This window comes from Nonlabens arenilitoris, from assembly GCF_002954765.1.
Classification (GTDB): domain Bacteria; phylum Bacteroidota; class Bacteroidia; order Flavobacteriales; family Flavobacteriaceae; genus Nonlabens; species Nonlabens arenilitoris.
In genome coordinates, this window is sequence record NZ_MTPW01000001.1 from 1 (window position 1) to 57,671 (window position 57,671).

49 protein-coding genes, 4 tRNA genes and 5 rRNA genes (1 of these 58 running past the window's edge) are annotated in these 57,671 nt (G+C 35.5%); 19 read left to right on the forward strand and 39 right to left on the reverse strand.

The genetic code is table 11. The annotated features are described in order from the left end of the window. From BST92_RS00005 to BST92_RS00090, 18 genes are all read right to left on the reverse strand, one after another. A 23S ribosomal RNA gene (locus BST92_RS00005) occupies nucleotides 1-350 on the reverse strand; the annotation flags it as partial. Between the two features lie 152 nt (nucleotides 351-502). Next, nucleotides 503-575: transfer RNA gene (locus tag BST92_RS00010), tRNA-Ala, on the reverse strand. A gap of 108 nt (nucleotides 576-683) precedes the next feature. Further along, a tRNA-Ile gene (locus tag BST92_RS00015) sits at nucleotides 684-757 on the reverse strand. 143 nt (nucleotides 758-900) lie between these two features. Next, nucleotides 901-2,411 (reverse strand): 16S ribosomal RNA (locus BST92_RS00020). A gap of 723 nt (nucleotides 2,412-3,134) precedes the next feature. Continuing rightward, nucleotides 3,135-3,244 (reverse strand): 5S ribosomal RNA (gene rrf / locus BST92_RS00025). Nucleotides 3,245-3,335: 91 nt separating this feature from the next. Beyond that, a 23S ribosomal RNA gene (locus BST92_RS00030) occupies nucleotides 3,336-6,149 on the reverse strand. Nucleotides 6,150-6,302: 153 nt separating this feature from the next. Further along, a tRNA-Ala gene (locus BST92_RS00035) sits at nucleotides 6,303-6,376 on the reverse strand. Between the two features lie 108 nt (nucleotides 6,377-6,484). Beyond that, nucleotides 6,485-6,558: transfer RNA gene (locus BST92_RS00040), tRNA-Ile, on the reverse strand. A gap of 147 nt (nucleotides 6,559-6,705) precedes the next feature. Continuing rightward, nucleotides 6,706-8,231: ribosomal RNA gene (locus BST92_RS00045) — 16S ribosomal RNA — on the reverse strand. Between the two features lie 377 nt (nucleotides 8,232-8,608). Beyond that, nucleotides 8,609-9,946, reverse strand: coding sequence for an MATE family efflux transporter (locus tag BST92_RS00050; RefSeq protein ID WP_105069617.1), 1,338 nt, complete (start codon nucleotides 9,944-9,946; stop codon nucleotides 8,609-8,611). 102 nt (nucleotides 9,947-10,048) lie between these two features. Beyond that, nucleotides 10,049-10,924: a PPK2 family polyphosphate kinase gene (locus tag BST92_RS00055; RefSeq protein ID WP_105069618.1), complete on the reverse strand. Its 876-nt coding sequence runs from the start codon at nucleotides 10,922-10,924 to the stop codon at nucleotides 10,049-10,051. 8 nt (nucleotides 10,925-10,932) lie between these two features. Continuing rightward, the gene (locus tag BST92_RS00060; RefSeq protein WP_105069619.1) at nucleotides 10,933-12,096 is read right to left on the reverse strand and encodes a sigma-54-dependent transcriptional regulator; all 1,164 of its coding nucleotides are present in this window, start codon (nucleotides 12,094-12,096) and stop codon (nucleotides 10,933-10,935) included. Then, nucleotides 12,097-12,972, reverse strand: a complete 876-nt coding sequence (locus tag BST92_RS00065) for a DUF6268 family outer membrane beta-barrel protein (RefSeq protein WP_105069620.1) — start codon at nucleotides 12,970-12,972, stop codon at nucleotides 12,097-12,099. It lies immediately after the preceding gene. Further along, nucleotides 12,972-13,832 (reverse strand): mechanosensitive ion channel family protein, encoded by an 861-nt coding sequence (locus tag BST92_RS00070; RefSeq protein ID WP_105069621.1) that lies wholly within the window; start codon nucleotides 13,830-13,832, stop codon nucleotides 12,972-12,974. The genes BST92_RS00065 and BST92_RS00070 overlap by 1 nt, the downstream gene beginning before the upstream one ends. Continuing rightward, on the reverse strand, nucleotides 13,832-15,079 hold the full coding sequence (locus BST92_RS00075) for an ABC transporter permease (protein ID WP_342747813.1): 1,248 nt from the start codon (nucleotides 15,077-15,079) through the stop codon (nucleotides 13,832-13,834). Before BST92_RS00075 ends, BST92_RS00070 begins: the two co-directional genes overlap by 1 nt. A gap of 37 nt (nucleotides 15,080-15,116) precedes the next feature. Then, a complete protein-coding gene (locus tag BST92_RS00080; protein WP_105069623.1) occupies nucleotides 15,117-16,046 on the reverse strand; it encodes an ABC transporter ATP-binding protein in 930 nt (309 codons plus the stop codon). A gap of 207 nt (nucleotides 16,047-16,253) precedes the next feature. Next, nucleotides 16,254-17,387 (reverse strand): molecular chaperone DnaJ, encoded by a 1,134-nt coding sequence (gene dnaJ, locus BST92_RS00085; RefSeq protein ID WP_105069624.1) that lies wholly within the window; start codon nucleotides 17,385-17,387, stop codon nucleotides 16,254-16,256. 1 nt (nucleotide 17,388) lies between these two features. Continuing rightward, nucleotides 17,389-17,949 carry a nucleotide exchange factor GrpE gene (locus BST92_RS00090; RefSeq protein WP_105069625.1) on the reverse strand — a complete coding sequence of 187 codons (561 nt, stop codon included), beginning with the start codon at nucleotides 17,947-17,949 and terminating at the stop codon, nucleotides 17,389-17,391. 235 nt (nucleotides 17,950-18,184) lie between these two features. Here BST92_RS00090 and BST92_RS00095 point away from each other — a divergent pair, with 235 nt between their 5' ends. Further along, nucleotides 18,185-18,838: a YceI family protein gene (locus BST92_RS00095; protein WP_105069626.1), complete on the forward strand. Its 654-nt coding sequence runs from the start codon at nucleotides 18,185-18,187 to the stop codon at nucleotides 18,836-18,838. Between the two features lie 89 nt (nucleotides 18,839-18,927). Here BST92_RS00095 and BST92_RS00100 read toward each other — a convergent pair whose 3' ends face one another. From BST92_RS00100 to BST92_RS00140, 9 genes are all read right to left on the reverse strand, one after another. After that, nucleotides 18,928-19,839: a TIGR01777 family oxidoreductase gene (locus tag BST92_RS00100; RefSeq protein ID WP_105069627.1), complete on the reverse strand. Its 912-nt coding sequence runs from the start codon at nucleotides 19,837-19,839 to the stop codon at nucleotides 18,928-18,930. A 170-nt stretch (nucleotides 19,840-20,009) separates the two neighbouring features. Continuing rightward, nucleotides 20,010-20,417 (reverse strand): DUF2141 domain-containing protein, encoded by a 408-nt coding sequence (locus BST92_RS00105; protein WP_105069628.1) that lies wholly within the window; start codon nucleotides 20,415-20,417, stop codon nucleotides 20,010-20,012. Between the two features lie 233 nt (nucleotides 20,418-20,650). Beyond that, nucleotides 20,651-20,941 (reverse strand): hypothetical protein, encoded by a 291-nt coding sequence (locus BST92_RS00110; RefSeq protein ID WP_105069629.1) that lies wholly within the window; start codon nucleotides 20,939-20,941, stop codon nucleotides 20,651-20,653. 12 nt (nucleotides 20,942-20,953) lie between these two features. Then, on the reverse strand, nucleotides 20,954-22,234 hold the full coding sequence (locus tag BST92_RS00115) for a DUF58 domain-containing protein (protein ID WP_211292511.1): 1,281 nt from the start codon (nucleotides 22,232-22,234) through the stop codon (nucleotides 20,954-20,956). 65 nt (nucleotides 22,235-22,299) lie between these two features. Beyond that, the gene (locus BST92_RS00120; RefSeq protein ID WP_105069631.1) at nucleotides 22,300-23,430 is read right to left on the reverse strand and encodes an AAA family ATPase; all 1,131 of its coding nucleotides are present in this window, start codon (nucleotides 23,428-23,430) and stop codon (nucleotides 22,300-22,302) included. 6 nt (nucleotides 23,431-23,436) lie between these two features. Further along, nucleotides 23,437-24,756: a DUF4350 domain-containing protein gene (locus tag BST92_RS00125; RefSeq protein WP_105069632.1), complete on the reverse strand. Its 1,320-nt coding sequence runs from the start codon at nucleotides 24,754-24,756 to the stop codon at nucleotides 23,437-23,439. Beyond that, nucleotides 24,753-25,511, reverse strand: a complete 759-nt coding sequence (locus BST92_RS00130; protein ID WP_105069633.1) for a DUF4129 domain-containing protein — start codon at nucleotides 25,509-25,511, stop codon at nucleotides 24,753-24,755. The genes BST92_RS00125 and BST92_RS00130 overlap by 4 nt, the downstream gene beginning before the upstream one ends. After that, a complete protein-coding gene (locus BST92_RS00135) occupies nucleotides 25,508-26,440 on the reverse strand; it encodes a hypothetical protein (protein WP_105069634.1) in 933 nt (310 codons plus the stop codon). The genes BST92_RS00130 and BST92_RS00135 overlap by 4 nt, the downstream gene beginning before the upstream one ends. Beyond that, complete coding sequence (locus BST92_RS00140) at nucleotides 26,409-27,389, reverse strand: stage II sporulation protein M (RefSeq protein WP_105072149.1); 981 nt, start codon at nucleotides 27,387-27,389, stop codon at nucleotides 26,409-26,411. The genes BST92_RS00135 and BST92_RS00140 overlap by 32 nt, the downstream gene beginning before the upstream one ends. A gap of 37 nt (nucleotides 27,390-27,426) precedes the next feature. Here BST92_RS00140 and BST92_RS00145 point away from each other — a divergent pair, with 37 nt between their 5' ends. Together BST92_RS00145 and BST92_RS00150 are read left to right on the forward strand one after the other, a co-directional pair. Beyond that, complete coding sequence (locus BST92_RS00145; protein ID WP_105069635.1) at nucleotides 27,427-28,149, forward strand: RDD family protein; 723 nt, start codon at nucleotides 27,427-27,429, stop codon at nucleotides 28,147-28,149. After that, a complete protein-coding gene (locus BST92_RS00150; RefSeq protein ID WP_105069636.1) occupies nucleotides 28,150-28,758 on the forward strand; it encodes a trimeric intracellular cation channel family protein in 609 nt (202 codons plus the stop codon). It abuts the gene before it with no gap. A gap of 63 nt (nucleotides 28,759-28,821) precedes the next feature. Here the strand turns inward: BST92_RS00150 and BST92_RS00155 are convergent, their stop codons facing one another. The 4 genes from BST92_RS00155 to BST92_RS00170 are packed head-to-tail and all read right to left on the reverse strand — an operon-like array spanning nucleotide 28,822 to nucleotide 32,505. Continuing rightward, the gene (locus BST92_RS00155) at nucleotides 28,822-29,685 is read right to left on the reverse strand and encodes a rhomboid family protein (RefSeq protein WP_105069637.1); all 864 of its coding nucleotides are present in this window, start codon (nucleotides 29,683-29,685) and stop codon (nucleotides 28,822-28,824) included. Continuing rightward, the gene (locus BST92_RS00160; protein WP_245910817.1) at nucleotides 29,685-30,386 is read right to left on the reverse strand and encodes a rhomboid family intramembrane serine protease; all 702 of its coding nucleotides are present in this window, start codon (nucleotides 30,384-30,386) and stop codon (nucleotides 29,685-29,687) included. Before BST92_RS00160 ends, BST92_RS00155 begins: the two co-directional genes overlap by 1 nt. A gap of 1 nt (nucleotide 30,387) precedes the next feature. Next, nucleotides 30,388-32,214, reverse strand: a complete 1,827-nt coding sequence (gene mutL, locus BST92_RS00165) for a DNA mismatch repair endonuclease MutL (protein WP_105069638.1) — start codon at nucleotides 32,212-32,214, stop codon at nucleotides 30,388-30,390. 9 nt (nucleotides 32,215-32,223) lie between these two features. Continuing rightward, on the reverse strand, nucleotides 32,224-32,505 hold the full coding sequence (locus BST92_RS00170) for a riboflavin synthase subunit beta (protein ID WP_105069639.1): 282 nt from the start codon (nucleotides 32,503-32,505) through the stop codon (nucleotides 32,224-32,226). A gap of 237 nt (nucleotides 32,506-32,742) precedes the next feature. Between BST92_RS00170 and BST92_RS00175 the strand changes: the two genes are divergently transcribed. Next, nucleotides 32,743-36,345 (forward strand): S8 family serine peptidase, encoded by a 3,603-nt coding sequence (locus tag BST92_RS00175; RefSeq protein WP_211292405.1) that lies wholly within the window; start codon nucleotides 32,743-32,745, stop codon nucleotides 36,343-36,345. Between the two features lie 34 nt (nucleotides 36,346-36,379). Here BST92_RS00175 and ribH read toward each other — a convergent pair whose 3' ends face one another. Together ribH and BST92_RS00185 are read right to left on the reverse strand one after the other, a co-directional pair. Then, entirely contained in the window at nucleotides 36,380-36,901 is a 522-nt protein-coding gene (ribH, locus tag BST92_RS00180) for a 6,7-dimethyl-8-ribityllumazine synthase (protein WP_105069640.1), read from the reverse strand. A 4-nt stretch (nucleotides 36,902-36,905) separates the two neighbouring features. Then, entirely contained in the window at nucleotides 36,906-37,694 is a 789-nt protein-coding gene (locus tag BST92_RS00185; RefSeq protein ID WP_105069641.1) for a tetratricopeptide repeat protein, read from the reverse strand. A gap of 183 nt (nucleotides 37,695-37,877) precedes the next feature. Here BST92_RS00185 and recF point away from each other — a divergent pair, with 183 nt between their 5' ends. The 3 genes from recF to BST92_RS00200 are packed head-to-tail and all read left to right on the forward strand — an operon-like array spanning nucleotide 37,878 to nucleotide 39,650. After that, entirely contained in the window at nucleotides 37,878-38,957 is a 1,080-nt protein-coding gene (gene recF, locus BST92_RS00190) for a DNA replication/repair protein RecF (RefSeq protein WP_105069642.1), read from the forward strand. Then, nucleotides 38,954-39,364 carry a lipocalin-like domain-containing protein gene (locus tag BST92_RS00195; RefSeq protein ID WP_105069643.1) on the forward strand — a complete coding sequence of 137 codons (411 nt, stop codon included), beginning with the start codon at nucleotides 38,954-38,956 and terminating at the stop codon, nucleotides 39,362-39,364. Before recF ends, BST92_RS00195 begins: the two co-directional genes overlap by 4 nt. Continuing rightward, nucleotides 39,351-39,650, forward strand: a complete 300-nt coding sequence (locus tag BST92_RS00200) for a DciA family protein (RefSeq protein WP_170061682.1) — start codon at nucleotides 39,351-39,353, stop codon at nucleotides 39,648-39,650. Before BST92_RS00195 ends, BST92_RS00200 begins: the two co-directional genes overlap by 14 nt. A 39-nt stretch (nucleotides 39,651-39,689) precedes the next feature. On the opposite strand, the gene BST92_RS00205 is transcribed toward BST92_RS00200, so the two are convergent. After that, the gene (locus BST92_RS00205; RefSeq protein WP_245910818.1) at nucleotides 39,690-43,622 is read right to left on the reverse strand and encodes a translocation/assembly module TamB domain-containing protein; all 3,933 of its coding nucleotides are present in this window, start codon (nucleotides 43,620-43,622) and stop codon (nucleotides 39,690-39,692) included. Nucleotides 43,623-44,206: 584 nt separating this feature from the next. Between BST92_RS00205 and tsaD the strand changes: the two genes are divergently transcribed. Continuing rightward, nucleotides 44,207-45,223: a tRNA (adenosine(37)-N6)-threonylcarbamoyltransferase complex transferase subunit TsaD gene (gene tsaD, locus BST92_RS00210; protein WP_105069645.1), complete on the forward strand. Its 1,017-nt coding sequence runs from the start codon at nucleotides 44,207-44,209 to the stop codon at nucleotides 45,221-45,223. Then, entirely contained in the window at nucleotides 45,223-45,927 is a 705-nt protein-coding gene (locus BST92_RS00215) for a 16S rRNA (uracil(1498)-N(3))-methyltransferase (RefSeq protein WP_105069646.1), read from the forward strand. Before tsaD ends, BST92_RS00215 begins: the two co-directional genes overlap by 1 nt. 14 nt (nucleotides 45,928-45,941) lie before the next feature. On the opposite strand, the gene BST92_RS00220 is transcribed toward BST92_RS00215, so the two are convergent. Then, the gene (locus tag BST92_RS00220) at nucleotides 45,942-46,127 is read right to left on the reverse strand and encodes a hypothetical protein (protein WP_105069647.1); all 186 of its coding nucleotides are present in this window, start codon (nucleotides 46,125-46,127) and stop codon (nucleotides 45,942-45,944) included. A gap of 130 nt (nucleotides 46,128-46,257) precedes the next feature. On the opposite strand from BST92_RS00220, the gene BST92_RS00225 reads away from it, so the two are divergent. From BST92_RS00225 to purB, 7 genes are read left to right on the forward strand one after another with little or no spacing between them, the layout of a single operon-like run. Further along, the gene (locus BST92_RS00225; protein WP_105069648.1) at nucleotides 46,258-46,896 is read left to right on the forward strand and encodes a DUF4159 domain-containing protein; all 639 of its coding nucleotides are present in this window, start codon (nucleotides 46,258-46,260) and stop codon (nucleotides 46,894-46,896) included. Between the two features lie 3 nt (nucleotides 46,897-46,899). Then, nucleotides 46,900-48,003, forward strand: a complete 1,104-nt coding sequence (locus BST92_RS00230) for an AI-2E family transporter (RefSeq protein ID WP_105069649.1) — start codon at nucleotides 46,900-46,902, stop codon at nucleotides 48,001-48,003. Then, on the forward strand, nucleotides 48,004-49,167 hold the full coding sequence (locus tag BST92_RS00235) for a THUMP-like domain-containing protein (protein WP_105069650.1): 1,164 nt from the start codon (nucleotides 48,004-48,006) through the stop codon (nucleotides 49,165-49,167). A 9-nt stretch (nucleotides 49,168-49,176) separates the two neighbouring features. After that, complete coding sequence (locus tag BST92_RS00240) at nucleotides 49,177-49,860, forward strand: SIR2 family NAD-dependent protein deacylase (protein WP_105069651.1); 684 nt, start codon at nucleotides 49,177-49,179, stop codon at nucleotides 49,858-49,860. A gap of 4 nt (nucleotides 49,861-49,864) precedes the next feature. Continuing rightward, on the forward strand, nucleotides 49,865-50,488 hold the full coding sequence (locus BST92_RS00245) for a hypothetical protein (protein ID WP_105069652.1): 624 nt from the start codon (nucleotides 49,865-49,867) through the stop codon (nucleotides 50,486-50,488). An 18-nt stretch (nucleotides 50,489-50,506) separates the two neighbouring features. Next, a complete protein-coding gene (locus BST92_RS00250) occupies nucleotides 50,507-51,067 on the forward strand; it encodes an adenylosuccinate lyase (protein ID WP_105069653.1) in 561 nt (186 codons plus the stop codon). A gap of 56 nt (nucleotides 51,068-51,123) precedes the next feature. Continuing rightward, complete coding sequence (gene purB, locus BST92_RS00255) at nucleotides 51,124-52,464, forward strand: adenylosuccinate lyase (protein WP_105069654.1); 1,341 nt, start codon at nucleotides 51,124-51,126, stop codon at nucleotides 52,462-52,464. Nucleotides 52,465-52,475: 11 nt separating this feature from the next. On the opposite strand, the gene BST92_RS00260 is transcribed toward purB, so the two are convergent. Beyond that, nucleotides 52,476-53,171, reverse strand: coding sequence for a hypothetical protein (locus tag BST92_RS00260; RefSeq protein WP_105069655.1), 696 nt, complete (start codon nucleotides 53,169-53,171; stop codon nucleotides 52,476-52,478). A gap of 183 nt (nucleotides 53,172-53,354) precedes the next feature. Between BST92_RS00260 and BST92_RS00265 the strand changes: the two genes are divergently transcribed. Together BST92_RS00265 and BST92_RS00270 are read left to right on the forward strand one after the other, a co-directional pair. Then, nucleotides 53,355-53,525, forward strand: a complete 171-nt coding sequence (locus BST92_RS00265) for a YqaE/Pmp3 family membrane protein (protein WP_105069656.1) — start codon at nucleotides 53,355-53,357, stop codon at nucleotides 53,523-53,525. 318 nt (nucleotides 53,526-53,843) lie between these two features. Next, nucleotides 53,844-53,999 (forward strand): YqaE/Pmp3 family membrane protein, encoded by a 156-nt coding sequence (locus BST92_RS00270; protein WP_105069657.1) that lies wholly within the window; start codon nucleotides 53,844-53,846, stop codon nucleotides 53,997-53,999. 54 nt (nucleotides 54,000-54,053) lie between these two features. On the opposite strand, the gene mazG is transcribed toward BST92_RS00270, so the two are convergent. Beyond that, a complete protein-coding gene (gene mazG / locus BST92_RS00275) occupies nucleotides 54,054-54,827 on the reverse strand; it encodes a nucleoside triphosphate pyrophosphohydrolase (protein WP_105069658.1) in 774 nt (257 codons plus the stop codon). A gap of 156 nt (nucleotides 54,828-54,983) precedes the next feature. Between mazG and BST92_RS00280 the strand changes: the two genes are divergently transcribed. Continuing rightward, complete coding sequence (locus BST92_RS00280; RefSeq protein WP_105069659.1) at nucleotides 54,984-55,733, forward strand: thioredoxin family protein; 750 nt, start codon at nucleotides 54,984-54,986, stop codon at nucleotides 55,731-55,733. Here BST92_RS00280 and BST92_RS00285 read toward each other — a convergent pair. Together BST92_RS00285 and BST92_RS00290 are read right to left on the reverse strand one after the other, a co-directional pair. Continuing rightward, nucleotides 55,730-56,590: a hypothetical protein gene (locus tag BST92_RS00285; protein WP_105069660.1), complete on the reverse strand. Its 861-nt coding sequence runs from the start codon at nucleotides 56,588-56,590 to the stop codon at nucleotides 55,730-55,732. The genes BST92_RS00280 and BST92_RS00285 overlap by 4 nt on opposite strands. A gap of 11 nt (nucleotides 56,591-56,601) precedes the next feature. Beyond that, nucleotides 56,602-57,671, reverse strand: partial view of a magnesium chelatase gene (locus BST92_RS00290; protein ID WP_105069661.1) — the 3' portion only. 394 nt of this gene lie beyond the right edge of the window; the window shows 1,070 of its 1,464 coding nt (coding positions 395-1,464); the start codon falls outside the window, past its right edge — the gene reads right to left on this strand; its stop codon occupies nucleotides 56,602-56,604.

The following is a 57,671-nucleotide window of genomic DNA, read 5'->3' on the forward strand; positions in this document are numbered from 1 at the left end:
GGGCTATCACCTTCTATGGCTCCTTTTTCCAAAGGATTCTAATTCATTATGCATCAAATAGCGTGGTCCTACAACCCCAATTAGGCCGTAACCTAATTGGTTTGGGCTATTCCGCGTTCGCTCGCCACTACTAGGGAATCACTTTTGTTTTCTCTTCCTCCGGCTACTTAGATGTTTCAGTTCACCGGTTTGCTTCTTTACAGATGACATATCTTCAATATGCGGGTTGCCCCATTCGGAATCTGCGGATCAAATTGTATGTGCCAATCCCCACAGCTTATCGCAGCTTATCACGTCCTTCATCGCCTCTGAGAGCCTAGGCATTCCCATACGCCCTTAATTTGCTTATGGTATTCTTATTTATCTTGCAACGATACAAAATAAAGCCTTGCTTTTAATATTCAATATTTACTATAATAAATACAACTTAATGTACCTTTCGTTTCTCGTTTAATCTTTTCAATATGTCAATGAACGTTATAAGTCTTACAACTTATTATTGTGGAGAATATCGGAGTCGAACCGATGACCTCCTGCGTGCAAGGCAGGCGCTCTAGCCAGCTGAGCTAATCCCCATTATAAAATTCAGAATGTTGCATTCAGAATTAGCAATGTTGAATAACCAACCTCTAGAATTTCCTTTAAATATTTTAATGAACTATCACATAGTAAACTATGCATTGTAGTCTCAGGCAGACTCGAACTGCCGACCTCTACATTATCAGTGTAGCGCTCTAACCAGCTGAGCTATGAGACTGTTTAATTAAACAGACATAACCATCTAATCAAAAGTCTTTTCGACTTAATATATCAAGATTGAACTTTTAACATAATAAACACGCTAACTAAATAGCTTAACCACATAAATCTATTGTTGTTCCATTATTTCAGGAACTCCAGAAAGGAGGTGTTCCAGCCGCACCTTCCGGTACGGCTACCTTGTTACGACTTAGCCCAGTTACCGGTTTTACCCTAGGCAGCTCCTTGCGGTCACCGACTTCAGGTACCCCAGCTTCCATGGCTTGACGGGCGGTGTGTACAAGGCCGGGAACGTATTCACCGCATCATGGCTGATATGCGATTACTAGCGATTCCAGCTTCACGTAGTCGAGTTGCAGACTACGATCCGAACTGTGATAGGGTTTATAGATTCGCTCCACTCGCGTGGTGGCTGCTCTCTGTCCCTACCATTGTAGCACGTGTGTGGCCCAGGACGTAAGGGCCGTGATGATTTGACGTCATCCCCACCTTCCTCACGGTTTGCACCGGCAGTCTCGCTAGAGTCCCCGACTTGACTCGCTGGCAACTAGCAATAGGGGTTGCGCTCGTTATAGGACTTAACCTGACACCTCACGGCACGAGCTGACGACAACCATGCAGCACTTGTAATATGTCCGAAGAAAAATCTGTTTCCAAATCTATCATACTACATTTAAGCCCTGGTAAGGTTCCTCGCGTATCATCGAATTAAACCACATGCTCCACCGCTTGTGCGGGCCCCGTCAATTCCTTTGAGTTTCATTCTTGCGAACGTACTCCCCAGGTGGGTTACTTATCACTTTCGCTTGGCCACTCAGACGTCAATTCGTCCAAACAGCTAGTAACCATCGTTTACGGCGTGGACTACCAGGGTATCTAATCCTGTTCGCTACCCACGCTTTCGTCCATCAGCGTCAATATATTGTTAGTGATCTGCCTTCGCAATCGGTATTCTATGTAATATCTAAGCATTTCACCGCTACACACATATTCTAACCACTTCACAATAATTCAAGACTAACAGTATCAATGGCAGTGCCGGAGTTGAGCCCCTGCATTTCACCACTGACTTATTAGCCCGCCTACGGACCCTTTAACCCAATGATTCCGGATAACGCTTGCACCCTCCGTATTACCGCGGCTGCTGGCACGGAGTTAGCCGGTGCTTATTCTTACGGTACCGTCAGCTATCCTCACGAGGATAGGTTTCTTCCCGTATAAAAGTAGTTTACACCCATAGGGCCGTCTTCCTACACGCGGCATGGCTGGATCAGGCTTGCGCCCATTGTCCAATATTCCTCACTGCTGCCTCCCGTAGGAGTCTGGTCCGTGTCTCAGTACCAGTGTGGGGATCTCCCTCTCAGGACCCTACCTATCGTAGCCATGGGGAGCCTTACCTCTCCATCTAGCTAATAGGACGCATACTCATCTATCACCGTAACCTTTAATTATAAATCATGCGATCTCATAATACTATGAGGTATTAATCCAAATTCTTCGGGCTATCCCTCAGTGATAGGTAGATTGTATACGCGTTACGCACCCGTGCGCCGGTCGTCAGCAAAGAGCAAGCTCTCTCTGTTACCCTCGACTTGCATGTGTTAGGCCTGCCGCTAGCGTTCATCCTGAGCCAGGATCAAACTCTTCATCGTAGAATCTTTTTAAAGATCATTTATTGATCTATATAATTAATACTACTTAATTAGCGTAATTGTGTTTATCTATATTAAATCTTACCAGAAAATATTATCAAAATATCTTCTTATTATTTATTTTGTGCTGTCAATCAAAATCTCAATGAACTACTTCAAATTATAAAATCAAAACTTTGCCAATCCTCTCCCGATTCTCGTACTAGTATTTTAACCTTCTCTGAAGAACTAACGCTCTACTTCTGACATCATGTCTGCTGCAAAGCGGGTGCAAATATACTCACGTTTTTCTCTATCAACCAAACTTTTAACTAAATAAATTAAAATAATTTATAACACACATACAAACAACTAATTACAAACATCTATCCGAATTATTCTAACTCATATAACTTTATCAGGTAACGATATCGCAAATACATCAGAATACTTGAAACACTTAAATTAATTCAAAAAAATAATCACCGAATATCCATTATTTAATGGCTAGAAATTAAGTATATATTTTTAAAAATGTCTAATTACATTTACTTGTAATTAGACATTTTTTTTAACAGGATCCTCTTTTTAACTAAAAGGATTTATTATAAATCTTAAGCCTTTTAGATTACATCATCGAGTAAAAATGGAAATCTGAAAATAACTCATCTAAATTAGCGAGATAGATAAAATCAAAAATTAAACATAAAAAAGTCCCTACTAATTACTTAGTAAGGACTTAAAAGAAGGCGGCGACATACTCTCCCACAATAAAGCAGTACCATCTGCGCTAATGGGCTTAACTTCTCTGTTCGGAATGGTAAGAGGTGAGCCCCATCGCTATAACCACCTTAATGGTTCAGCTGAAACAATCAACTGTAAAAGTTGACATATTGAAATTTAAAACGATAATAATAAACATGATATAAAAAGCTAAAGGGTAGAATACCTAAGCTTACGGGTAATTAGTATCACTCGGCTATGACATTACTGCCTTTACACCTATGACCTATCAACGTGGTAGTCTCCCACGACCCTTTAAAGAAATCTCATCTTGTGATGGGTTTCGCGCTTATATGCTTTCAGCGCTTATCCCTTCCCGACGTAGCTACCCAGCAGTGCTCCTGGCGGAACAACTGGTACACCAGCGGTCAGTCCAACTCGGTCCTCTCGTACTAAAGTCAGATTCACTCAAATTTCTTGCGCCCACTACAGATAGAGACCGAACTGTCTCACGACGTTCTGAACCCAGCTCGCGTGCCACTTTAATGGGCGAACAGCCCAACCCTTGGGACCTTCTCCAGCCCCAGGATGTGACGAGCCGACATCGAGGTGCCAAACCCCCCGTCGATGTGAGCTCTTGGGGGAGATCAGCCTGTTATCCCGGCGTACCTTTTATCCTTTGAGCGATGGCCCTTCCATACGGAACCACCGGATCACTATGCTCTTGTTTCCAACCTGGTCGACTTGTAAGTCTCTCAGTCAAGCACCCTTATGCCATTACACTCTACGCACGGTTACCAAGCGTGCTGAGGGTACCTTTAGAAGCCTCCGTTACTCTTTTGGAGGCGACCACCCCAGTCAAACTACCCACCAAGCAATGTCCCCCGTTAGGGGTTAGGTCTCAAATAAGCAAAGGGTGGTATTTCAACAATGACTCCACAACGCCTGGCGACGCCACTTCATAGTCTCCCACCTATCCTACACATTACTTATCCAAGATCAATACTAAGCTATAGTAAAGGTGCACGGGGTCTTTTCGTCCCGTAGCGGGTAATCGGCATCTTCACCGATACTACAATTTCACCGAGCTCATGGCTGAGACAGTATCCAAATCGTTACACCATTCGTGCAGGTCGGAACTTACCCGACAAGGAATTTCGCTACCTTAGGACCGTTATAGTTACGGCCGCCGTTTACCGGGGCTTCAATTCAGATCTTCGCCGAAGCTAAACCCTCCTCTTAACCTTCCGGCACCGGGCAGGTGTCAGGCCCTATACATCATCTTTCGATTTAGCAGAGCCCTGTGTTTTTGATAAACAGTCGCTTGGATCTTTTCACTGCGCCCCACATTGCTGCAGGGGACCTTTCTCCCGAAGTTACAGGTCAATTTTGCCTAGTTCCTTAGCCATGAATCTCTCGAGCACCTTAGAATTCTCATCCCAACCACCTGTGTCGGTTTGCGGTACGGGCTGCTTCACTTGCTTTTCTTGGAAGTTGCTCCTCTGGATTATCCATGCAGCCGTAGCTTTATGGTACTATCCTAACCTTAAAAGTTAGTTCAACGTACTATTCCGTCAGTACGCACCAGATTTACACCTCCGTCACTTTTTGCGTGAGCAGGTACAGGAATATTAACCTGTTGTCCATCCACTTCCCCCTTCGGGTACGCGTTAGGACCCGACTAACCCTCAGCTGATTAGCATAGCTGAGGAAACCTTGGTCTTTCGGTGAGGGAGTTTCTCGCTCCCTTTATCGTTACTTATGCCTACATTTTCGTTTCTATACGCTCCAGAAAACTTCACAATTCTCCTTCAACGCCCATAGAATGCTCCCCTACCACTCCGTAGAGTCCATAGCTTCGGTAATATGTTTATGCCCGATTATTATCCATGCCGTACCGCTCGACTAGTGAGCTGTTACGCACTCTTTAAATGAATGGCTGCTTCCAAGCCAACATCCTAGCTGTCAATGCAGTACAACCTCGTTTATTCAACTTAACATATATTTGGGGACCTTAGCTGATGGTCCGGGTTCTTTCCCTTTCGGACATGGACCTTAGCACCCATGCCCTCACTGCTGATCATCATTTTATAGCATTCGGAGTTTGTCAGGAATTGGTAGGCGGTGAAGCCCCCGCATCCAATCAGTAGCTCTACCTCTATAAAACTAAATCAACGCTGCACCTAAATGCATTTCGGGGAGTACGAGCTATTTCCGAGTTTGATTGGCCTTTCACCCCTACCCACAGGTCATCCGAAGACTTTTCAACGTCAACCGGTTCGGGCCTCCACTGTGTGTTACCACAGCTTCACCCTGCCCATGGGTAGATCACACGGTTTCGCGTCTACCACTGCTAACTATACGCCCTATTCAGACTCGCTTTCGCTACGGCTACGTACCTGAAGTACTTAACCTTGCTAACAACGGTAACTCGTAGGCTCATTATGCAAAAGGCACGCCGTCACCCCAAAGGGCTCCGACCGCTTGTAAGCGTATGGTTTCAGGATCTATTTCACTCCCTTATTCAGGGTTCTTTTCACCTTTCCCTCACGGTACTGGTTCACTATCGGTCTCTCAGGAGTATTTAGCCTTAGCGGATGGTCCCGCTTGATTCATACAGGGTTTCACGTGCCCCGCACTACTCAGGATACCACTATCAATAACACTCTTTACCTATACAGGGCTATCACCTTCTATGGCTCCTTTTTCCAAAGGATTCTAATTCATTATGCATCAAATAGCGTGGTCCTACAACCCCAATTAGGCCGTAACCTAATTGGTTTGGGCTATTCCGCGTTCGCTCGCCACTACTAGCGGAATCACTTTTGTTTTCTCTTCCTCCGGCTACTTAGATGTTTCAGTTCACCGGGTTTGCTTCTTTACAGATGACATATCTTCAATATGCCGGGTTGCCCCATTCGGAAATCTGCGGATCAAATTGTATGTGCCAATCCCCACAGCTTATCGCAGCTTATCACGTCCTTCATCGCCTCTGAGAGCCTAGGCATTCCCCATACGCCCTTAATTTGCTTATGGTATTCTTATTTATCTTGCAACGATACAAAATAAAAGCCTTGCTTTTAATATTCAATATTTACTATAATAAATACAACTTAATGTACCTATTCGTTTCTCGTTTAATCTTTTCAATATGTCAATGAACGTTATAAGTCTTACAACTTATTATTGTGGAGAATATCGGAGTCGAACCGATGACCTCCTGCGTGCAAGGCAGGCGCTCTAGCCAGCTGAGCTAATCCCCCATTATAAAATTCAGAATGTTGCATTCAGAATTAGCAATGTTGAATAACCAACCTCTAGAATTTCCTTTAAATATTTTAATGAACTATCACATAGTAAACTATGCATTGTAGTCTCAGGCAGACTCGAACTGCCGACCTCTACATTATCAGTGTAGCGCTCTAACCAGCTGAGCTATGAGACTGTTTAATTAAACAGACATAACCATCTAATCAAAAGTCTTTTCGACTTAATATATCAAGATTGACAACTTTTAAACATAAATAAACACGCTAACTAAATAGCTTAACCACATAAATCTATTGTTGTTCCATTATTTCAGGAACTCCAGAAAGGAGGTGTTCCAGCCGCACCTTCCGGTACGGCTACCTTGTTACGACTTAGCCCCAGTTACCGGTTTTACCCTAGGCAGCTCCTTGCGGTCACCGACTTCAGGTACCCCCAGCTTCCATGGCTTGACGGGCGGTGTGTACAAGGCCCGGGAACGTATTCACCGCATCATGGCTGATATGCGATTACTAGCGATTCCAGCTTCACGTAGTCGAGTTGCAGACTACGATCCGAACTGTGATAGGGTTTATAGATTCGCTCCCACTCGCGTGGTGGCTGCTCTCTGTCCCTACCATTGTAGCACGTGTGTGGCCCAGGACGTAAGGGCCGTGATGATTTGACGTCATCCCCACCTTCCTCACGGTTTGCACCGGCAGTCTCGCTAGAGTCCCCGACTTGACTCGCTGGCAACTAGCAATAGGGGTTGCGCTCGTTATAGGACTTAACCTGACACCTCACGGCACGAGCTGACGACAACCATGCAGCACCTTGTAATATGTCCGAAGAAAAATCTGTTTCCAAATCTGTCATACTACATTTAAGCCCTGGTAAGGTTCCTCGCGTATCATCGAATTAAACCACATGCTCCACCGCTTGTGCGGGCCCCCGTCAATTCCTTTGAGTTTCATTCTTGCGAACGTACTCCCCAGGTGGGTTACTTATCACTTTCGCTTGGCCACTCAGACGTCAATTCGTCCAAACAGCTAGTAACCATCGTTTACGGCGTGGACTACCAGGGTATCTAATCCTGTTCGCTACCCACGCTTTCGTCCATCAGCGTCAATATATTGTTAGTGATCTGCCTTCGCAATCGGTATTCTATGTAATATCTAAGCATTTCACCGCTACACTACATATTCTAACCACTTCACAATAATTCAAGACTAACAGTATCAATGGCAGTGCCGGAGTTGAGCCCCTGCATTTCACCACTGACTTATTAGCCCGCCTACGGACCCTTTAAACCCAATGATTCCGGATAACGCTTGCACCCTCCGTATTACCGCGGCTGCTGGCACGGAGTTAGCCGGTGCTTATTCTTACGGTACCGTCAGCTATCCTCACGAGGATAGGTTTCTTCCCGTATAAAAGTAGTTTACAACCCATAGGGCCGTCTTCCTACACGCGGCATGGCTGGATCAGGCTTGCGCCCATTGTCCAATATTCCTCACTGCTGCCTCCCGTAGGAGTCTGGTCCGTGTCTCAGTACCAGTGTGGGGGATCTCCCTCTCAGGACCCCTACCTATCGTAGCCATGGGGAGCCTTTACCTCTCCATCTAGCTAATAGGACGCATACTCATCTATCACCGTAACCTTTAATTATAAAATCATGCGATCTCATAATACTATGAGGTATTAATCCAAATTTCTTCGGGCTATCCCTCAGTGATAGGTAGATTGTATACGCGTTACGCACCCGTGCGCCGGTCGTCAGCAAAGAGCAAGCTCTCTCTGTTACCCCTCGACTTGCATGTGTTAGGCCTGCCGCTAGCGTTCATCCTGAGCCAGGATCAAACTCTTCATCGTAGAATCTTTTTAAAGATCATTTATTGATCTATATAATTAATACTACTTAATTAGCGTAATTGTGTTTATCTATATTAAATCTTACCAGAAAATATTATCAAAATATCTTCTTATTATTTATTTTGTGCTGTCAATCAAAATCTCAATGAACTACTTCAAATTATAAAATCAAAACTTTGCCAATCCTCTCCCGATTCTCGTACTAGTATTTTAACCTTCTCTGAAGAACTAACGCTCTACTTCTGACATCATGTCTGCTGCAAAGCGGGTGCAAATATACTCACGTTTTTCTCTATCAACCAAACTTTTTAACTAAATAAATTAAAATAATTTATAACACACATACAAACAACTAATTACAAATCATCCTATCCGAATTATTCTAACTCATATAACTTTATCAGATAACGATATCGCAAATACATGAGAATACTTGAAACACTTAAGCCTAATAAAAGTCCCATCCATATACCTTGCCCATCATAGTCTAGTATTATTCCTAAATAATAAGATACAGGAAATCCTATCAACCAGTACGCAACGAAACATATTAAACTAGGAATCCAAACGTCTTGTAATCCACGCAAAGCACCTAAGAATACTACTTGCAAACCATCACTCACTTGAAAAAACGCTGCTACAACTAATAGACTAGACGCTATTTTAACAACTTCTATATCATCAATATAGACCCAAGGTAATTGAGCTCTAAAAGAGTAAAACATTAAAGCAAAAAAAACATCAAAGATCAAAGTCAGTAGGAATATAGATCTTGCAATTCTCTTTAACTCAGTAATATTACCAGCTCCTAATTGATTCCCGACTCTGATTGTCGCGGTAACACTTAGTCCAACACCTACCATAAAAGTCATTGCAGATAAGTTGAGAGCTATTTGATTTGCTGCTTGATTTTTAGTACCTAATACACCACTTAAAATTATCGCTGCTGTAAATAGACTAACCTCGAAAAACATTTGTAGAGCTGTAGGAAATCCTAAATGAAGTAATTTCTTAATTATGCTTACAGAGAAAGATTCTATTAATGTAAAATATTTTTTAAGCTCCACCTTTCGCGTAAGCAAAAAAATTAACACCGGTACCATTAATATTCTAGCTACCAATGTACCGTAGGCAGCTCCTTCAACCTCTAATCTAGGAAAACCAAATTCACCATAGATTAAAAGATAATTTAAAATAATATTTACAATGTTTGCTACTATTGTTGCCTGCATGGCAAATACGGTCTTAGATAGACCATCTGAAAATTGCTTAATTGATTGAAAAATCATCAATGGTATCATTGAAAAAGCCACAATTCTCATATATGGGATAGCTAATACTATCACCTCATCTGGCTGATCCAGAAAAAAGAGAATGGGTTCAGAGAGAAAAAGAAGAATACACAGTAACACTCCATTTATAGTTGAAACTAAAACACCGTTATGAAAGATACTTTTAACCTTTTGAAAATTACCTTTAGCATCAGCTTCAGCAACTAAAGGTGTTATGGCAAAGGAAAATCCAATACCTATACTAAGAGCTATAAAAATTAGAGTATTTCCTAAGGATACAGCCGCTAACTGAGCATCCCCCAATTTTCCAACCATTACATTATCAGCAAATGCAACTAGAAGATGCGCTATTTGCCCAGCCATTATAGGGTAAGCGATATTTAAATTTCTACCAAATTCACGTGTATAATCTTGTAATGCCATGTGTTATTAAAAGAGGCCAAATATAACGACAAAGGACTACTTAAATAAAGATAAAGAAATGTTTAAAAAGGACGCTCTTCACTAAAGGACCTTAATGAACAACTACTCGTTCTCTAACACCTTAATATACTTATCAATTTGACCTATCGCATTATCATCTAATTGAGGCATTACAATATGATTTTTGGATTCTAAAGATTGTAATAGAATATCACAGACTATCTTACGTGCCATAGGCTTATCATCAGATGGTATGATATACCATGGTGCTAGATCTGTTGATGTTTTAGATATGGCTTCTTCATAACAACTCATATATTTATCCCAGAGAGCTCTTTCTTTGAGGTCTCCACCAGAAAATTTCCAATTTTTCTCTGGCAAATGCAATCTTCTAAGTAACCTATTCTTTTGCTCGTCTTTGGATATATTCAAGAAAAATTTAAAAACATAGGTGCCATTTTGTGACAGTTCTTTTTCAAAATTATTTATCTGTTCAAAGCGCATATCCCAAAATTCCTGATTTACATCCTCGGGATGATTAATACCTGGTAAACTCTCAGCCATTAAATACTCTGGATGCACACGTGTAACTAAAACATTCTCATAATGGGTACGATTAAATATACCAAAATGCCCTTTGGAAGGTAATGCGATGTAGTGGCGCCATAAATATCCATGAGACAATTCAAGATCTGTAGGAACCTTAAAACTATGTTGCACGACACCACGAACATTAAAATCTTTAAAAACCTCCCTTACTAAACTATCTTTACCTGCTGTGTCCATACCTTGAAAACAAACCAGCACTGAGTGACGATCATGAGCATATAATTTTTCTTGAAATTGCGCTAAGGCTCTACGAGATTTTTCTAGCGCAGCATTTGCTTCTTTCTTACTCAACATTTTTTTAGGAAGTGTATCAAATTTATTTAAATCGATATCTCCTTTGGCTAGATAATCTAAAGGTTTAGTTTTCATAAAAAATGTTATTTACTAGCAAATGAATTAACATCTGTTTCACTTATCTCTTCACTTCCTAAAATAATTAATCGTTCCACAACATTTCGTAATTCCCTAATATTACCAGTCCAATCATAATTTTGTAATTTACCTATTGCTTTTTCCGAAAATTCTTTAGTTGTTCCGCCTTGTTCTTTGGCAATTTTTGCTGCAAAATGTTTTATTAATAAAGGAATATCTTCTCGTCTATCATTGAGTGATGGTACATTGATCAAAATGACCGCTAACCTGTGATATAAGTCTTCCCTAAATTTATTTTCTGAAATCTCATTTTTGAGATCCTTATTGGTAGCCGCTAGAATACGCACATCGACTTTGATATCTTTATCACTACCTACTCTTTGTATTTTATTCTCTTGTAAAGCACGTAGCACCTTTGCTTGTGCATTAAGACTCATATCTCCTATCTCATCTAGGAAAATAGTACCTCCGTTTGCAGCCTCAAATTTACCTGCACGATCTTTATTAGCACCTGTAAAACTACCCTTTACATGACCAAACAATTCACTCTCTATCAATTCACCAGGTATTGCAGCACAGTTTACCTCTATAAAAGGTGCATTAGATCGATGACTTTTTTCATGTAACCAGTGCGCTACCAACTCTTTACCTGTACCGTTTCCTCCGGTGATAAGTACACGAGCATCTGTAGGTGCTACCTTTTCAATTATATTTTTGATAATAACTATAAGCTCACTATTCCCTATCATCTCATAGTTTTTACTAACCTTCTTTTTGAGACGTTTGTTTTCTACAACTAGGTTTTTACGATCTAGTGCGTTACGTACGGTATTAAGCAATCTATTTAAATCTGGTGGCTTAGAAATATAATCAAACGCACCTAAACGCATGGTATTTACAGCAGTATCTAAATCGCCATGTCCAGATATCATTACTACAGGAATTTCTGGTTTAATTTTTTTGATAGCCTCTAGTACCTCAACACCATCCATTTTAGGCATTTTAATATCGCAAAGTACAAGATCATAATCGTCTTTTTTAATAAGTTCTATACCTTCTAACCCATCTACTGCCTCTGTAACAGTATAATTTTTATTCTCCTCAGATAGTATTTTACTTAAGACACGTCTTATCGCCGCCTCATCCTCTATTAATAGAATATTTGCCATTTATATTTTAAATTTTATACCTGCTCTAGAATAGAACGTATTACTGTCATTTACATTTTTTACATCATCTCCACCTGCATCTCTTAATCTTATGTCGTTAAAGATAGTATATCCAGTATAGACATAAACACTAATGTGCTTTGTAAAGTTGTACTGATATCCTGGTCCAGCCATAGCTGTAGTCATAGAAACGTTATCTGCTAGACCGTTAGTAGTACTCACATTATTTTGAATATTTCCATAAAACCCATCTAATCTAGCATATAACTGAACCATATTTTTATCATTGAAACGGTATACTAGATTCATTTTAGGAGCTCCTAGAGTAAAGCTCCAATTAGGTGCAAACTCTCTATAATAGTTCAAATAAGGTAATGGAAATGGTCTACCAGCCGTTGTAGAATACTGCACTCCTACAACTAGACGCCATGGTTTACCTCCATCTTCACGTTTAGTCATACTTTTAATTAAGTAAGCACTTGCTGTTAGAAAGTAGTCATCACTTATCGCCTTTCCCGCATCAAAATTTGATGCCGCTAATACACCTAGTCGAGAACCAAAGCGCCAATTATTTTTCATAGGCGTTGTATAACCTAAGGCAACTTCATAACTTTCATATCGATCTGTACCGAACTGTCTAAAATCTTCTGAATCTTTAACCACTAGATGTACGTTTCTATATTCTAGATATGGTACTAGATAAGTTCCCTCACCTACTTTAAGAGGCACATTAACAAATGTTCTAAATCTCCTGAAGCTATTATCAGAATTGCGCTGTGGGAAATAAGTATACTCTGAACGGAACAAATCGGTTCCTTGTGAATACGCTTTCGCGAAAGCGAGTATAAAAAAACAAATTAGAAGTCTATTAAACATTAAATGGAATTATCGTTTGATTGAAAAATATGAACATCGCGTTGTGGAAATGGTATAGATACTTTATGTGCTCTAAAAGATTTATCAATAGCAAATCGCAACTCACTTTTAATACGAGGATCCACAAAACTATCTCTCACAAAAAAGTACAAGGCAAATTCTAACGCACTATCTCCAAAATTATTGAATAATACAAAAGGTTGCGGGCTCTTAAGTACACCACTTTGAGCTGCTGCACATTCTAAAAGAAGTCGTTTAACTAACTCTGTATCACTACCATAAGCAACACCTACTTGTATATTCTCCCTAGTTTTGGGGTGATTTTGAGTGTAATTATATATGGTTTGTTGTAAAAATAAATGATTTGGTATGACTAAAACTTTATCATCTCTTGTGATTGCACGTGTTGTACGCAGTCTTATTTCAAAAACACGCCCTACCTTACCTTCCATTTCGATTATATCATTTACTAGCAATGATTTATCAACTAAAATGGTAATACCTGCGATAATATCTTTAAAAAAATCTTGCAAGGCAAAACCTATCCCTACAAATAATGCCGCACTAGCCGTTAATATAGCAGTTAAGTCAACACCTGAACTGTTGAGAACGATAATTATAACTATAATGTAAACAATGTAATTGAAAAACTTGAAAATGCTATCAAATTTAAGTTTGTCTGTTTCATCCATCTTACGTGTGAGAAGTCTTTTTATACCTCTTAATGCAAGCGATGCTACAACGATAGCTAGTATAGCCAGTATGATATGACCGGCGTCTAGATGAAAATCCCCAGGTTTTTCAGCACTGATGATTTCATAATCAAAGAATCCTTTAAGCTTTTTCCAAAGTTCTTTCATTAATACTTAAGCCATTTATAAAGTTCTTTCCAGTTGGTCTTCTTACCATACATTAATATACCTACTCGATATATTTTTGCAGCAAACCAGGCTACACCAAATATACTTACATATAACAAAATCATACTGAGCCCTATTTCCCAATAGGTAATATCTCCAAAAGGAATACGCATTAACATCACTATAGGAGAAGTTAATGGTATATACGAGAATACTACTGCTACAGTTCCATGTGGATTATCCATAACCGAAAAGAACCCAACATAAATTGATAGTATTAATGGTAATATAACTGGAAGCATGAATTGCTGTGTATCAGTTTCATTATCCACAGCAGCACCTATCGCAGTATAAATTGCGGCATATAAAAAGTAGCCTCCTATAAAATAAATAAAGAAGCATATTACAAGCTTTAATAATGGCAATTGCATGATATCATTAATGATAAGCTGCATTTTATCCATATTCTCTAATTGAGACATGGCCATATCATTACCTGGACTTTGTACTGCTTCTGGACCTAAAAAAGTACTTGCTATAGTAAATAGTATACCTCCGAGAAAAACCCAAATTATAAATTGAGTGATCCCTGCTAGTGATGTACCCGTGATTTTTCCTATCATCAAATAAATAGGTTTAACGGAACTAATAATTATTTCTATGATTCGATTGGTCTTTTCTTCAATTACCGATCGCATTACCATATTACCATATATAATTATAAACATCATTAATAAGTATCCTGCACCACCACCGAAAGCCATTTTTATCCATCCATTTGCCTTACTAGTTTGTACACCAGTATAACTTTGTAATTGTAAATCTGTTGTAATTTTAGACTCTTGGATAGTTTCTAGATTAATACCTCTTGATATTAATTGATCTTCAGTAGCTTTCTTACTAATTTTATCTTCAATCTCATTAATAAAACCTAGAGACGGAGAATCATCAGAGTAAAAGGTTACCTCACCTAATTGATTATTCTTTTTACTAATATGTATTAAACCATAATAATCTGCAGTTTTGCTAGCATCTATTGCAGTTTGTAAGTTATCGTTATCTAGGGTAATATAATCTGTACGATCTGAATCCTCAAATAATGGTGCATAGATGGTAGTTTCATCTAGAATTGCTATTTTTCTAGTAGTATCGTTATTAAGGCTAGTTAAAAAACCTACTAACAATGCAACACCTACAAATATCAACGGACTCACAAAAGTCATGATGATAAATGTTCTATTTCTCACCTTATTAAGGTACTCTCTTTTAATTATAAGCCACAACTTATCCATCTTGCTTCACTGTTTTAATAAAGATATCATTCACACTAGGTATAATTTCACTAAAATGAGTTAACTCGCCTAAGCTAGTTAAATCATTTAATGATTGGGCTATCGTCACATCTTCTGGCAGTTTTATTTTAAAATCTAGAGTATTATCTAAACCAGACAACTCTATACCTTGTGCGTTATAAAAATCTGGTATAGATAGCAGCGCATGATTATTATCTGATGTGATAAGAGATACAGCATATTCTCTATTACGGAATCGTTGCTTCACCTCATTAAGCTTACCGCTCAAAACAACATTAGACTTATTTATTAGTGCAATATGATCACACATTTCTTCTACACTTTCCATACGGTGTGTAGAAAATATTATCGTTGCACCTTGATCTCTTAATTGTAAGATTTCATCCTTTATTAGATTTGCATTTACAGGATCAAAGCCAGAAAACGGTTCATCAAAGATTAGTAAATCTGGCTCGTGTAGTACGGTTACAATAAATTGTACTTTTTGAGCCATACCTTTAGATAGCTCTTGTAATTTTTTATTCCACCATCCTTGCATTCCTAATCTATCAAACCAATACTTAAGTTTTGTTTTTGCCTCAGATTTTGAAAGACCTTTAAGCATGGCTAGATATATACACTGTTCACCTACTTTCATAGATTTATAAAGACCTCGTTCCTCGGGCATATATCCTATTTGAGAAATATGTTTAGGCTCTAGAGGTTCTCCATTAAGAAGAATTTCACCACCATCTGGCATGGTGATCTGGTTAATAATTCTTATTAAAGAGGTTTTACCAGCACCATTAGGTCCCAGCAGTCCGTAAACACTTCCTTTAGGAACTGCAATATTAACATCATTGAGTGCAGTAAAGTCTCCATAACGTTTTACAATGTGTCTTGCTTCAAGCGTGTTCTTCATATTTTATCTAAAGCTCGCTAATTTAAAAATATATCGCACCATCTAGCGAGCATTTGCATTTATTTAGGTTACAAATAACAAAAAACCCACCTTGCTAATTGATAGTAAGGTGGGAAAAATTGCTATGAAAAAGAAAAATAACATTTGGTTGGTTAACCAATTGTTAAACCAAATATATAATTAAATTTTCAATTATTTAAGATTATTTTAAGAAAACATATCCTTCACTTTTTCAAAGAAAGATTTGTCACCTTTTTCAGGTGCTGGTTCAAAATGTGAATCTGCCATCATAGATTCAAAAAACTCTTTTTGATCTCTTGATAAATTACGTGGTGTCCATACATTAACATGTACTAATAAATCACCCGTTGCATATCCATTGACACTAGGCATTCCCTTACCACGTAATCTTAGAATTTTACCACTTTGGATTCCAGCTTCAATAGGTATGCGTACTTTACCAGTAACCGTTTGTATCTCTTTAGTAGTACCTAATACAGCCTCAGGCACACTAACATATAGATCATAATGTAGATTATTACCTTCACGCTGCAGCTCAGCATGTTCTTTAACTTCTATATCTACTAGTAAATCACCTGATACACCATTACCTGGCGCCTCATTACCTTTACCACTAACTTTAAGTCTCATGTCGGTTTCTACACCAGCAGGTATTTTAATAGATACTGTTTCTTCGTCTATAATTAGACCTTGAGCATCTGCGCCAGCTGGTTTTTTATCCATGGTTTGCCCAGCACCGCCACAAACATTACATGGAGCGCTAGTTTGCATACGACCTAATATGGTATTTTGTATACGTGTTACCTGACCAGATCCACCACAAGTAGAACATGTTTTATAAGTAACACCAGGTGCTTGCTTTTTACGCTTTACCTTAACTTTTTTCTCAACTCCTACTGCTGCTTCTTCTAGTGTTAAAGACACTCTTATACGTAAATCTTTACCTTTAACCCTACGACGTCCACCGCCGCCAAAGCCGCCGCCGCCACCGAAACCTGAGAAACCGCCACCGCCAAATATGTCACCAAACTGGCTGAATATGTCATCCATATCCATACCGCCAAAACCACCAGCACCACCGAAACCGCCAGCACCGCCAGAAGTATACGCCTGATGACCTAACTGGTCATAACGTGATTTTTTTTGTGGATCACTTAAGGTTTCATAAGCTTCTGCAGCTTTCTTAAAGTTCTCTTCGGCAGTTTCATCACCTGGATTTTTATCTGGGTGAAATTCTATGGCTTTCTTACGATAAGCTTTTTTAATCTCTGCAGCCGTGGCACTTTTTGAAATGCCTAATATGTCATAAAAATCTGCCATGTTATTGTCCTATAACTACTTTAGGGTAACGTATAATTTTGTCACCCAGTTTATAACCTTGTTCGATTACGTCTATTATTTTACCTTTCATCTCATCACTAGGCGCAGGTATTTGTGTGATGGCCTCATGATAGTCTGCATTAAAAGCATCTCCTGATCTAACTTCCATTTGCTCTAGTCCTTTAGCTTTTAAGGTATTGCGCAATTTATTAGATATAAGAGTCACACCTTCAATAAGGTTTTTTTCTTCTGACTTATTGATCTCAATCATCGCTCTGTCAAAATCGTCTATAACTGGCAACATGTCCTTTAAAACTCCTTCTCCAGCAGTTTTAAATAACTCATTACGCTCTTTTGCAGTACGTCTTTTAAAATTTTCAAACTCAGCAAACAATCTTAAAAACTTATCTTTTTCTTGCTGTAGTTGCTCTTCTAATTCTACTATAGGATCCTTTTGCTCTTGCTCTTCAACAGCAGCTTTGTCATTAACATCTTCTTGTTGATCAACAGTTTGTGCCTCTAGATCTTTTAATTCTTGTTCTTCTTTTTTATTCTTTGCCATAACTGGTCTCCTAGTTTTGTTAGGAATTAATGGTTAACATATTGCTATTATTATAAAATCACGCTTTCGCGAAAGCGTAATTAAAACAGCCCTTTTGCTCATTCTACATCCTATACTCAAAAGTACTGCCACATCAACATCAATGTCAAAATGTCACTGAAATATTTAATATAGTTTTAACGGCTTTATTTGTAGGTACATTTAATTTTACAGTCTTAATTTAAAAATCAAAACAATGAACAAAACATCAATAAAATTAGTAGGAATGGCTGCTGTTGTAGCATTTACTATGTCATGTAAAGATGCACAAAATGAAGTTGAAGCTACTGCTGCTGAGGCTGAGGCACAAGCAACTGTTGAGGCCGTAACTTATAAGGTAGATACGGCAGCGTCTAACATTGCATGGGTAGGTTCTAAACCTACTGCAGATCATACTGGTAATATTTCTTTAGCCAGCGGTATGGTAACCGTTAATGGTGAGACATTAGAAAGTGGTGAGTTTACCATCGATATGAATAGTATTGAAGTAACTGACATAGAAGGTGAAGGCGCTATGAAATTAAAGAATCATTTATCTGGTACTGTTGAAGGAACTGAAACTGACTTCTTTAATGTAAACAAATATCCTACTGCAAAATTTGTTGTAACTGGTATTGAAGGTAATATGTTATCTGGTAACCTGACTCTTAAAGACGTTACTAAAAATGTAACTTTCCCTGTAACTGTTGCTTACGACGGTGATAAAATGATGTTAGATAGTGAAGAATTTACAATTAATCGTACGGATTGGGGAATTAAGTATGGTTCACAAACCTTTAGTGATAAGGTACTAGACAGCGCTATCGCAGACGATATTAAACTGACTGTAAATCTAGTTGCTACAAAGTAATTAAGATTTGAGTGTAGATTGAAAGAAAAATCCCTGAGCTGTTGCTCAGGGATTTTTTATTTAAATAATTTTAAAGATAGTTAGATTGATTAATCAATATATCTTTCAAGCGCCTGATCTAGTTGCGGATATTGAAATTGATATCCAGCTTCCTCTATTCTAGCACTACTTACATGCTGACTCGATAATACTACAGCTGCCATTTCACCTAGCATTAGTTTCATTACAAATTGAGGCACATTAGGTAAAAATACGGGCTTGCCCATTGCTTTACCTATTGCTTCCATCATAGGTCTATTGCGTACGGGATGAGGCGCTACTCCATTATAGACTCCTTCTAGTCTTTTTTCAGACAGGTAATAAAAAATACCTACTAGATCATCTATGGCAATCCAGCTTTGCCACATTTTACCATTTCCAAATCCTGCACCTGCATAGTACTTAACAGGTTGTGCCATTTGTTCTAGTGCACCACCTTGCGCAGCTAAAACTATACCTATTCTTACTATAGATAGTTTGACTCCTGTTGCTCTAAATTGTTGTGCTATACTTTCCCATGCAATACAAACGTCTGCCAGATAATTATCTGCATATGGTGGAATGTCGTTTTCTTTAAAAGCCTCGGCATCTTGATCATCTGGATATATACCGATAGCACTAGCAGTAATCACTTGTTTAACTTGATGATCATTATCCTTTAATAAATCTACTAATAGTTGTGTACTATTAATACGGCTGGACATAATACTTTCTTTGGCCGCTGCAGTCCAACGTTGAAAAACAGATTCTCCAGCAAGATGGATTATGGTATCTACACCATCGATACAACTAGAATCTATGGTCATGTTTGTAACATTCCACAAAAACCCTTTATAATTAGGTTCTGTTTTAATGGCATTAGACCGTGTGGTTAGATAGTGAACGGTATGTCCTTTTGAAAGAAATTGATCTGCTATTTGCGAGCCTACTAGACCAGTGGCACCTGTTATTAATACATTCATATAGGTAAAGTTAATCGCTAGCCGCTAGTCTATATAATGCTTTTGTATAGAATTAACTTTTAAGTCGTTGCAATTCAGTCTTAAAACACCTTGCATTTACTGATCTCTTTAAATTAAAAAATCCCATTACATATTTAAGTAATGGGATTTATACTGACTGATAGATAAATCTATAGTCTAATACTCATTTCTGTATCTTCCTTTAAGGTAAACTTTGCATCTCCAAATACCGGTGGTCCAAAACTCATCTGTCCTCCACTTACGTTATAATTTTCAGCAGGCATACCGTCTTTAAAGTCCATTCTTTGATTACCATTTAAGTCATGTAATACGATAATAGCATATTCTCCTGGTGCAACATTTTCAAATGTTACAGTCGCTACTCCATCTTCAATTTTTACCGCAGCGCTTTGCACAGGTGCTGCTACCATAAATGTTTCTTTAGTATTAAGTGCAAATACCATCTCACCTTTATCGCTGGTGGCGTTAGGAACGGTAACTTTTAAAGTGTGTGTTGTTTCTTGAGCAAAACTTAATAGAGAAATAAATAATGCGATTGTTGTGATGAAAGTTTTCATAATTGTGTGGTTTTTGTTGTTTGATGAGACAAATATGCATCACGCTTTCGCGAAAGCGAACTTTAAAATACCCAACTGTCATAAATAAGTACCGAGTTGTATTTTTAAGCAGGCTATGGCTCGTACTCTTTTAATAAAGCTACCAAGTTATCTATATCTAAAGGTTTTAAATGAGAAGTCGAAAATGAATCTAAACGATTGATACGCCTGATGTGTAGCTGATCATCCTCTATCTACACTTGCGAAATGAATTTCATGTCTAGTTCTAAAGTCCTTCCATCTATCTTAAGTTTAACTTGATTATCTCTTTTCCAATGAAGTGCATTTTTGCGAGTTGCAGACCATATTAAATAAACTAATCCTATTAAATATAGTACCGTACTTGGTATACCAAACCACAGATCTGGGATAATAAATTGTGGTACTATTATCAATAAACCCATAGCTATAGAAAGGCACCATTGAACCGATCTGGGATAAGTACGCCACTTTGTGTTAAAGAAGTAAAACTTTGCAGCACCCATAGATAGATCACTTTATAATAAACCTCTTGCTTTGATTTCAAGATATTTGTTAATCGTATTTACAGTGAGGTGTTGTGGTTCTGTAAGAATAGTTTGGATACCATATTTGTTCAACTCATTAACTATGAGTTTCTTTTCATAGATAAACTTTTCTGCGATGGTTTTATCAAATATCTCACGAGTCGTATCTACTTCTTCAGTCAGCATTTCTTTAAGTTCTGTGTTCTCAAAGAATATAATCACCAATAAATGATTTTTTGCAATGGCTTGTAAATAGGGTAATTGTCTATGTAAAGCATCTAGTGTTTCAAAGTTTGTATACAATAGGAGTAAACTACGATTTGTAATCTTGCGTTTTACGTCTATATATAATCTGGAGAAATCACTTTCTTTAAAATCTGTATCAACATTATAAAGCGTCTCGAGAATAAGATTCATTTGCGAGGCTCTTTTTTGAGCTACCACCTGATTAGATATGCGGTCTGAAAAGCCAAACATACCAGCCTTGTCACCTTTTTTTAAGGCTATATTACTGATTACTAAGGTTGCATTAATGGCATAATCAATCAATTTCATACCTTCAAAAGGCATTTTCATCACACGTCCTTTATCAATAACAGAATAGACCGGTTGTGATTTTTCATCTTGATATTGATTAAGCATTAATTGCCCACGTTTTGCACTGGCTTTCCAGTTGATATTGCGCACATCATCGCCTGGCACATAGTCTTTAATTTGCTCAAATTCCATGGTGTGCCCTATCCTACGTATTTTTTTCATTCCGTAGTCTTTGAGTTTATTGGTAAAAGCCATCAACTCATACTTACGCATTTGTAAAAAAGAAGGATATGTAGGCGCCATAGCGTCTGCATCAAAAAGATAACGCCGTTCTATAAAACTTAAAAAACTGGATACGTAAACATTTAAAGACCCAAAGTGATACTCACCGCGTTCTACAGGTCTCACTGTATAATTAAACTCTCTAGACTTACCTGACTCAATAGTTGTGTCTATAACAAAGTCTCGCTTCTGGAACTGAACAGGTAATTCATCAATAATTTTAATAGCAATTTTATAAGGATATTGATTTGCAATAGCAATATTTATAGGGTTATCGTCTCCATTTGATAATTTATCTGGAATATTACGTTTTGCTTTAATTCCTTTTTTAAGTCGATATACTAATATAACATCGAGAATAGTAAGTGCAATAAACAGATAAAACGCAAACTTTAAATAACTGAAAATAGCCGGAAATAAAAAAGAGACTATCAATAGTATCACTAGCCCAATAAGCACCTGAAAAAAGCGCTTTGAGAAATAAATACTCTTATAAAATTTATGGAGTTTCTTTTTCACTATCTAGGAATCTCTATAGTTTCTAGAATTTGTGCAACAGCACGATCTGCTGTAAAGCCTTCCATCTCTCTTTCTGGTGTTAAAATAATTCTGTGACACATTACAGATTTTGCGATATATTTAATATCATCTGGTGTCACAAAATCACGTCCCATTAAGGCAGCATATGCTTTAGAGCCATTCATTATAGCTATAGAAGCACGTGGTGAGGCACCTAGATAAAGATTTGCATTGTTACGGGTATTCAATACAATTTCAGCAATGTATTTTATCAAATTATCCTCAATAATAATTTCTTTGATGATTGATTGATATTTTTTAATCGTTGCTGCGGTTAAGACACCTTCAATTAACGTTTCTGGATCTTCATTTTTTCTAGCATGGTTACCTTCTAATATTTTAATCTCTTCTGCTAGATTAGGATAGTCTACATTAATTTTGAATAGAAATCGGTCTAATTGTGCTTCTGGTAATCGATACGTACCTTCTTGTTCAACAGGATTTTGAGTAGCAAATACTAAGAAAGGTGATTCTAGATTATATTCATGTCCATCAATAGTTACCTGACGTTCAGCCATCGCTTCAAAAAGTGCAGCTTGAGTTTTTGCTGGTGCACGATTGATCTCATCTATAAGTATGATGTTAGAAAATATAGGTCCTGCCTTAAACTCAAACTCATTATTTTTCATACTAAAAACACTCGTTCCTAAAATGTCGCTAGGCATTAAATCAGGTGTAAATTGAATACGAGAAAAACCTATTTGCATGGTTTTGGCTAGTAATTTTGCTGTGACCGTTTTTGCTACACCTGGCACACCTTCTATTAAAGAATGTCCATTTGCTAGAATAGATACTATTAATAAATCAATCATCTCTTCTTGACCTACTATCACTTTACCTAACTGATTTTTTATCTTAACCACTGCGGCAGATAGCTCTGTTAGATCTAATCTATTCTTAAATGCTAATCCATCTTTATGTGAATCTTCTTCAACACTAGATGGATCTGAAACAACGGCAGAAGTATCTAATTCTTCTATAGGAGATTGTATAAACTGTTCTTGTGCTGCCTCATGTAAAGGTTCAGAATTATTATCTTGTGGCTGGAGTTGATCTTTATTTTCTTCCATAATTATTTAATCCTTTAAAAAGGCTTCAATCCTTTTATTAAGTTGTTTTAATTCATATTCATTGTGAACTGACTTAGCTCGCAATTTATTGATGTATAAAATAACATCTTCTGTAAAATTTTGAGATTTCCCAGATTTAACTGCTAGTCTTTTGATAAAGGTAGCATCTAATTTTTGAGTATCTACAAAGTATTTTGAACGTAATCGTTCTAAGAAATAATTGATTTTTTTATCGATAATACTGCTATAATCACCCGTTTGATAATACAAGCTACCTATTGTTTTTGTAAACTCTACAGAACTATTTTTAAGAGGTTCAATTATAGGTATAATGCGTTGACGACGTTTACTGGCAAATATCATATAAATAATAATTCCCAATAATGCGATGTAATAAGCCCATTTTAAAGCTGGTTGTGATAATACAAATCGCATGGGTGATTTAATGACCTTACGACCGGACTTACCATAGTCATCAAAAAAAACTGGGCCATCATTCATATAACTTAAAGCCTCTACTGCATATTGATGTTTACCATCTTTAAGCATATAATAATTAGTGAATGCTATAGGGTTGAGATTATAATAAAAAGCTCCATCTCCTACTTTTACCTCAACAAAATTAACTTGTGGAGTCTCTCTAGTTAATCTTTTATCTTCCTTGTCATCTCCATTAATAATAGGTTTCTCTTCATTCTCATACTTATCATCTTCATCTTCTAAAGTATCCTTTAAATAATCTGCTATGTATCCTTTTGATGGTTCAAAAGCTAATACTTCACCTAGTACCTTTGTGTTTAATGTATCATAGACTTCAAAGAATTTATAATCTGCACCTTTTTCATAGACATAACTTCTATCTTTTAAAGACTTATTAACTAATCTGGTCCTAATGGTATCTCTTCTCGAGTAAGCATAATATGATGCAGAATTAGTTTCTAATCCTAATGTATCTGCCAGTGAGCCATAAGCACCATTACTAGCTATAAAAACTTTATTGCCACGAGCAACAAAGTCCATTAAATAATCACTCTCTACACTATCAAAACTGAGATAATCATTTATAAAAATATAGTTTGCATTGGATATTGAATCGTTCTCCAGTAAGAAGTCAACTGGCACTTGATCTATAGAGGTGATGTCAACTCGCTTAAATATCTCATCTAATTGATCATATAAAACAAATGCTCCAAAAGGAATTTTATCACCACTAGTAAAACTTTTTTGCCAGTTCAATGGTCTAGGTCTACTACTCTCAAAAAAGAAAAGCATCACTATAACACCTAGCAATATATACAATATCATTTTTGCTCTCTTATCTATCATATTATTTGATTTTTAAGAGATTCAAATTCTGTTCTGGCGTCATTAAAAGTATGTTCATTGAGTTCAAACTCACCATACCATACATAATCATAGAGATAGGATATTTTCTTAAAACGTTCTTTAAGTATAGGTTCATCGAGCTCTCTATAGTAGTCTGAGTTTGTTTTTTGAAAATCCCACTCAATTTTTTGATTTGCACTTAACCACTTTAAGGCATCTAGATATAGATATCGTACCGCATTTCTATAATTACCAGTTGCAACGCTATCCTTTATTAATTGGGTTAAATCTATTTGTTCTATATGAGTTTCTTCCATATTAATCGTGGCAGCTACTCTAGAGTGACGAGTTAACAAGGATTGAGCACTTTCTTTAGATAACAATCTTACTAAAAAGTAAATACCTACTGCTGCCATGATTGTAAAGATGAGCACTTTTAAAACCTGCGCCCAAAAAGGATCAATTTCGATTCCAAAAACATCTCCTATCCAGTTAAATATACCATTGAGAAATCTTGTGAAAAAATTATCTCCTTCATCAGAGACTTCATAGTAGTAAAAATCATTGCCAGTATAAAGTTCTCTCAAATCTTCTCCTAAATCTGGAATGTCCAGACTTCGGTCATCATAATCACGATTTAAGGTATCTGTAATTTCTCGAGGACGTTCCTCTATTTTAGGAATGAGATCTTGTAGTGATTGCGCTTTCGCGAAAGCGGACATCAAAACAAGCCATAAGAAGATCAATTTTCTCATATGTTCTCACCTATTTTTTCAATTCGGGAACGCAAATAAGTATTGTTTTTAAATTCATGTAAATTAAAGTAAACAAATGCGTTAATGGTTTGTGATAGTAATTGGATGAACATTAACATTAAACAAAAAAGACTAATAACTACAACTAATAAAATCTGACCAAAAACACTTTCATCTAAACTAGTTCCTGACTCAACCGTATGAAAGATGTAAACACCTACTAACACCGCCGGTAAAATATTAAGAGCCATTAGCGATATTTGAATAATTAATCCTAATACAAAATTAACTCCTATAGCCTTCCAGAAATTACTGAATAGGAGATCCCACGCTTCTCCAAAAGCGCCAAAAACGGTGGAATCATCATTATGTACATAACTAAAAATAGTAAGACTGATCCATGCATTAAAACCTAGCCCTATAAATAAACTAATAATTGAACCTAAGATGGGTATAAAAGCAAGTATTACTTGAACAATTATGTACAAAAAGTATAACCCGATAGCTACTAGTGCCACTAGAAAAATACCACCCAAATGTCGTTTTGCTTTTTCCCATGCATCTTTACGTGGTATATTGTTGACTTTACGTATTTCATATAAACTCACATATGCACTAGATAATGTATAGTTTAATAACGTAGCCACTAACATTACAAGAATCAAAAGAATCAAACCTAGACCTGTCATGATTGCCGCAGACTCCTCTGCATTTGATCCACCTATAGAATAACTATTTTGAGCAATTGCTATAGCTACAACACCAGTGATCATCAAATAAACACTGACTAAGATAAAGATGACAAAAACGCCATTATAACCTACAAACATGTTAATGATTTCTTTAAAGTTTCCTTTTAGAAAATCAAAATAAGCAGATATTATTCCTCCAAAATCTCTACGTAATCTGGGCTCTATGTATTTCCTCATTTTTTCTTTTTAGGTAATTAGGATAAACAATGTAATATCCTACAATTATAACAGAACTTAATAACAAAATTGCATATTTAAGAATAGATGGCATAAATGCATATCTAGTTACAAATCCTTCAATAAATCCTGCAACTATAAATAATGGTATGGTACTGATAAGTACTTTGAGTCCTTTCTTTGCTCCTTTGACAAATGATACTCGCCTAGAATAAGTACCTGGAAATAAAATAGAGTTTCCCATAATCATGCCTGCAGCACCGCAAATTACAATCACAGATAACTCAATGGTACCATGCAGCATAATAACACTCCAAGCTTCTACAGCCACATCCTCATTAGAAAACATAGCAAAAAAAGTTCCTACCATTATACCATTATTAAATAATATATATCCAGACCCTATGGAAGTAAGTAGTCCTGCTGCAAAACATAGCATACCTACTTGTATGTTATTTTTAGTAATCCATAGAAACATACCTAGAGCACCGTCATCTTGATAAATACCAGTAGGGTTACCGTTTCTTATATTTTCTAAAGTTTCATTCACATAACGATCACCTAGTATTAATCTCGTAAAAGAATCGTCATATATAGTACTTATAGCACCTATGGCAACAGCAACCATAAATATGGCAAAGGCATAAAACAAAGTGCGTTGATGATTTGCAAAAAATAAAGGAAACTCTATTTTCCAAAAGTCGATAATACGATTACCACTTTCTTTCTTATTAATATAAATTTTTTGATGTGCCTGACTCGCTAAAGAATTTAAATAAAGTAAAGTTTTACTTTTTTTGTAATAAGTTTGAGCAAATGATAAATCATTAGTCAATTGTATATAAAGCTCTGCAAGGTAATCTGGATCAATTTTAGAATTAGAGTCTAGAGCCTTTTCAAATGCCACCCATTTTTCCTTATTTTGCTTCACAAAAGCTGCTTCACGCATAGCACGTTTTTTGGCTAAGATAAAAACTAATTCCAGCATGTCCAACACAAATGTAAATACAGCTCAAAATGTAAATATTAACTATCAAGTTTCTAGTTTAGGACATCGCATAGTTGCCTTTATCATAGACTTATTGATAATGGCTGTCTATTTAATACTTATTGATTACATAGGTCTAGGCTTTAGAGATATAGTAGACAATAACACTTATTTTGGCATATCAGAATTATTATTTTTACCAGTTGCCTTTTATAGCCTCTTCTTTAATATTGCCTTTGGCGGTAGGACACCTGGCAAATTTATAATGAAAATGAGAGTGGTAAAAATAGATGGATCACCTGCACGATGGTCTGACTATCTAACCACATGGATCATAAGATTGATAGATATATGGTCTACCAATGGCGGTGTAGGTATCATTGCTATCATTTTTACAGAAAAAAATCAGCGTTTAGGAGACTCAGCATCAGATACCATAGTGATCGATGCTCGAAAGAAAACTAAAATCAGTCATACTATTTTAGAAGAGGTAGATCATAGTTATAAGCCCACATTTATGATGGTCAATAACTTAAGTGATAATGATGTTAATGAGATTAAAGAAATTTATAGACTTGCTGAAGAAAGTCTTGATTTTAAAGCTTTACATCAATTGCGCAATAAGGTAGAACAACTACTACAAACAAATTCAGAATTGAGAGACGGTATATTTATACGTACTGTCCTTAAAGACTATACATACCTCACACAAGGACGTTAGATGGATTTTATACAAGTAATTGATTTATTGGGAACGGTAGCGTTTGCCATATCTGGTGCGCTAGCCGCTTACAATAAAAAACTAGATGCCTTTGGTATTATTATCATTGCATTTGTTACCGCTGCTGGTGGTGGTACGTTAAGAGATATCTTACTAGGAGTAAGTCCCGTATCCTGGATGACTAATATGAATTTAGTCTATACCATATTAATATGTGTACTGGTAACTTTCATTTTTAGTCAAAGGTTATTAAAACTACGTAAGACACTCTTCTTTTTTGACACCATAGGTATAGGTCTATATACTGTTGTAGGACTAGAAATGGGTATCACCGCAGGGCTACATCCATTTATATGTGTAACTCTAGGTTGTATTACTGCTTGTTTTGGTGGTGTGATTAGGGATATACTTGTAAATGAAATCCCTGTTATTTTCCGTAAAAATATTTATGCTACTGCTTGTATTGCAGGTGGAGCAATTTATTTTATCCTTAGAAAATTTGAAGCCCCAGAAAATATCACCTTTATAGTATCTGGAGTTTCAGTAATCGTTATACGTATGCTAGCCGTTAAATTTAAATGGCAGCTACCACGTCCTTACATTGATTAAATTATAGAACGGTGGTTTGTGTGATGACGCTTTCGCGAAAGCGTCACTTAAATAATTCATAGCTTAATCCTTACCAGCTTTAAATAAAAAATCCTTCTCTGCTTTACTAAGGCTTTCATAACCGCTTGCAGATATTTTATCTAGAATAGTGTCTATTTTCACTTGCTGTGTTGACTTCTCTTTAGAAGTACTTGTAGCAGATTTTTTATTGCGATAAACCGTTTTCATCTTGGCCTTTTTCTCCTTTTTAGGTGATGCTTTAAAAAAGGCCATAAAAGAATCTCCTAGTGAAGTTAGCCCTTTAAGAATATCTGTTCCTTCACGCATTTTAATTGCTGCATAAAAACCTATTGCGATACCACCTAAATGCGCTAGGTTACCACCAACATTATCACGTGCAAAAATACCAGCTATAGTCATTACCAATAAGAAGTATCCTATATACTTAAGTTTAAGGTTAAAGAAAATCAATCGCACCTCTGTATCTGGCTGATATGAGCATACAAATAAGGCTACTGCATAAACACCAGCACTTGCTCCTACTAATCCAGCTGAATTTACATAGGTAGAAAACAAGCTTTCACCTAATAAATAAAAAGCAGCTCCACTTAAAACACCTGCAAAGAATAAAGTGATTAGTTGACGACTATTAAAAAAATTAAGCATCATCTGTCCAAAACTGAACAGGATCAACATATTCCAGAATAAATGAAAAATACCTGAATGTAAAAACGCATAAGTAAGAATAGACCATGGTTGCAATAAAGTTTCCCACAAACCTGGTGGCAATCTAAACCAATAGTATGATGGTTGATATAAATACTGTAGCAACCACGATAATAATGTAAAAGTTACAATTACAACTATTAACTGTCCTAACGCAGATTGCTGAGCATACTTACTTTTTAAGTTATCTATAAAATCCATTAATCCCAGCGGTATTTGTCCATGCTATTTCTTTTCCAGTACCAGGTAATTATAAACCCTACAATGGCACCACCTACATGAGCAGCATGACCTATATTATCTTGTACTCCTGTAATGCCTAAAGTAGCAATAGTTTCATAAGCAAAATAGGCACCTATCAACCATTTAGCCGCAATAGGAAAAGGAATAAATAGAATTTGTAATTTCACATTAGGATATAAAAAAGCAAATCCTGCAAGTACACCAAAGGTGCATCCACTCGCTCCTACCATTACACCCCAAAAATTAGGATCACTCACTGTACCAAAAAGTTGTTGATTCACAATAGCCTGTGATGCACCAGCCTCTATGGCCTCGCTAGACCATGTTACATACTCGTAGTAATCTATTCCTGTAGTTAATAAATAAGCTCCTATTCCTGAGCTTAAGTAAAAAAATATAAACTTATTGTTTCCCATCCAGCGTTCTAGTGGTGGACCGAAGATTGCGAGAACATACATATTCATTAAAATATGCAAAAAATTAGCTGAATCGTGCATAAACATATGCGTGATAGGTTGCCAGAAATGAAATCTCGGATCTTCAAAAAAATGAAGAGCAAACGTATCATATAAACCTGGCGCAATAAAAACTGTCCCTATATAAAAAACGACATTAAGAATAATAATGCCTTTTACTACAGGTGTCATGTTACTAAACATACTAGTTAAACTTTAAATTTAGGCTTTCGCCTGTGATATTTATGAACACCTTTTTTCCTTGAGCGGTAAGTTCTGACTCTTTACAAGCAAATAATTCATCCACAAGGTTCTCCATTGCCTCTTGACTCATCGATTCTCCACTTCTTATGGCCATACCTCTAGCCATGGTTGCTGCTAGACGATCTGATTGAGAAAAACTCTCTTTGGGTAGATCTAGTTCACTATCTCTTATAATAGTCTCTAGAACTTCTGGCACATGTTTTTCTTTTAATTGAATAGGTAAACCAACTATTTCAACAACATTATTTGCTAATGTTTTAAAGATAAAACCTGTCTGCTCTAGCTGGTCTTGTAATTGTGTTAAAATAGACACTTCGTCTACAGGTAAATTAAGCCTCAAAGGGAATAAAAGTTGTTGACTAGTGCCTCTTTGTACAGTAATATGCTTTAATAATTGCTCATACAGCACGCGCTCATGAGCTCTATTTTGATGTATTACTAGCATACCACTCTTTAATGTGCTGATAATGAATTTGCGCTGTAATTGAAAAATATTGCGAGTTACTTTCTCTTCCTCAAACATTGATGTCGTCATTGATACCTCTTCAGTCTCATCCTGCAAGGTTGAAGATTCGTCTAATCCAGCATATAAGGATTCCCATGCTTGTGGTGCTGGTTTACTATAGGATGGTGACGGCTTGCTAGAATTAGAAGTATCTGAACTTGAGAACGGATTAAAATCTGGATTCACCTCAATTTTAGGACTACTCGTATTCTTTTTAGTGTACTCATAAGGAACCTCATACTGAGGTTCTTTATCAAAATCAATTGCATTAATACTAAATTGACCTAGAGCGTGTTTTACGCTTGCTCTAACTATAGCATATAAGCTATGCTCATCATCAAATTTGACCTCGGTTTTTGTAGGGTGAATATTAATATCAACACTATCCTTAGGGACATCTAGGAATAAGAAATAGGTCGGATTGTTTTTTTCTTTAAGCAAGCCTTCAAATGCACTAGTCACTGCATGATGTAAGTAGTTATGCTTGATAAATCGATCATTAACAAAAAAGTATTGTAATCCCTTAGTTTTACGAGCAAACTCTGGTTTACCAACAAAACCAGTAATTTTCACGAGTTCTGTTTCTTCTTCTACAGGAACTAACTTTTCGTTAGTCTTTGCTCCCATTATATTTACAATACGCTGTCTATAATTACTTATGGGTAAATTAAACAGCTCTGTGTCATTACTAGAAAATTTGAGACCTACTTGTGGATGTGCCATGGCGACACGATGAAACTCATCAGTAATGTTGCGTAATTCTACATTATCAGATTTTAAAAATTTACGTCTTGCAGGTACATTATAAAATAAATTGCGCACGCTAATCATAGTACCCTTTGTAGTGACTACTGGCTCTTGATTAACTACATTACTACCTTCTATCTCTAGAATAGTCCCTAGATCATCTTCTTCCCTTTTTGTTTTTAAAGAAACATGTGCAATTGCCGCCACAGAAGCGAGTGCTTCACCACGGAAACCTTTAGTATGTAAATTAAAAAGATCATTTGCATTAGTTATTTTTGAAGTAGCATGTCTTTCAAATGCCATACGAGCATCTGTCATACTCATACCTTTACCGTCATCAATAACTTGTATAAGCGTTTTACCTGCATCTTTAATAATTAAAGAAATTTGTGTAGCACCAGCATCAATAGCATTTTCTAGTAATTCCTTTACCACACTGGCAGGTCGTTGTACAACTTCTCCAGCCGCGATCTGGTTAGCCACGTGATCGGGCAATAATCTTATAATGTCTGACATGAAGTCAATCTAAAATTTAAATATGGATAAATCAAAATCAATTAACCATAGAAAAACTAATACAAGCACCGCTATAATAATATATAAGCGTCTTTTCACACTGGCGTCTACACCTTGCTTATAATCACTCATCGCTGTATTAAATCTATTTTTTAAACCACCAGCATCTATTGTTGATCGGTGTTCATCAAATTTATGTTTAATTTCAAACGGTCGTGTTCCTTCCTCTTGCTTATAAAAGCGAGGTTCATAACTGTACTTTTTATTTTTGCGACGTGTTAGAATTCCCATAATCATGGTTTATTACAAAGTTAATAAATATGCTCTACTACTTACGTCAAACACCATACCGACTATCAACAATGTGATTATTATTTACAAAATTGTAGTTTAAGTACCTATTATGTTTAAAATTTACGCTTTCACGAAAGCGTAATAATCAACAAATCAAGCTATTCTATAATCCTGTAATCATTTTGTGATGATTAGGCATTATATTTAAGGATTCCAATAAAGACACCTATTATAATGACTCTTACCAACCCTATTAAAAATGCATTTCAATATGCTATCGCTTTTTTTATCATCTGTTTTAGCACGCTATCTTTTTCTCAAGATTCCTACCCTATAGATTTTCAAGGGGATATCATTACCATGGATTCTAATATTGATAATTTTCAATGGTCACAGTTTCCACAAAACAGTATTCTTAAAAACAATTACACAGGCTGGTTACAATTTGCTCAAACTCCTACTTACACAATCCAACAAGATTTAAAAGCAGCGGGAATTACCCTTGAATCCTACATACCGCATAAAACATATGCTTTTACAGCGTCACAAGAAGTAAACCCATTAGTTCTAAAACAAAAAGGTGTTATTACAATACTACCTTATGATAACCGAATGAAATTATCACATGACCTCAAAAATGAAACTATTGGTGAATGGGCATTGCGTGGTGATAAAGTCCTTATTCAAATTCAATACTTTAAAAACATTACGTTAGATGAGATAAGTGTTCTCTTAAAAAATGATGATCTAGAGATTTTAGAAATTTTCACTACTGGTCATGTCGCGATGTTAGCTATAGACATAGACCGTATTGATGAGATTGCCTCGCGTAATTATGTTCAATATATGGACGTAATTACACCACCATCTATTAAAGAAGATACTGATGGAAGAGGTCTACATAGATCTAATAGTCTAGACACCCAACAGGTAGGTGGACGCAATTATACTGGTGCAGGAATAGGCGTACTAGTAAGAGATGACGGAATTGTAGGACCTCATATAGATTTTGAAGGACGTATTGATAACTCTCAAGCAAGCGGTACAGGACAAACTCATGGCGATGGTGTTGCAGGCATTTTAGCAGGTGCCGGAAACCTCAACCCTGAAAATCGTGGTATGGCAGCTGGATCAGATGTGTATATATCCAACTATGCATCTTCATTTCTAGACCTTTCAACTACATCACTTATTAATAATGGTAGCGTGCAAATTACTAATTCATCTTATGGAAACGGTTGTAATGCAGGTTACACGATCACTGCAAATACTGTAGATTCCCAAATTAATAATACACCGTCGCTCTTACATGTTTTCTCTGCTGGAAATTCTAATGGATCTGATTGTGGATATGGTGCTGGCGGTCAATGGGGAAATATTACTGGTGGACATAAACAAGGTAAAAATGTTATTGCAACCGCAAATGTGAATGATGACGGCAGTCTTGCTGGCAGCAGTAGTAATGGACCTGCCACAGATGGACGTATTAAACCAGATATCACTGCTCACGGACAAGGTCATATCTCTACTGATGAAGATAATGGTTACTTATCATTTGGTGGGACATCAGGTGCAGCTCCTGGTATAGCTGGTGTAGCAGCACAATTATATGATGCATATCAAACCATAGCTAATGGTATTTTACCTGAGTCTGCCTTAATAAAAGCGATTATGCTTAATACCGCAAATGACGTAGGAAATACGGGTCCAGATTTTCAATATGGTTGGGGAATTGTTAACGGATTAAGAGCCGTAAAGACCATTGAAAATCGCAATTTCTTTAGTAGAACGGTATCACAAGGTACATCACAAAATCGTATTATTCCTGTACCACAAAATACATCTCAAGTAAGAATCATGCTATACTGGAATGATCCAGCCGCCGCTACTGGTGCTTCCACAGCTCTAGTAAACGACCTAGATTTAATTGTAAACGATCCAGCTGGTACAATTTACAATCCTTGGGTATTAAATAGTAACCCTAATGCGGTAACTCTTAATGCACCTGCTACTACTGGTGTAGATAGGCTTAATAATATGGAACAAGTAGTAATAGACAACCCTATAGCAGGAGATTATACTGTAGATATTACCGGTTTTAATATCCCTATGGGTATTCAAAAATTTTATGTGGTTTATGAAATCATAGAAGATCAACTAACCATTACATATCCTAACGGTGGTGAATCCCTAACTCCTAATAGTACTGAGTTTATACAATGGGATGCAACTAACACAAGTGGTAATCTTACACTTGAATACAGTATTGATAACGGAATAAGTTGGAATTCTATAACAACAGTAAATAATACGGCGTTGCTATATGAATGGACTGTTCCTAATGATATATCAGGTCAATGTATAGTAAGGATTTCAGATAGTAATGGTAATACAGATAGTAGTGATAATCCGTTTTCTATAGCACAACGGGTGACCGGTCTATCCATTACCCAAGTATGTCCCACATATATAAATGTATCATGGAATGCACTTCCAGGAGCCACATCTTATGATATATATACATTAGGTCAACAATTTATGGAAGTTAATGGTAGTAGTTCTACCTTAAGTTATAGTATACCCATTACAAATATAAGCGATGCTCAATGGATTGCTATAAGCGCTAATGGTGGTAATGGATGGACTAGTTTGCGCACCAACGCAATTGAGTATGATGGTGGTGGATTGATCAATTGTTCATTAAGTAACGATTTAACTGTTTCAAGCATTTTAAACACGGCGGCAGATTTTCAAACCATATGTAATCCTGGACCAATCATTATATCTGCCAATATTGAAAATTTAGGTTCACAAGATCAATCTAATTTTTTAATATCTTATCAAATAAATAATGATGCGATAGTACAAGAAACATATAATGGAACCCTTAACGCTGGAGCTTCTATTTTGTACAACTTTAATTCACCAGCAACAGTAACTAATAATGGTGCAGGTACATTGCGTGTATGGGTTAGTTTAAATAACGATGAACAGTTAGTTAATGATGAAAAAGTATTTGATTATTTTGCCACAGCTACAAGTGAATCATTAGATATTGCAGAACCTTTTGATGTCAATGGTGTGTTACCTACCGGATGGATACTTGATAATCCAGATAACACTATAACATGGACTGAAGAATTAAATATTATAGGCAGTAATGGTAACCCAACTACAGCAGCATTTGTAGATGGTGCTAACTATAATTCTCGTGGGCAATCAGATTCTTTTACAACAAACTATTACGATTTAAATTTTAATGGTACGGCAACGTTGACTTTTGACCTTGCAAAAGCACAATGGTCGACAACATATAATGACGGTTTAAGAGTAGAACTCTCAACAGATTGTGGCTCAACTTTTAATCAAATATACTTTAAAGATGGTTTAACATTAGCCACAGTACCTTATATCAATAGCACATGGACACCTACAACTGCCGCAGATTGGAGACAGGAAAGCATAGACTTGAGCGCTTATATAGGAAATGACATCGTATTAAGGTTTGTAAACCTTAATGACTATAGTAACAGTACATTCATAGATAATATAGCCTTAAATAGCACGCTATCTAATGAAGAAAACACGTTAGCAAATTTAGTTCAAATGTATCCTAACCCTACAAGTACAATTGTATCTATTCAAATCGATTCATCTATTAATGACACTATAGATATTCAAATTATGAATAGCCTAGGACAGATCATCGATGAGATTAATCAAGCCGTTGACGCTAATACTACTATAATAGATGTAAATAATTACCAATCTGGATTATACTTTGTGAACATAGCCGCTGGTAACCTACAAACAACAAAAAAGCTGATTATAAAATAATCAGCTTTTTAAAAGTTATATGGAGTGAGAAAAATTAATGGTCGTTTTTAATAGCGGCCATTTTTATTGCAGCGATTGCTGCCTCAGATCCTTTATTACCATGTTGACCACCACTGCGAGCAGCTGATTGAGCATGAGTATCATCTGTTAGAACACAAAAGATGACGGGAATACGTGTCTTGTTTAAATTGAGATCTTTAATTCCTTGAGTAACACCTTGGCACACAAAGTCAAAATGAGCTGTTTCTCCTCGTATCACATTACCTATAGCAATTATCGCGTCCAAAGGCTTCTTGGTCCTTCTGTTAACCACAGGATAGGATCTATGTTGCATAGTTTTACAACCATAGATAAGCTCAAAAGAACCAGGAACATTCATTCTATGTATGTTGAACTGATCAACACCACAATCTATTAAAGTCTCTACAGCGCCTTTATACAGGTTTTCTGTAATATCATCATTCCATTCAGAAACAACAATCCCGATACGCATTGCTGCAGCATCGGGTAATTGATCTTTATCGTAATGTGATAAGTTTTTTCCTTGAGTTGCCATGGAATTAGTTTCCTGATGCTTGCGCTTGACCTAGAAGTACCTTTGCAGTACTAGCCTCATCAGCGTCAGCATACATAGATTCAATTTTTTCTAAAGCCTCAATAGCAGTAGATTTATCACCAGTAGCAAGAGCAGCATTAGCCGCTTTTAATAAATACTTAGGCGATGTAAAATCATTAGGGTTTGTCTCGGCAGCTTGCATGTAATAAGAAACTGCATCTGCAGTTTGATTAACCTGTACTAGCGCATCACCTATTCCTGCAAGAGATATAGACTCTAAAACAGAGTCACCACCTTTATATGCAGTTAAATGGTCAATAGCTTTTTGATAGTTAGTTCCACCTAAATTTAAATAAGCCATTCCTGCCTGATAGTTAGCAAGGTTTGCCGCTTCTGTGCCAGAATACTCTTCTATAATTCTTGTCAGACCAAATTTACCATTACCACCTTCTAATGCTAGTGTGTATAATGAATCTTGCACATCACCTGTTGCATTGATAGCATCATTGTAATAGATATTTGCTTGGGTCATCTCTGCAACAGCCTCTTCAGACTTAGGACCTAAGATGAATTGAGTGTAAGCCCACCATAGTATAAACACTATTGCAAGACCACCTATAATGTATAGAATAGTATTTTGATTTCTCGTCACCCATTCTTCAGTTTTGTTTGCTCCTTCATCTAAGGTGCTGAACACTTCTGCAGTAGTGGATTCAGAATCTAGAATCTCTTCAACTTCTTCTTTCTCTTTCTTAGTTTTAGGTTTGTATCCTCGTTTATTATAGGTTGCCATAGTTTCTTTATTGAACGCGCAAAAATATAATATTTATCCATAATTAAAAATGTGTTTAAAGCTTTATTCTTCTTAGTTTCAAACCATACCTTTGCTAGAGGTTAAAAAGTGAGCTATATAACACGCTTTCGCGAAAGCGAATCAACAACAACCTACTGCTATTCAAAACATTAACAATAATATATGCATCTCGATTTTTTGAGCTTAGTAAATTATAAAAGTTTCGCATCTGCTGAATTTGAGCTAGATGAGAAGATTAATTGTTTTGTAGGCAACAATGGTGTAGGAAAAACCAACGTTCTAGACGCCATTTATCATCTAGCTTTTGCAAAAAGTTATTTTAATCCTATCACGGTTCAAAATATCAAACATGACGAGGATTTTTTTGTCATCAATGGTAATTTTAACAAACGTGGTCATCAAGAAAAAATAGTGGTAAGTGCAAAAAAAGGTCATAAACGTGTCGTAAAACGCAATGGTAAAGCTTATGAAAAACTGAGTGAACATATAGGCCTTATACCGCTGGTAATTATATCACCTGCAGATCGTGATTTAATTATTGAAGGTAGTGATACTAGACGTCGTTTTATGGATAGCGTTATATCTTTAGATAATCAAGATTACCTCAATCAACTAGTTACCTATAATAAGTTGATTCAACAGCGTAATGCCTTATTAAAATACTTTCAGGCAAACCGTACTTTTGATAGATCAGGGCTAGAGGTTTATGATGAACAGCTCGTTGTACTAGCCACTTTTATTCATAAAACTAGAGTTGATTTTTTAAAGTCATTCACTCCTATTTTTAAAAAATATTACACCTACATTTCACAAAGTGAAGAAGATGTGAATATTTACTATAAGTCTGATCTCAATGATGCTGTTGCTACAGATGTTTTTGAAAATGCACTTCAAAAAGATATGCAGTTGCAGTATAGTAGCGCTGGAACACATAAAGACGATTTATACTTTTTACTTAATGGACATGCCGTTAAGAAGTATGGTAGTCAAGGACAACAAAAAAGTTTTCTAACGGCTTTAAAGCTAGCCCAGTTTGAGTTTATTAAATCACAAAGTGGTACGGTACCTATTCTATTACTAGATGATATATTTGATAAACTAGATGAAAATCGCGTTTCTCAAATTATCAACATGGTGAATGATGAACAATTCGGTCAGTTATTTATAAGTGATACGCATCCCGAACGTACAGAACAAGTAGTTAAAGAGATCCATCAATCCTATAAGATTTTTAAGTTATGAGAAATTTAATTTTATTATTTATCCTTATAAGCTGTACCGCTTGCAGTACTAATAGCAAAAAAATGGTAAATGCCATGGAAGGTTATTGGAATATAGAAACCGTCACCTTGCCGGATGGTAGCGAGAGAGAGTTTCCTTTTTCAAATCATATGGATCATTTTGAAATTGAAGGAAATAATGGTGTTAAAAATAGAGTAAGCCCTACTTATGATGGTGGCTTTATTAATTACGGAAGTCCTGCTGCTTTTACATGGGAAGTTGTTGACCAAGATGTTGTATTAACTTTTAAAGATGGAGATAGTAGATACCAACAAACTTTAAAAAAATGCGATGGATCAACACTTATCTTATTGCACGATAACGGGACAGAATATATTTATAAAGCACACGAGAATGCGCAAGAATAAAAAAGATGACTTTTTAAACATGAGTGAAGCTTTGAACGATTTTAAAGCTCAAAATAAACTGCAAAAAGGTTTTGCTCGTGTTGATGTAGAAACGGCATGGAAAGAAGTGATGGGTAATGGCATTATGACATATACCACGCAAATTAAATATAGCGGCACCACTCTATTTATAAGTTTATCTTCATCTGTATTAAGAGAAGAGTTATTGTATGGGCGCACTAAAATTATGGAAAATCTCAACAATCATCTAGGCAGTAATATGATAGAGAAACTTGTTTTAAGGTAGGATGATTTTAATTACTGTTGTGTTTAATGGTCTAACCATTTACCCTTTGAAGTCTACAGGTCCATTGTTCAAGGTAGTAGAGTTTGATGGTTTAGTCTGTGGTTTTTCAATTTCCATTTTTTTATTAAATATTTTTTGATACAACTCTTTTAAAGTATCAAAATCAACAGACCATGAAAGACCTATTCCTTGAGCATATCCACTTATATCACCTATTTGCTGCAGGTTATCTTCACGATTGAATATTTTAAGTCTTAATGATCCATCTTTATTAAGTAAAAATTCAATTTCTACATTACCTATGACAGCACGCTCTGTGGCACTAGTACTACCTACTGGAACTCCTAGTTTACCATTTATCAAAACACGATCTGTGATTTGAGTAGTCACAGTTACACCGAAACGATCTGATCGCTGTAAATCACTATTAGGATTACGCTCTGAAGCTTCATAATTAACGCCAAATTGAATATCACCATCTCTATTTCCGACTAGGTCATTAACAATACCAGATAAACTTTCTACTAAGTTACCTGTTACAGCATTTTGACCTATACTGTTAGGATTATAAAATGTTCCTCCAGTAATAAGAGACATTGCTTGTAAATAACGTTGTGCTTTATCTTCTAATCGATATTGAAGCTCTGAACTAACTACAGAGTTTGCGTTAGGAAATTTAATTTCAAACTCTGGATCAAAATATGATAAATTCCCTTCTAATTTAGTGATTACCTCAACTGGTATTTGTGAATTAATATTAGGGTTATCTAATAATATTGCTGGGTTTGCTTGTGTTTTGTAGGTAGCACTTACATCTATATTAGCTTCTGTTGGACTACCGTTCCAGTCAACAGTACCACCAGGTTGAATAGTAAATTCTTTATTAACGATACCTGCATACTTAAAATTATAAATACCATCATACACGATAAAGTCGCCATACATATTGAATTTACCTAAAGTGTTTATTTCTAGTAATAAATTACCTGCTCCACTACCTCTTAAATAACTTCCATTTTCTTGATCTACTGTAATTTCGACTTCAGCTTCAGGAGTTACTTTGAGGTTGAACCTCAATTCCAGACCGGAAATATCTTTAATTTTAATATCCTCTCCAGATACGCGAGCTTCTTTTTCTTCAGGACTTAAAAAGTATATCACAGAATTGTCGCCTATACTTTCAGCATCATTTAGGGGAACTTTAAAAATAGTATTCTTACCTGTTGTAGCATTTACATCAATAAATAACTTATCTGTAGGACCAGTGATACTAGCCGTACCATCTATGAAGGCTGTTCCATAGTATAGAGACTCTGGAGTAAGACCAGTGTCTAAAACCAATAAACGATCAGAACTAAGGTTTAAACCTAATTCCCAAAATCCAAAATTCTTATGTTTAATTACACCTGACAAGGTTCCCTTAGTACCATACTTAGTATCTGTAAGCTCTATGGTATTAAAGTCAAATAGATCAGTACTAACTGTTATTTCACTGTTTTGCGCTAGATCAAAATCTGTATTGAGGTATGGTATATTGAGTCCACCATCTTTTATAACTAGACCACCACTAAGATTAGGTTCTATTAATAAACCGGTTAAGCCTATTTCTCCTGTTGCAAAACCTCGCATATTATCAAGCACTTCACCACCTAAAGGACTTAAAGCAACTAAATTGAAATCATTAAAATTTACATCTACATTGATTTTGGATTGCACACCAGAGGTGTTTACGGTTCCATTTGCCCATAATGTACGTTTTATATCATCTTTTAATTGAGCATTTACTTTGTACTTAGTTAAATCCTCGTTACCAGCGATAACAAGTTCAAAATCTCCTAAAGGTGTATCGTTTACTTCAAAATCTGACACGGTAAAATCACTAGTGGGCGCATATTTACCATTCTTTTGATTAAGTTCTAAAGAGCCATTAATAAGACCTTTCATCTTCAAACTATCTATAGGTGATGTTAAGCTAGAAATGCGTACGTCTTTAAAATCTAAATGCAATTCCTTATTATCCTTTCCATTTAGGTCTCCTGCTAGAGTAATAAACTCTTTAGCATGTTTAAAAACTAAGGTGTCTAGACTAAACTTTTTAAAGTCATGATCAAATGTGAGTTGCACCTCTTTATCCTCATTATTTAAAAACCATTTCTTTCCTTGAAATTTGATATCACTTTTTCTTATTCCTACCACTGATTGACTACTGTCATTTACGGTATGATAGAAACTAAGGTTATACTTATCTGATTCTCTTTTCTCACTAGCAAACTCTGTTCTAAAAAATAAGGTGTCTTTATTAGTTACATTAATTAACTTAAAATCATTAACATCATAGATACCATTTTTTACATTATCTATTTTGATATATGTATTGAATAAAGGGTTTTGATTATTGATTTGTACATTAACTTTATCTAGTTTAATATCATCAAAAAGCTTTATTTCAGGCGTTCTAAAAGTCATTTTGAACTGTGCTTCATTTGATGCAACTTGACCTTTTAATGTTGTGTTTTCGCCTAGAGCGATATCTGGAAAAACAAGGTCGACTATCTTATCATAAATCTGAAATTCATAATCAAGATACTGATCCTTTGTTACAGTTTCTGATCTATAGTTAGTATAAACATTGCCTATTGCATTTTTAAATAACTCAGGTATTTCCTCTAGTTTAAATTTACCAGACAGTTCTCCTTCAATAATGTCTGGACTATTGATTGTAATTTTGCGTACATCATCATTAAAAGATGATACCACTTTAAAATCTTCAAAAACATATTCTTTATTATCATTTTTATAACTAGCATCTTTAAACTCAACAAAACCAAAGGCATCATTTATTGTAGTTCCTTGCATGGCCATAACAATATCACCCTTTAAAATAGCTGTTGAATCTCTTTTAAAAATATTAATGGCATTTAAATCTGCATATTCAATACTAGCCTTAAAGTCATATTTATTAATTTCTTGCGACAGATCTGCTAGACCATCAAAAGTCATTTTTACATTAGGATCATTGATAGATAATCTTCCATCAAAAAGTGGCTTTTTAAGGGTACCGTTTACTTTTATATTGCGATAGACATATCCATTGTACTCAAGATTAATAACACCACCATTTATATTAGTATTTAACTGGTCAGGATTAAACCCTTTACCGTCCACATTTAAATTGAGTGTTGTTTTGCCTAACGAGGTTACTCCTAGAATAGAACCTATATCGAGATCTGTAACCTTAATGTTTCCTTTATATCCTGGCTGTGCGCTTTGTATATTAGTAAGGACTAAATCTGTATCAAAGGCTCCTTTACGTGATGTTCCTCTTAATCTAGAGACCACCGTATTTGCGTTTACTGAGGCATATCCTTGAGCACTTACAGTACCTAATGCATCAATTTCTATGGGTAATGAGCCTCCTAAAATATTAGGTAAAAAAGCTTTTAGATCTTTATTACTGACCATTAATTGATTAAATGATCCTTCAATAAAGAAATCATCTAAGTTATCAACCACATTTACAAAATGCATATCACCATCAATAGATATGTCCTTGAGTGTTGTGGCATTCATTTCTTCAACTTTAAAATCGTTTAGGATGCCAGTCATATGACCACTTAATTCTACAGTTTCATTTTTAACAATCTCATTATAAAATAATCGCAACTCATTAGTAGCTATGATAGACTCATCTATTTGAAAATCCCAGTTCACTTTATTAGTGAAATCAGAAAAATTATTATCCTGATAATTAAGTTTTAAATCTCCGGCTAAATTTGATCCTGCTGTTTCAATATACAAATCTGCTATATGTATTTGAGAACTGGTATAGGTAAAATCAGATTTTAGATTTTTAACTATTAGATCTGTGACACCATTCTCTTCTTTCATGACACCAGTGTGCATCAAGAAATTAGAACTTTCAATATTTGCTGTGATGATACCGCCGTCGATTTTAAAATCACTAGCGGTCATATTCAGGTTTCTAGCATTAAAAGATTCTGGATACTTGATAGTTTCATCAAATACGATAACGTGTGAATTAGTAACATTAAGTTCACTAGCTTCTAATATAAATGGAGCGCTACTAGTACTTTCACTACTGCCAAATTTATCTATGAATAAACTTAAATTGTCTCTAGCGTCTTCTTTATATCTATGAATATTGAGATATAACCCATCTAGATTTACTTCACCTAGATCCGGCTGACCGTTGAATAAATCACCGAAACTAAGAATAGAAGTTCCTAATTTTTTTACAAATATGACAGTATCTTTTCTGTGATCTAGCGCGAGAGCATTTTCTAAGGATACATTACCTGAATAACTGACATGTATTTTATCAATGGAAATTTCAGTATCATAATTATCATTAAGATATGACGTCGTCCATTGTGCGGCCTTAGTTTGTACTGCGGGAAAACTGAATGCAATTACCAGAATAATAAATAGTACTAGCAGTACTAGTAGTATCCTTAGTAATATTTTTAAAATCCTTTTAATAGTAGTAGATGATTTACTTTTGCAAATGTCACCAATTTTTATGCCTTAGTATCATAATGCCCACACAAAATACATACATTCTTGCAATTGAGTCCTCTTGTGATGACACTGCTTGCGCAATTCTAGAAAACGACAGTGTTTTATCTAATGTTGTTGCTAGTCAAAAAATACACGAACAATATGGTGGAGTCGTACCAGAACTTGCTTCAAGAGCGCATCAATCTAACATCATTCCGGTTGTAGATGAAGCACTTAAACAAGCAAAAATTGATAAATCACAATTAAGCGCCATTGCATTTACAAAAGGTCCTGGTTTAATGGGTAGTCTTTTAGTAGGTACTAGTTTTGCAAAATCACTAGCTCTATCTTTAAATATACCATTGTTAGATGTACATCACATGCATGGACACATACTTGCTCATTTTATAGATGATGGTCAAGAAAAACCTGACTATCCTTTCTTAGCACTTACCATAAGTGGTGGACATACTCAAATTGTGCAAGTAAATAGCTCTAGTGATTTGATCGTCCTAGGAACCACTCAAGATGATGCGGTAGGTGAAGCTTTTGATAAATCTGGTAAAATTTTAGGCTTAGGCTACCCAGCAGGACCACAAATTGATCGATTAGCGCAATTAGGTAATCCTAGAAAATTTGATTTCCCAGTACCTAAGGCACCTGGACTTAATTATAGCTTTAGCGGCTTTAAAACAGCTGTGTTGTATTTTCTTCAACGAGAAACAAAAAAAAATCAAGATTTTGTAAAGGAAAATCTAGAAGATATTTGTGCCAGTATTCAATATACCTTGATTAAAATTTTATTTAAAAAATTAGAAAAGGCAGTAGCTCAAACTGGCATTAAACAAGTCGCTATAGGCGGTGGTGTTAGTGCAAATTCTGGCATTAGAAAACATCTTAAATCCATGGAATCTAAAGGATGGAAAACTTTTATACCGCCATTTGAATATACTACAGATAATGCTGCCATGATAGGAATTGCAGGTTATTTCAAATTTTTAGAAAATGACTTTGCAGGATTAGACACTACTGCTTCACCTAGAATACATATGTAATGCAATTATTTTATAATTCTCAGATCAATAAACAATCGATATCCTTCACTTTGGATAGAGAAGAAAGTAAACATGTATTTAAAGTTTTACGTAAAAATATTGGTGACCGCATTAACCTTACTGATGGTAAGGGCAATCTTTATCATGGAACGATTAATCATATAACTAGTAATAGATGTGATTTAGATATCGCTTTCGCGGAAGCATACCCACCATTACCCTACCAGTTACACATCGCCATTGCTCCTACTAAAATGAATGATCGCATGGAGTGGTTTCTGGAGAAAGCGACTGAAATGGGTATTACAAGAATAACACCTATACTGTGCAAACATAGTGAGCGTCAAAAAATAAATCTAGAGCGGTTTGATCGCATTATCATCAGTGCCATGAAACAATCTTTACAGTTTCATAAACCAGTGCTAGATGAACTGACCAGTTTTGAAGATTTTTTAAGTTTGGATCTTAATAATTCAAAACTTATCGCTCATTGCGAGGATGGTGACAAAAACCACCTTAAGAATCTGATAAGTAAAGGTACCTCGACGACAGTTCTTATAGGTCCAGAAGGTGATTTTACACCACAAGAAATAGACCAGGCATTAAAAAATAATTTTAAGCCGGTGAGTTTAGGTACAACCAGATTGCGCACAGAAACAGCAGGTGTTTACACAGCTGCAACATTGAATATTATAAACAATTAAGGCCTAGGTTAGACCTATTGTTCATCTTCAATAAGTAAAACATCATCGTTATCAAGTTGTTGTTGATTCTCAACTTGACGTATGTTTTCTTTTTGATCTTTCTTTGAATAATCCTCGATGCTTTGAAAAGCAACAGTTCCTAATGCGAGTAACATAGAACATGTGGGAATAATGATTCTTAGTGAAGCGTTAATTTGCATGATAATTGATTTAAGGGGATTTAAATATATATAATAAAACGTTACCTCTTAACCTTAATTTCACTTTTATCTAACAATTATTTGTTAATAATGTATCTATGCTTATCAAGATTGTTAGATATTTGAATCTATGAAGAATTTAATACTACTCCTTTTTTGCTCTACATACCTTGCTACTGCACAAGATGTCGCCGTATTAAAGTATGATGGTGGCGGTGATTGGTACTCAAACCCGACGGCACTGCCTAATTTAGTATCCTATTGTAATGAAGAGATAGGCACTACCCTTTCTACAGATGTTGCAACAGTTGAAGCAAATAGCATTGATATTTTTCAATATCCTTTTATACACATGACAGGACATGGAAATGTTGTTTTTAGTGAAGATGATTTATCTAACCTTAAAAACTATTTACTAAGCGGTGGTTTTTTACATATCGATGATAATTATGGGATGAAACCCTATCTAGAAAAAGAATTACTTAAATTATTTCCTAATAAAAAGTTGATTGAATTACCAGCAAACCACGAGATTTTTAACAACCATGCTCAATTCCCTCTAGGACTACCTAAAATCCATGAGCATGACGGTGAGCGTCCACAAGCTTTGGGAATTTTTCATGAAGGAAGACTCGTCTTATTATTTACCTTTGAAGCAGATCTAGGTGATGGCTGGGAAAGTCCAGAGGTTCACAACGATCCACCAGCCGTGCGCAAAAAAGCGCTGGACATGGGAGCTAATATTATAAAATACGTTTTCACTAACTAATCTATGTCTACACCTTTACTCAATTCTAAGTCCATTGCATATGGTATTTTAAGAGCACTACTTATTATAGGTGGTGTCTTTGTTCTATTATGGTTTATATGGAAAATACAATCTGTACTATTGTATATAGGAATTGCTGCGGTCATTTCTTTAATAGGTCGCCCTATAGTAGTCTTTTTGCGAGATCGTTTAAAATTTCACAATACACTAGCAGTAATTATAACTATATTTTTTATACTCACCATACTAGCAGGAGTTACCTATATGATAATACCTATCATGCTAGAACAAGGAGAAAATTTAAGTCGCATAGATATTGAAGAAGTAAAGGGTAATCTTGAAGTACTCAATGTTGAAATAAGTGAATACTTCGGTATCAAACGAGTGAATATATTTGAGCGTATTCAAGGATTAGAATATGTGCAAAATTTTGATGTAGAATTAATACCACAATTCGTTAATGGAATTTTTGGCACCTTAGGTAACATCATGATTGGGTTGTTTTCAGTTGTTTTTATAGCTTTCTTCTTGCTTAAAGATAGTCGACTACTAGTTGAAGGAGTGCTAGTGTTTTCAAAAAAAGGAACCGAAGGACAATTCTTAAGAGCATTTAATAAAATTAAAAAACTACTTTCTAGATATTTTATAGGATTGGTATTTCAAGTATTTGTACTATTTGTTCTTTACAGTATCATCTTACTTATTGTAGGAGTAGAAAATGCTTTAATTATCGCTTTCTTTTGTGCACTGTTAAATTTAATACCTTATTTAGGTCCTGCAATAGGATCTATTTTAATGATGGGATTTGTAATCAGTGATAATCTAGGAGCAGATTTTACACAAACTATTTTACCTAAACTTATAATCGTTGCTATAGGATACTCTATCGTTCAATTAATTGATAACTTTATAAACCAGCCGCTTATATTTGGTAAAAGTGTTAAGTCACATCCTTTAGAGATTTTTATAATCATATTAATTGCTGGGTTATTATTTGGTATCATAGGTTTAGTTCTCGCTATTCCTACTTATACCGCTTTAAAAGTGATTTCTAAAGAGTTCTTGAGCGAGTATAAAATTGTTCAAAAATTGACACGTAATCTATAGATGAATTTTAAGTTGTTACAGCCTGCGGTGCGCGATTATTTAATAGAGCATCTCCATTTTAATGCTGCCACATTTTTATTAAAATCGCATCCGTTTGAAAATATAAGCACGCAAGAGCTTACACAACAACTTATAGGACTTCAAAAAGCGCGTTTAAAGTTTGAACCGCTTTTTATTAATCCTAACATTATTTTTCCACCTAAAATTAATCTTGAGCAAACTAGCTCTTGGTCTACCGCTACTTATAAGGCAAACCTTTATAATGGTGAGAACATGATTGATCTCACTGGCGGCTTTGGTATTGATATATCCGCTTTCGCGAAAGCATATACCAACACCACACATATAGAACTTAATAAAGACTTACAAAAACTTGCTGCACAGTTATTTACTGCACAAGAATTGACCACCAAAAGTTATACTGGTGATGGGTTACAATATCTTACTGAAAATGCATCTATATATGATTTAATCTATATAGATCCTAGTCGCAAAACCGATACAAAAAGCAAAGCGATACAGTTAGAAGATTATGAGCCTAATGTTATTGAAAATCTAGACCTACTACTTTCTAAAGGAAAGAAAGTGATGATTAAAACATCACCCATGCTAGATATAACAGCTGGATTAAAGCAACTTAAAAACGTTTGTGAAATACATATCGTCGCTGTAAAGAATGATGTAAAAGAACTTTTATGGATTCTAGATAAAAACGCAAATGAGGTCATTATCCATTGCGTGAACTTAGAAAGCCAACAACCTGATCTAGTATTAAATCATGGCGATACCGCTAGTATTGAACTCAGTGAACCACTGGATTATCTTTATGAACCTAATGCCGCGGTAATGAAATCACAAGCCTTTAGTCACCTATGTGAAAAATATGGTATTTCAAAAATTGATCAAGACGCACATCTTTTTACTGGTAAAAAAAGCATCGATTTCCCTGGCAGAACCTTTATCATAGAAGAGGTAAAAGCATATAAACCAAAAGATATAAAGCGTTCTTATGGTAAAAGTCATCGAGCTGTTGTGACTAGAAACTTTCGCGAAAGCGTGCATCAACTACGCACAAAATACCAACTCAAAGAACACGAGACTGATTATCTTTTCTTTACCAGTTCCATGGGAAAACCTATTGTAATACAAGCAAAGAAATTATAACTTGTATGCATGAAAAACTTAGTTGTATTAACAGGCGCTGGAGTAAGTGCAGAAAGTGGTATTTCCACCTTTAGAGATGCCGGTGGATTATGGGAAGGACATGATGTAATGGAAGTCGCATCGCCACAAGGATTTGCCGCAAATCCTGAGCTTGTTTTAAATTTTTATAACCTGCGTAGAGCACAATTGAAAGAGGTCGAACCCAATCTTGCACACCATTGTATTGCCGGAATGGAACGTAATTTTAATGTGCACGTGATTACACAAAACGTAGATGATTTGCATGAGCGTGCAGGATCTAGTAACATACTTCACTTGCATGGAGAGTTACGCAAAGTGCGCAGTAGCAAGAATTACCATGACCAGCTACACTGGGAAGATGATTTACATTTAGGCGATCTTTGCGATGCTGGATCACAGTTGCGGCCACATATTGTTTGGTTTGGTGAGGAAGTTCCTGCGATGGAACAAGCAATACAAATTACCGCAAAAGCAGACGTGTTACTCATTGTCGGTACATCATTACAAGTATATCCAGCTGCTGGATTAAAAGATTATGTTCCTGACCACTGCCCTATTTATTTTGTAGATCCACATCCTTCTTTAGAAAGTAATGGTAGACTTAAAGTATTTGCTGAAAATGCGAGTACTGGTGTTCAAAAAGTGGCTGATTTGTTGAATATGGAGTTGTAACAATATGAAATACATTCTCCTTTTATTATCTATCATTTTATTTACAGCTTGTAACAAGTTGAAAAAAGAAACTTTAATAATTGAAGAAACTATCGACTCTACAATCCAAAAAAAAGAACCTATTATAGAAGAAGAAAAAGTTCCTGAAATAATTTTTCAGGACACCACTTCTCATATAAAGAGTTATCAAATTAAATTAGAGAATTCTAAGTATAATTTTATTGTGAAAAACTTAGATGACATAGAATTCTCAAGAATAAATCTATTAGGAACTGATGAGCGTTTTCATTATATACAAAAAGAACTCAAAAATGAAATCCTTGAAATTTGTAATCATGTACAACAAATAAATAGTTTTAAATTTAAAGGACAAGTAGAAATAAGTCGTAACACCTTTCCAAGAGGAACCTTAACCGAATATATTTTTCCTAACGAAATACTTGCGTCGCAGGCTTTTCAAAATCTACAAGACTTTAAAAGGAGAAACCGTAGCTATTGGGAAATGAAAGTTGATGTAAAATGTCCTTCTACAATGATTTTACGAGACAATCGTCTTTACCATGTCATAACTGGCGGCTGGTTTATGATGGGTAAAGAAGAAGAGATTGCGACGATTTTATTTGACTAATTAATGTATAATAGATAAATGACATCATCACTACTCAAAACAGAACTTCAAAACCTCAAAGCCTATAAAGTCGAGCGTGTGAGATTAGGTATCGCTGCAGTAGAAAGTAATTTACTATCAGAACTAATCGACTTATGTAAACCTGAAAGTGGTGTTTCTCATCAAGCCTGCTGGTCGCTAGAACAATCATTCTTACTTCACGAAGAATCGTGTTATCCTTACTTCAAAGAAATAGGAGCATTATATGAGATGTCCATCAACTCCTCAGGAATGCGAGCCCTTTGTAAAGTTTCAAGCATCCTTTCTAAAAAGTACTATAGTAAAAAAGAAAGCATTGTTAAATCTCTATTAACTCAAACCATACGTGAACAAATGGTAGAAGGCTGTTTTCAGGTATTAATCACTACAGACAAGACCGCAAATATGGCCTATGCTGTGTATTCTCTATTTGAATTCGGGAAAGAATTTGAATGGATTTATCCAGAACTTAAACCTATTTTACAACAAAAACTAGATGAGAACTACGGCAATGGTTTTAAGTCTAGCGCCAGGCACATCATTGCAAAATTAGATTCCTAATTAGAGATAAATCAGCTTTTAAAATTGTAATTTAGCACGCTTTAAAGATAGAACTTATGCCTACTGCTTTACAAGCTATTTCTCCTATAGACGGACGTTACCGTTCAAAAGTCGACACACTTGCTCCTTTCTTTTCAGAATCTGCTTTGATACGTTATCGTGTCCTGGTAGAGATTGAATATTTTATCGCTTTAAGCGAAAGCGGAATCAAACAACTCCAACCATTTCCTGAAGATACTCAAGAGCAGTTAAGAAACTTGTACCGCAACTTTACAGATGAAGATGCCCAAGCCATTAAAGACATCGAGAAAGTCACCAACCATGATGTAAAAGCTGTAGAGTATTTTATCAAAGAACAGTTTGATCAACTAGGTTTACAAGCTCATAAAGAATTCATCCATTTTGGATTGACTTCTCAAGATATTAATAATACAGCCATACCACTTTCTATAAAAGATGCTGTAGAAGAAATCTATCGCCCAGAAATAGAAGCGTTAAAAGAAACCTTAGAGAAACTATCCGCAGATTGGGCAAATATCCCTATGCTAGCTCGCACACATGGTCAGCCAGCTTCTCCTACTCGATTAGGAAAGGAGTTCTATGTATTTGCAGTACGACTAGATGAGCAATTAAACATGCTTGATCAAGTACAACATGCAGCAAAATTTGGCGGTGCGACAGGAAACTACAATGCACATCATGTTGCTTTTCCAGAAGTAGATTGGAGAAAATTTGGTGAAGATTTTGTAGAAAGTAGATTAGGTTTAACGCACAGTTTTCCAACTACTCAAATAGAGCACTATGACCATATGGCTTCTCTATTTGATACCCTTAAACGTATCAACACCATCTTAATAGATCTAGACAGAGATATATGGACTTATATATCCATGGACTACTTCAAGCAAAAAATTAAGAAAGGTGAAGTCGGTTCTAGCGCTATGCCTCATAAAGTAAACCCTATCGACTTTGAAAATAGTGAAGGAAACCTAGGTCTCGCAAATGCTATTTTTGAGCATCTTGCTGCAAAGTTACCTATCTCTAGATTGCAACGTGACCTAACAGATTCAACTGTATTACGTAATGTAGGTGTACCTTTTGCACATACCATTATTGCCATTAAGGCTACAATGAAAGGTTTAGGGAAATTACTTCTTAATGAAGCTAAGATTGCTCAAGATTTAGAAAACAATTGGGCCGTTGTTGCTGAAGCTATACAAACTATATTGAGACGCGAGGCATATCCAAATCCTTATGAAGCCTTAAAAGAATTAACACGTACTAATGAAAAAATTACAGGCGATAGTATCGCTAGATTTATTGATGGATTAGACGTGAGCGATGCTATTAAAACCGAAATGAAAGCTATAACACCAGCTACGTTTACTGGTATATAATCTTAACATTCTCAATCTATAATAAGCACTTCTATATGAGGTGCTTTTTTATTTATAAAACTTTTAAGTTGCTCTAATTGATCATCCGTCCAGTTGTATTGATAAAGTCTATCGACCTTACCTTGTATTGATTTCATACTTATCATTTCTTTACTCAATCGTATTTCTTGAAAATCAGTTTTAGACTCATAATAAATGACTGAATTCATAACAAATTTTAAATGAGATCCTTGAAAATATATTTGTATTGATGGTATAGGTGGTGTAAAAGCATTAACCACTATTACTATAAATGGTAAAAGGTAATAAAGACCTTCAAAAGGGTTAAAATCTTCACTTATCCAGGCTTGATTTGCATTATAAACGAAAAAACCAATGATACATGTTGAAACTGCAATCCAGAAAATATTTTTCAATTTATCATACCAACTCAAAGACACATTATTTATGGGGATAAACGCATCGATATCACGAGGTTCTTCATAGTTCAATTTTTGATAAATCATGAATGAGGATTGAATACCTACCCAAATCAATACAATATTAAAAAAATCTATGGATTCCCAATCCCAATAAATGAGAACTATTAAACCAATCAACATAATAACACTACTTAAAAACAGGTAGCCAGACGATTGCTGTTTCTCTTTCAATAAGAAATAACGTTTTTCAGCAAACAAGTCTAATTGCTTCAATTGATTTAGCATAATTAATAATTTGCTTCAAAATTATAAGACATAAATTAGGAATTCAAAGTATAGAAAAATAAAATCCTACGTAAAATCGCACTATTTAACGATATTATCATACCGTATAACTTAACAAAAGTTATTTATGTCAATTTTAACATGAATGAAGATACGTTCAGTCTACTTTTGTAGGAAAAAGCAATGAGTACTTTAACCATCATTTTAAACGTTTTAGCGCCACCTGTCAGTGTTTTCATGAAAAGAGGCGTTCATAACGATTTTGCGATTAGTCTATTATTGACTTTATTCTTTTTTATTCCTGGTATTTTACATGCATTTTACATAACTACTCAAAAAAATAGAGTGTTATAAATTATCTGCAATTCATTTTATTTTTTTCTACTAGGTTCATCTTTTTTTGATATCAAGACGGCATTACGATAATTTATAATCTCTTATCAGTTATTATAAATTTTCAGCTAGTTATACCTTCCTATTTAATTTCTTAAGTGTCTTTTCTAATAAATCAACTATTAAAAAACATAGATACATATTTGAACTAGATCACAACATTAACAGTATTAACGATATTAACTAATCTAACAGGTTAAATATTTATCAATTCCATATATTTTAAGAGAATAATGGTTAAAAACCTCATACATTTGATTAAATCAAAAAACATTAACCATGAGTATTTTAACAATCATATTAAACATATTTATTCCACCAGTAGGTGTTGCGATGAATAAAGGGATAGGTAAAGACTTTTTAATCAATTTAATTTTAACCTTAATATTCTTTGTTCCAGGAGTGATACACGCCTTTTATGTAACTGCAAAATAATTTGTTTTTCATACATATTTAAAAAGCCAGCTTGTTTAAAGCTGGCTTTTTTTGTTATAGACTTTTAGCTTCATTCCAGTACACATCCATCTCTGCCAGTGTCATATCACTCAGTTCCTTTCCTATTGCTTTAGCTTTAGATTCTAGATATTGGAATCGCTTGATAAATTTTTTATTAGTCCTTTCTAGGGCATCTTCAGGATTTACTCCTAAGTGTTTCCCATAATTCACAAGTGAAAATAGTACATCTCCAAATTCTGCTTCAATCTTATCATGATCTCCTTTATCAACCTCTACCTGCAATTCTGCCAGCTCTTCTTCTAGCTTTTCCTTTACTTGTTCAGGTTTTTCCCAGTCAAAACCTACTCCGGCAACTTTGTCCTGGATACGAGAGCTCTTAACCAATGCTGGTAAGGATTTGGGCACACCTTCTAGAACACTCTTTTTACCTTCTTTAAGTTTTAAAGCTTCCCAATTTTTCTTTACCTCTTGTTCATCTGCCACCTCAACATCTGCATAGATGTGTGGATGTCTAGAAATCAATTTATCACAAATACCATTTGCAACGGTGCCTATGTCCCATTCATCAGTCTCTGATCCTATTTTTGAGTAAAAAACAATATGCAATAGTAAATCACCTAATTCTTTAGGAATCTCTGCTCTATCATTATCTAAAATTGCATCACCTAACTCATAGGTTTCTTCAATAGTTAAATGACGTAATGATTGTAGAGTTTGCTTGCGATCCCATGGACAACCTTCACGCAATTCGTCCATTATAGTTAATAATCTATCGAGTGCTGCTAGTTGTTCTTTTCTATTATTCATACTATGTAAGACTATGATACGTAATTTTTTCTATTATTCAATTGTGAGTTCAAGGGATTATATTTGTGACGCTTCCGCGAAAGCGTGATCAATAACATTTAACTGCCACAATAAAGATGGCATAAAATTAGTTCCTATTATATCAAACATCCAGATATGCGACAGATACTTTTAAGCTTTTTTGCACTTGTTATAACCATTCCCGCTTTTGCCCAAAATTGGGTCACTGATGAAAGTATGGAAGAAACGGTCATGCAAGAAGACGACCAACTTAAGGTATTATACTTTACCGCATCCTGGTGTGGTCCATGTCGTTATATGAAACCTATTATGCAAAATATCGACGAGGATGAAACCGTGGATACCACGGTATACTTTATGGATACTGACAGCAATGTTGCAGACGATATTTTAAAGGTCAACTCTATTCCTGCCTACTTTTTTATTAAAAATGGTCATGTTTTAGGTCGAACTGGTAGCGCTGTAAAGCGTGAAGACATGGTTGCTATGATTGAAAGACATGATGCTATGACTATTAAAGGTAATTTACTGGCTTACCGAGGCAAACCTTCAAAATATGAATTAATTGCAGGAGCAAATCCAAAATTAACGGTAGAAAATCTAGAAACCATATGGTATGATGCGCACCAACTCAATGCGCTATCTTGGAAAATTTATCAAAAACTTACTGATCCACAAGATATAGCCTGCGCTCTAATTTTAATACAGCGCTCTATAGAGCTTGAAGAGTTTACCTCTAATCTAGAGACCTATGCGCACTTACTCGCTAAAAATGGTGAAAATAGAAAAGCTCTTAAAATGGCTAAAAAAGCAAAAAGAAAAGCCGAAAAGAATAATGAGTTTACTGGAATTATTGAGGAGTTGATTACAAAATTAGAAGCTTAAGTTTCAAAAAGCAGGTTTTCTAGTTCAATAAAACATTCTATATATCGTTCTTCATCTTCATTATCCAGTCCATCAATAATACATTGATATAATAGTTTACTTTGTCGATTAGGTGAAATGGATTGCATATTTTGAAGCTCTTTCTTATAAGTATCATTATCAACATACTCAGACAATCTCAATCTAGAAGCTGCATATTTTTGAACATTCTTATGTTTATCATCGATGGAGTCCAATAATTGATATGCGTTTTTGAAGTAACCTTGATTCATGTACGACTCTGCTTCTAAATAGATATTATTCGCCTCCATTAGGCCATTTAAAAAAATCATAGAATTAGATCCATATCTACTGGCAAATTGATTTACGTTTTGACCTAGACTTAATCCATCATAAACGCTATATATGTTTGCTATTTCAAATTCCTTTTGACTATTAGGAGAAATATAGAAAACTAAATAATTATAGAAAGATTCTTCATTCTCCAGAACGTAAGTAAGCCTTATGACATCATCTTTTTTATGAATGTGTAACAAATTTAATTTGGAAGCATTTACAGCAAGATGTTCAAATAAATTATTATTAAATGTTTCAAACATCTGGTGAATAATGTTCAATACAATTTGAGGTGGTTTTTCACCTGGTCGCAATTCAGGTATTCTTACCCTTTTTGAGAATTCAATAGCATCAAAATAGTTCGATAAAATAGCTGCCTTATCATTGTTATAAGCATCTTGAATAATATTAGCTAGTTCTTCTGCCTTTAGTCGCTCTTTTTCTGTCATTTCTTGAAGTTGCGCTTCATCAGCACAACTCCACAGAAATAACGTTATGATGAATAATAGTAATCTTTTCAAAAGTTATTATTTTAAATCCCTTTGATAAAACTACTATATAAATCATTAAATTGATATCCTTCAGTAAATCGTTTTTTACTCAATTTATCAAACTCTACTAAAGACCATAAAATAAATTCTTTCAAGAAATAACGATCTTCCATAGGGAATTCTGGCTGGTATTTTTCCACTAGGTCTGTTAATGGCGTTACCTGATCTAATAATGCTTTATAATCTGCATCATTGAGTTCATCAAGTAATTCTAAGCCATCATTATTAAAGAACCATTCTAGTAGCTTGTCATAAGGCGTTTCTTCATCCGGTTTTTGAAGTTTCTTAATTTCAGGAAAATATTCTGGGAACAACTTCTTTGTCGCATCTCCTATCAATTCATTTGCAACAAAGGCAGCACCTTCTTGCTCGCCTTCATAGACCAACTCTATTTTACCGGTAATAGAAGGAATGACACCTGTGAAGTCTGAGAAGCGTAATGTGGTCGTCTCGTCTCCATTCATTAAAGCACGACGCTCTGCAGTACTCAATAAGTTTTCATAAGCAGTGATGCTCATACGTGCACTTACACCACTCTTTTCATCTACATATTCACTATCACGTGCACAAAAACTAATTTGTTCTAACAAGTCTTTTGCTAGTTCTGGAACAATTACGGTGTTTTCAGTACGTTCATCCTTACGAGCTTCTTGTTGTGTAATCGTTTTGGCGATTTCTATAGTTTCTGGATAGTGCGTTAAAATTTGTGAACCTATACGATCTTTAAGTGGAGTCACTATACTTCCACGATTGGTATAATCCTCAGGATTTGCCGTGAATAGAAATTGCATATCGAGTTCTAATCGCAACTTAAAACCACGTATTTGAATATCGCCTTCTTGCAGAATATTGAATAATGCTACCTGAATACGTGCTTGTAAATCTGGTAATTCATTGATGACAAAAATACAGCGGTTAGCACGCGGAATCATTCCGTAGTGAATCACTCGATCATCTGCATAACTTAGTTTTAAGTTGGCCGCTTTGATCGGGTCTATATCTCCTATTAAATCTGCTACGGTAACGTCTGGTGTGGCGAGTTTTTCATAGA

Bases quoted from the DNA above. Each gene is read 5' to 3' on its own strand.
- purB (WP_105069654.1), top strand. From the start codon at position 51,124: ATGCCTACTGCTTTACAAGCTATTTCTCCTATAGACGGACGTTACCGT.
- BST92_RS00195 (WP_105069643.1), top strand. From the start codon at position 38,954: ATGAGAAATTTAATTTTATTATTTATCCTTATAAGCTGTACCGCTTGC.
- BST92_RS00135 (WP_105069634.1), bottom strand. From the start codon at position 26,440: ATGAGGAAATACATAGAGCCCAGATTACGTAGAGATTTTGGAGGAATA.
- BST92_RS00245 (WP_105069652.1), top strand. From the start codon at position 49,865: ATGAAATACATTCTCCTTTTATTATCTATCATTTTATTTACAGCTTGT.
- BST92_RS00200 (WP_170061682.1), top strand. From the start codon at position 39,351: ATGCGCAAGAATAAAAAAGATGACTTTTTAAACATGAGTGAAGCTTTG.
- BST92_RS00220 (WP_105069647.1), bottom strand. From the start codon at position 46,127: ATGCAAATTAACGCTTCACTAAGAATCATTATTCCCACATGTTCTATG.
- BST92_RS00160 (WP_245910817.1), bottom strand. From the start codon at position 30,386: ATGTTTAGTAACATGACACCTGTAGTAAAAGGCATTATTATTCTTAAT.
- BST92_RS00235 (WP_105069650.1), top strand. From the start codon at position 48,004: ATGAATTTTAAGTTGTTACAGCCTGCGGTGCGCGATTATTTAATAGAG.
- mazG (WP_105069658.1), bottom strand. From the start codon at position 54,827: ATGAATAATAGAAAAGAACAACTAGCAGCACTCGATAGATTATTAACT.
- BST92_RS00110 (WP_105069629.1), bottom strand. From the start codon at position 20,941: ATGGGTGCTGCAAAGTTTTACTTCTTTAACACAAAGTGGCGTACTTAT.
- BST92_RS00080 (WP_105069623.1), bottom strand. From the start codon at position 16,046: ATGAAGAACACGCTTGAAGCAAGACACATTGTAAAACGTTATGGAGAC.
- BST92_RS00175 (WP_211292405.1), top strand. From the start codon at position 32,743: ATGACTCTTACCAACCCTATTAAAAATGCATTTCAATATGCTATCGCT.
- BST92_RS00095 (WP_105069626.1), top strand. From the start codon at position 18,185: ATGAACAAAACATCAATAAAATTAGTAGGAATGGCTGCTGTTGTAGCA.
- BST92_RS00280 (WP_105069659.1), top strand. From the start codon at position 54,984: ATGCGACAGATACTTTTAAGCTTTTTTGCACTTGTTATAACCATTCCC.
- BST92_RS00055 (WP_105069618.1), bottom strand. From the start codon at position 10,924: ATGAAAACTAAACCTTTAGATTATCTAGCCAAAGGAGATATCGATTTA.
- BST92_RS00185 (WP_105069641.1), bottom strand. From the start codon at position 37,694: ATGGCAACCTATAATAAACGAGGATACAAACCTAAAACTAAGAAAGAG.
- BST92_RS00265 (WP_105069656.1), top strand. From the start codon at position 53,355: ATGAGTACTTTAACCATCATTTTAAACGTTTTAGCGCCACCTGTCAGT.
- BST92_RS00100 (WP_105069627.1), bottom strand. From the start codon at position 19,839: ATGAATGTATTAATAACAGGTGCCACTGGTCTAGTAGGCTCGCAAATA.
- ribH (WP_105069640.1), bottom strand. From the start codon at position 36,901: ATGGCAACTCAAGGAAAAAACTTATCACATTACGATAAAGATCAATTA.
- BST92_RS00240 (WP_105069651.1), top strand. From the start codon at position 49,177: ATGAAAAACTTAGTTGTATTAACAGGCGCTGGAGTAAGTGCAGAAAGT.
- BST92_RS00050 (WP_105069617.1), bottom strand. From the start codon at position 9,946: ATGGCATTACAAGATTATACACGTGAATTTGGTAGAAATTTAAATATC.
- BST92_RS00155 (WP_105069637.1), bottom strand. From the start codon at position 29,685: ATGGATTTTATAGATAACTTAAAAAGTAAGTATGCTCAGCAATCTGCG.
- BST92_RS00090 (WP_105069625.1), bottom strand. From the start codon at position 17,949: ATGGCAAAGAATAAAAAAGAAGAACAAGAATTAAAAGATCTAGAGGCA.
- BST92_RS00140 (WP_105072149.1), bottom strand. From the start codon at position 27,389: ATGCGTGAAGCAGCTTTTGTGAAGCAAAATAAGGAAAAATGGGTGGCA.
- recF (WP_105069642.1), top strand. From the start codon at position 37,878: ATGCATCTCGATTTTTTGAGCTTAGTAAATTATAAAAGTTTCGCATCT.
- BST92_RS00270 (WP_105069657.1), top strand. From the start codon at position 53,844: ATGAGTATTTTAACAATCATATTAAACATATTTATTCCACCAGTAGGT.
- tsaD (WP_105069645.1), top strand. From the start codon at position 44,207: ATGCCCACACAAAATACATACATTCTTGCAATTGAGTCCTCTTGTGAT.
- BST92_RS00070 (WP_105069621.1), bottom strand. From the start codon at position 13,832: ATGAAAGAACTTTGGAAAAAGCTTAAAGGATTCTTTGATTATGAAATC.
- BST92_RS00065 (WP_105069620.1), bottom strand. From the start codon at position 12,972: ATGTTTAATAGACTTCTAATTTGTTTTTTTATACTCGCTTTCGCGAAA.
- BST92_RS00260 (WP_105069655.1), bottom strand. From the start codon at position 53,171: ATGCTAAATCAATTGAAGCAATTAGACTTGTTTGCTGAAAAACGTTAT.
- BST92_RS00125 (WP_105069632.1), bottom strand. From the start codon at position 24,756: ATGATAGATAAGAGAGCAAAAATGATATTGTATATATTGCTAGGTGTT.
- BST92_RS00145 (WP_105069635.1), top strand. From the start codon at position 27,427: ATGTCCAACACAAATGTAAATACAGCTCAAAATGTAAATATTAACTAT.
- BST92_RS00130 (WP_105069633.1), bottom strand. From the start codon at position 25,511: ATGAGAAAATTGATCTTCTTATGGCTTGTTTTGATGTCCGCTTTCGCG.
- BST92_RS00120 (WP_105069631.1), bottom strand. From the start codon at position 23,430: ATGGAAGAAAATAAAGATCAACTCCAGCCACAAGATAATAATTCTGAA.
- dnaJ (WP_105069624.1), bottom strand. From the start codon at position 17,387: ATGGCAGATTTTTATGACATATTAGGCATTTCAAAAAGTGCCACGGCT.
- BST92_RS00250 (WP_105069653.1), top strand. From the start codon at position 50,507: ATGACATCATCACTACTCAAAACAGAACTTCAAAACCTCAAAGCCTAT.
- BST92_RS00205 (WP_245910818.1), bottom strand. From the start codon at position 43,622: ATGACCGCTAGTGATTTTAAAATCGACGGCGGTATCATCACAGCAAAT.
- BST92_RS00170 (WP_105069639.1), bottom strand. From the start codon at position 32,505: ATGGGAATTCTAACACGTCGCAAAAATAAAAAGTACAGTTATGAACCT.
- BST92_RS00230 (WP_105069649.1), top strand. From the start codon at position 46,900: ATGTCTACACCTTTACTCAATTCTAAGTCCATTGCATATGGTATTTTA.
- BST92_RS00060 (WP_105069619.1), bottom strand. From the start codon at position 12,096: ATGGCAAATATTCTATTAATAGAGGATGAGGCGGCGATAAGACGTGTC.
- BST92_RS00215 (WP_105069646.1), top strand. From the start codon at position 45,223: ATGCAATTATTTTATAATTCTCAGATCAATAAACAATCGATATCCTTC.
- BST92_RS00150 (WP_105069636.1), top strand. From the start codon at position 28,150: ATGGATTTTATACAAGTAATTGATTTATTGGGAACGGTAGCGTTTGCC.
- mutL (WP_105069638.1), bottom strand. From the start codon at position 32,214: ATGTCAGACATTATAAGATTATTGCCCGATCACGTGGCTAACCAGATC.
- BST92_RS00225 (WP_105069648.1), top strand. From the start codon at position 46,258: ATGAAGAATTTAATACTACTCCTTTTTTGCTCTACATACCTTGCTACT.
- BST92_RS00105 (WP_105069628.1), bottom strand. From the start codon at position 20,417: ATGAAAACTTTCATCACAACAATCGCATTATTTATTTCTCTATTAAGT.